We start from the raw sequence: 57,671 nt of genomic DNA on the forward strand, positions 1-57,671 counted from the left end.
CATCCAACTGTTTCTTGACAGCTTATTTGCTATGCTCATTTTCCTTGTTGAGCACCTTGGCTCAGGATTTCAGACTTCTCCTCCTTTGATCCCTCGGCTTGTTATCCAACGTCACGTCTACTATCAGAGCCACTTCCCGCAAGAACGGCATCATCCCGGTCAACGTTACAGATAACAATAAAACGAGGGCGGCATTTCAGAGCTGAGTTAACCAACTTTCACTGGTAACTAACCCCATGAGCCACACCCTCGTTCATTATTAACTATATCACTTTTATTGAGGGTGTGCTACCACTTCCTATGGTAGACCCCGTTCCTGCGTTCCTAATTAGAGCGTTTAGAATTTGGACAAAAAAATTTCCCGCCAAAGCTTGGCGGGAAATTCAAGGAATTTTTTAGAAGAAGAATTCAAGCTGACTTCTGAAATACGTACCGTCGCGGTCAACACCGGTTGCAGTAGCTTCTAAATCAGCATACGATGTGGTCCAAAGAGCATTTTTCATTGGCGCATAAGTAACGCCGATTTCATAACCTTTTGCACCAACACCAGCACCAGCAGCACTTATTACCTGATCATAATCATATGTCGAGGAAAGCATAGTGCTTGCATCTTGATTACGATATGCTGCCCACATACCAAAGCTTCCTTTATTTTTAGCGCTTGCGCCTTTGTAGGAAAGCTTAGCTGCATAGCCTTTATCATCATCATCAGCGTTGCTCTTCAAATATACACCCTGAATATTAAGGGAAGGAGTCAATTGATAGTCCATACCGACTTCGTAAAGCTTAGCATTATCTTCATTAAGAGTTTTATTGTAGTCTACACCAAAATAAGCAGCTTTTGCATTTAATTTCTTGCTGAAAGAATAAGCCAAGCTAGCGATATAGGTATTGTTTCTATCGTTTGCCGCATTAGGAGCTATTTCTGAATAATGATCTTTACCAGCAAACAGGTTGGCTTTGAGTTTATTACCAAAGCCAACATTGATACCGTCAACAGTATCGTCTAATGCAACACCATAAGCAGGTTTTACATCATAACGACCAGCAGTTACATCAAAGACACCGACTTTACCCTGAACAAATGCCCAGTTGAGTGAAGTAGGATCCTCGCCACCTGTAGTCCTCAGATTTTGAACATTTTGTAAACGTCCAGTATATGTCCACTCGTCGTTAATTTTACCTTTAACGATAAGACGAGTCCGAAGGGCTTGCTGCATGTCACCAATCTTTGCAGTTTCGTTGTTATCATATCTGGCACGAATAACACCGGTAATTGTTACATTGTCGATTTTCTTTTCAAGATTATCAACACGAACACCCAGGTTGTTCAGTTCTGCGCCGTATTCAGCAGCAAGAGCATCGATGGTTTTTTGAGTTTCAGCATCGACTTTTTCGCTGTTAGCCATTGCTTTGGCGATGATGGTAGCCATTTCATAACGGGTCATGGTTTTGTCACCTTTGTAGGTGCCATCGCCGTAACCGGATACTACGCCGGATTGGGCAAGCTTGGAAACAGCGTCATAGGACCAGTGTTTCGCAGGAACGTCAACGAACGGGTTAGCAGGTGCTGCCAGCGCAGTGCCGGCAACGCTCATTGCAAATACTGCTGCAAGAGCCATAGCGGTTTGTCTTTTCATTGTGTGTTTGCCTCCTTAGGTTTTGGAAATTTTGTTTTGAGCTTCCTAAGAAGTCCGGATAGAGTGTCCATGTTTCCTCTATTTTTCTTCCTAGTCTGCTTTTACATGTTATTATATTCTACACCAGGAAGCATATTCCTGCTTTATACGCAATTTTTGTAAAAAAAATTTCCCGCCATTGCTGACGGGAAATTTTAAACTCAATGCTAGAAGAAGAATTCCATTTGGGTTCTGAGATACTTACCTTTCATATTAGTGTTATCAGTAGAATCTAAATCAGTATAAGTCGTAGTCCACTTACCATTTTTGAACGGAACATAATCAAAACCGATTTCATACCCCTTACCACCATATGAGTCATCATTCGCGTCTAGTATACTCGCTGTGTCTAGGGTTGAGGAAAGTACAACCTGTTCCAGGTCGCGATAGTTGACCCAAGCACCGAAGCTGCCTTTATGGGCAATATCTGCGCCCTTATAGGAGATTTGAGTGAAGAGTCCTTTATCTTGATCAGTTACATTACTCTTCAAATAGGCACCGCTTACATTGACGGTAGGAGTCAATTGGTAATCCATACCTATTTCAGCGAGTTTAGCATTAGTTTCGCCTGCTGTTTGAGGATCAATATGGAAGTAAGCACCTTTTACATTCCATTTATCGCTTAACGCATAGCTCAAATTAGCAATATAGGTGTTGTCGCCGGTTCCATCCTCAACATAATCTTGTTTGCCAGCGAAAAGGTCTACTTTGAGCTTATTGCCGAAACCAATGTTGATACCGTCAACAGTATCGTCTAAAGCAATACCATAAGCGGGAGTAACATCAAAACGACCAGCTGTAACATCAAAAATACCCATTTTGCCTTGAACATATGCCCAGTTAAGCGAAGTACCATCTTCGCCACCTGTAGTTCTCAAATCTTGTTCATTTTCAAGACGTCCAGTATATGTCCACTCGTCATTAATTTGGCCTTCAATCATAATCCGTGAACGAAGACCCTGTGACATCTTCTTAACATTATCAATTTCGTTATTCTCATATCTGGCACGAATCTCACCTGAAAGCTTGACATTGCCAACTTTCTTTTCGAGGTTGTCAACGCGAACACCCAAGTTGTTCAGTTCTGCGCCGTATTCAGCAGCAAGAGCGTTGATGGTTTTTTGAGTTTCAGCGTCGGCTTTTTCGCTGTTAGCCATAGCTTTAGCGATGATGGTAGCCATTTCATAACGGGTCATGGTTTTGTCACCTTTGTAGGTGCCGTCGCCATAACCGGATACTACGCCGGCTTGGGCAAGCTTGGAAACAGCGTCATAGGACCAGTGTTTTGCGGGAACATCAACGAAGGGGTTAGCAGGTGCTGCCAGCGCGGTGCCAGCAACGCTCATTGCAAATACTGCTGCAAGAGCCATAGCGGTTTGTTTTTTCATCGTGAGTGACCTCCTTAGGTTTTGGAAATTTTGTTTTTGAGCAGTGGCCTAAGAAGCAAATCATTTGAGTGTCCAAGTTTCCTCAAAAGTTTCTTCTTGCGCTTATGCTTCTATCTTAACGTCTGCTTTAATCAGACGCAAAGAACAAGAATTTTTTAACAAAAAGATTTTTTTCTTACGTTTGTGAATTATTCTACATGAAAAACATAATTCCTGCTTATTTGGTATTTTTTTAGTAATTATGGTTGATTGGCAAAATACCGTTCAGCCAGAATCACAGCAGCGTAATCGTCTACCGGGACCGGCGGCACTTGCAGGGTAGTGGGTATGAGGCGTTTCAGGCCCCGGGGCGGATTATCCTGCCAGTAGCGTTTACGGGCCTCATCGGTGGAACGGTATTCATTAACAGGAATCAGAGTTAGCCTTTGGCCGTTCACGCGAATTGCATCAAGTTCTGTCCGGGCGGTAACAGATGTGGTACTGTTGCCAATAATTACGGTAGTAAGCTTATAGCTTGCAGCCAGGTTAGCCGTGGCCGCGGCTAGTCCGGGGGTTGCAATAATGGTTTTGCAAATAATACCCTGTTCTTTATGTACTACAGCCAGACCGCATTTTTCCCGGCCCGGGTCGATGGCTACCACCATATCTTCCGGCACGTTATTGTTCGCTCCTTATTTATATGCGTAAAACCAGTGATGAGCTTCTGGTATTTTTAAAACATCATCTTGTTAAGAATGGTTTTCAATTAGCTAGATACATTATTGCAAACCTATCCTTTTTTGTCAAGTATTTTTTCCTGTCCGGGGCTTTCTATACCTGTAAGCGGTGCGTACTCTGCTTGTACCCTTCCGTAGTAAATAAACTGCGATTGCAACGCAAGTGGGTAACAAGGCACACAAAAAGGACGCCCAAAGGCGTCCTTAATGCTGCGGAATGCATTATTAGAATTTAACGTTGATGGCAGCCTGGGTACGAGCGCCGCCGTCGATTTCAGTACCGTCTTGTTTTTCGAAGTCTTGGTATTTAAGGTTCAAAGTAGTGTTTTTAGCAAGTGCGCGGTCATATCTTACTTCAAGACCTTTGTAACCGTCTTCGTCTTTGAGACTCTGCATATCATTGTTCATACCGGAGTATGCGGAGTTAGCGCCGTCTTCTACGTCACGATACAGGGCAGTCAGGCCAAGCTTGTTGAACTTCAGGCCATAAGCGGCAGCATTGGCGTCAGTGTTGCCTTGGTCAACATTGTAGAATTCGCCGAGGGCAGTTACGCTGTTGGTCAGCTTAATGCCTACGTTAGCGCCATAAACATCTACATCATTGGTTGCTGTGTCATATTTTACATAGTCGGCAGTAATATCAGCTGCGCCCAGTTTCATACCGTATTCAGCACCATATACTTCGTTGCTGTCCTTCAAATGACCGGCAAACAGTTTCAGGTTGCCAATTTCGGAAGTAATACCAGTCATTGCATAGTCATGCAGGAAGCCATTGCCAAGTACCAGATCCTGACGGCCAATGGTGTTGGTCAGGCCAAGAGCGTCGAAGCTTACATTGGCTGTGTCAAGTTTGATACCGGTTTTGGTAGTGAAGTCGTCATTATAGTTCATGTTGTCGCTAGTCAGACGGGCATTGAATTTCAGGTTGTCGTTGATTTTGCCGTCAAAGCTTACACGGGCACGGAAATCAGTGTTGTCGTAGCTGTCGCTGGCGCCATAACGTACACGGGCGTCACCGGAGATTTTAACCATGTTGTCAACTTTTTTGTCAATGGCTTCTACTTTGATGCCCATGCTGTTCAGTTCGGTAGCAAATTCCTTGGACAGTTGATCCACAGTTTCTTTTTGGTCACTGTTGAGGTCTTTTTGCATAGCAGCAGCAACAATGGAAGCCATTTCGTAACGGCTGACTGTTTTGTCGCCTTTGAAGGTGCCATCTTCGTAGCCTGTTACTACACCGGCTTGCGCCAATTTGTTTACAGCATCATAGGACCAGTGTTTTGCAGGAACATCGGAGAAGGGGTTAGCGAAAGCAGGAACAGCGAAGGCTACGGTAAGAGCGCTGGTTACAGCTAGTTTCAGAAGTCTTTTGTTCATTAGAGAATCCCCCTTGAGATATTTTTAATTTCGCGGGTGTCGCCACCGGCATACCGGGAGGTCCACCCGTTCAAGGGGGAGGCTTTTGAATGAGTGTCCACGTTTCCTCAATCTGTCCTTCCTCTCTGCAGGGCTTTTTTCTCGATACGCACCTGCCGCATTCCGCAGGTTTTATATTAACATAATTTCGACACTCTTTCAAGGATTCCTGCTAAAACCGCAGTTGTAAGTTTTGGTAAAATCCTTGTTTTATAAGCATTTATTGGCAATGCCTTCGTGTCTTGACAGTTGTTATGTTGTTTACATAATCAACTTTCATGTTACTATAGATTCGCCTAAAAAAGAAAGAATCCTGCTTGGTAAGCAGGATTCTCAGGTGGTAAGTTATGGAACGCTTTTAATGCCAATTTCGATTCGTATCGGTCCGACGGTGTAGGTATCCTGTTCAGTTACGGCAGAAAGCTCAATCTTGCCGCGGTGGCGCCCGACTTTGTTGATGGTTTCAAACAGTTCGGAGCCGCTCATGCTGCCGACTGTGCCTTGGATGGGGTCAGGCAGGATGCCTTTTTTGACAGCAGCCATATTGACTTGCTGCAGGAAAGCCATGACGGTTTCTTCAGCCTGATGCGGCTCTCCTGACATGGTAACCACTTCACGGTAGACGGTCTCATCTTTGCGGTAAATGAGGTGGTTGGGGAACAGCTCCAGACCGCCGATAACCGGTTCACCGTATACGGTGTTGCCTACTGCCGAGATACGGACAATGACCTCCTGATTGGTTTGGGCAATCAAAGCCGACGCTTGCTCGAAGTCGGAGCGGGCAATCCATAGTATCTCCAGTTTCTTGTCAGCTACATTAAGTTTGTCCAGTAGCATAGCATTGGTTTTGTAGATGGCTTCGCCTAATGCTCCGGCGGTATCCTCCGGCCCCTTGCCGCCCTCCACCACGGTGGTGGACAATACTTCACCGGTACGAAACACTACGGTACCCTCTTTGGCAATCTGGAGGCCTTGTTTGAGGTTTGTCGCCACTTCGTTCAAGTGGTCAAGGTCACTTTGCAGTTCTGTTTTGGCGGTGTTCAGTTCATCTATTTTAGTAGTAAGACCGGCAATACGGTCATCCAATTCTTGTTTGGTGGCCTGCAGACTTTTAATATTCTGCTGGTAGGCAGCTAAATCACGCCGGGCTGCGGCATAGTCTGTCTGTAGCACAGTTAAAGCAGCCGAGGCCTTGTCTCGTTCGCTGGTTACTTCGTTCAACTCAGCCTTGCTGCGGCTTAACTGGTCAATGGTTTCTTTAACCTTGGTGCTGACGGCTGTATATTCAGCCGTTTTGGTTTCAAGCTCGGCACGGCTTAGTTCAAGTTCCTGGGTTTTTGAATCCACTTCGCCATTTAGGAATACCAGTTGGGCTTTAAGCTCTTCCATGCCAAACAGCGCCGTACGGACATCCCAGGATACAGCCGTCATTAAGCCCAGAGTAGCGGCTGAAATCAGGATCCCGGTAACAATGGTAACAATAATTGAGGTGTGCTTGGGCCTGAGACCAAAGATACTGAGTTTTTTCTTTCCTACTTTGGTGCCTAGTTTGTCGCCAATATAGGCAATGGCTCCACCCATCACGGCAATTATAGCAATCAATGCCAAACCATACATGGTATCCCTCCTCTCTATAGAAACCGGCACGTGCGGCCGCTATACAACGCTGCGACGCTGGCGCTTAACCTCCGCTTATGCATAACGGCCGCCCGCGCCTCAGCAATGGTAACGGTTTTTCTTTACTTGGAGGCCTTGTAGATCAAATATATCCCGGCAATGGTACCGGCAATGTTGGGCAGCCAGGCTGCGAGCAGCGGCGGCAGGGCCCCGCCCTGCCCTAAGGCGCCGGAGATGGTCAGTACCGTATAGTACATGAAAATGATGATAATGCTTAACCCAAAACCGATGGAGGAGCTTGAACGGTTAGGCGACAGGCCCAACGGCGTACCGATCAGGGCGAAAACAAAGCTGGCCATGGGGATAGCCACCCGCTGGTAGAGTTCGACTTCATATTTACCAGTGCTGACATATTCTCGTTTCAGGACTGCGATTTGCTCTTTCAGTTCCTGCATGGTCATTTCATCCGGTTTTTTTTGTTCCTGGGAAATGGCTTGCGGATTTTTTTCAATCGGCATTACCTGCTCCTGAAACTTAAGAATCCTGCCGACCTTGCCTTCGTTAGAAAGGTCGGTAATGGTGCCATTATACATAATCCAGCGGTCTTCCGCCCACTTGGCGGCTTCAGCGCTTTGCACCCTGACCAGGCGTCCGTTCTCAAATTCCTGGACAGATACTTTACTCATGGTATTGGTATCTGCCATGAAGTTTTGGGCATAGGTCAAGCGTTCAATGTTGCTGCCTTTGACATCTTTGACAATAATGTGTTCCTGTGATTTGGGCCGGGACTGTTTTTCTATTTCATACCGCACAATATAACTATAACTCGCATTGGCGGCCGGCACAACCTTTTCGTTAAGGGCAATGGCGGCCACACTGACAACCATCGCGGTAATGATAACCGGAATGGTCAGCCGGAAAAAGCTAAGTCCGCCTGAACGCATGGCCGTTATCTCGCTTGAACTGGACAACCGGCTAAAAGACAATAGCGCCGCCAGCAGCATGGACATCGGAAACGTCAGGACGACAATCCCCGGCAAGCTATAGACAAATAGTTTGACGACCGTGGTGATGGGTGCGCCATATTTCGTAACATATTGGGCAATCCTAAACAGCGTGCTGGTACCGATAAAAATGCTGGAAAAGGCGGCGATACCGAAAAAAAACGGGCCAAGCAGCTCTTTGAGGATGTATTTGTCAAGTATACGCATGAATTTCTCCTTACAAGCTGAAGTTGTGGCCAAGATAATATTTTTTCGCGACTTCGCTGTTGGCAATGGTATCGCTGTCGCCGTCGATAAGGATTTGCCCTTCATTGAGGATATACGCTTTATCAACAATGCTCAGGGTTTCCCTGACATTATGGTCGGTAATGAGTACGCCGATGCCGCGTTGTTTGAGATAGCTGATAATCGCCTGGATATCGGCTACCGCAATCGGATCAACACCGGCAAAGGGCTCGTCCAACAAAATAAAACTTGGATCGGTAGCCAGCGCTCTGGCGATTTCCACCCGCCGGCGTTCGCCGCCTGAGAGTTCAGAGCCTTTGCGTTTACGGACATGGTCAACATGGAATTCCTTCAGTAAGCTTTCCATCTTGGCGTTGGCCTCATCAGCAGTTAACCTGGTGGTTTCCAGGATGGCCATAATATTGTCTTCTACCGTAAGTTTGCGAAAAATGGAGGCTTCCTGCGGCAAATAGCCGATGCCATAACGGGAACGCTGATACATTGGCATATGGGTTATTTCTTCATCATTAATAAATATCTGACCACTGCTGGGACGCTCCAGGCCGACAATCATATAGAAGGTGGTGGTCTTCCCTGCACCATTTGCGCCCAGGAGACCGACAATTTGTCCCTGGTCCACACGCAGGCTGACACCGTCGACCACATTACGGGTTTTAAAGGTCTTGATCAAGTCACGGGTTTCGATATACATATCGCCAACATCCTCACTAGCTATCTATTCGGCATTAACAAATATTGCAGGCGCAGTCGTTTTCCCGGTTACTGCGGGGTAATGACAAGCTGGTTGCGGCCGCCGCTGGCGTCCATGGCCTTTTCATCAAGCCGCAGGGTCAGTGTCTCTCCAGCCAGAACATTGCCGTCCTGGACGGCACGGGCATTGCCTGTCAGGATAACCTTGCTCTGTCCCTTGGGTTCCCCGTAGTAGGTCGCCATATTGGCGGTGGCGTCAAGCTTGCGCACCGGGCTGACAATATGAACCGAGCCGGTGCCGGTGGCGCTATTTTCGTTGATAAAAGCTTCAATTTTATCGGCAGTCATGGTGCCGTCAGGCATTTCAATCCTGCCGCTTTCCGGCACCAGAACATATTGCGTGTCAGGGAAATATTCCACCTGCGGACCGGTAAGGCGTTTATCGCCCTTGGTCAGGACGGCATCCCCCCTGGCAATCAGATGGGAGTTATTTTTGTAGGTCTGTACCTGGGCGGCGCTCAGGGTGGCATCCTGGCTCACGGCTTGTACACCACCGGTAAGCTGGCCTTCCTGACTTTTAACATTGTATTTGGCTTCAGCGCCGGTCATTACTGTCTGGCCCTGGGTGATGCGGACCCCACCGGTAGCATGCATGATACCGCTGGGCGCATCGTATTCAATGGCATTGGCCGTAATCTCGACAGGCGTTTTGGCTGCAGGCTGCGGCGCAGCCCCGGCAAGCAAACTGCCGACGCTTAAGGTTATCGCCGTAAATACAGTGAGTAATGTACACTTCCTATTGATTTTCATTCATTCTTCCCTCCTGTAACGACCTTAGCGTTGCCGTAGATTTTAAATTTTTCCATTTTATCATCGGTTTCCAGCTTATCGCCGGTAATGGTGGTATCGCCTCTGGTCAAAGTAACGCCGCCAACACCGGTAAAGTGCTTGGGTTCCCCTGACCACCAGGCCTCAGGTGCGGTAAATACCGCCCCATTGCTGTTTATGGCCCTGATATTCCCTTGCATGGAAATGTCGCGTGTTTTGGTATCAAGTGTCGCCCGGTTGGCGCTGATATCCACTGTACCGTCTTTTTCCCGGTAAAAGGTTCCTTTAAGGTTATTCAGATAGATGGTGTTTCCCGTGGGAGCAGCCTCTATGGTATCGGCATTCAATTCCCACAGTTTTTTACCATCCTCTTCTTCGACAATGGTGCTTCCGGAAAATGTAAGGTTGAGCGGAGCTTGAGACGGGGTTGCCGGGGAATCGGTTGAATCGGCAGCACTCCCCCAGAAGAAGTAGTAGACTCCTCCTGTCAGGATCAGCAGCGCGCAGGCAATCGCCAAATATCGCTTACTCTTCAAGAAGACTTCACCTCAGTATTCCAGCGCTTTTTAAACCATAGCCATTCATCAGGATAGTCTTTGACTGCTGACTCAATGATTCTGGTCATGCGTTCGGTCATAGTATATAAATCGGCCTCCGGATTGCCGGTGTCTTCAAAATAAATGGGCGGCTCCAGCATGATGCGGTGGGTGCCGTCAGGGTTGCGGACAATAAACCCCGGTACCACAGGGGCTTTGAACTTGCGGGCAAAAACGGCCGGCCCCAGCGGGGTTGCCGCAGGTTTTCCTAAAAAATCAACAAATACGCCGTCATGGCCGGCGTCCTGATCGGCAAAAAAAGCCAGCATTTTGCCTTTTTTTAGAGCTCTGGCGGCGCCGATAATTTCACTGGTGCCGCTGGCAAACAGTTCTATGCCAAACAACTCACGGTGTTCGTTCAGTATCCTGGTATGGTGCTCATTAGGCTGAGCCTTTATGATGTCGGCAACAGGAAAGCCTTCCAGCGCCAGGGCTGCGCCAAACCATTCCCAGTTGCCCAGATGGCCTGTCAGAAAAACAACGCCCTTTTTCCCGGCCAGCGCCTCCTCCAGGTAATGACGATTTTCAATGGTGATATAGCGCCTGACCTTTTCCTGGGTCAAAGCCGGCATATGCAGGACTTCAAGGAAGGTCTGACCTAATTTGATAAAAGATTTTTTTATCATGGCTTCGGCCTCAGGCTGCGACAGCCCGAGCCGCTCCTTGCTCTGTTCAATGGCCCGGATACGCTGTTTTTTGGCTAACCGGTAATAGAGCCGGCCAAGGATCCTGCCGGTAGAAAGCAAGACCGGATGTGGCAGCAGGCACACCAAGCGGCTGGCTAGTTTCCATATATGATATTGCCATTCATTTGCCATGTGTCTGCTCCTTTCTCCAAGAGATGCTCTTGGTACTATTTACTACTGTTCCAGGCTGAACCTGTCTTTGTTCAGATATTCGGCAATTATTCCGTCCCATTTTCCCTGCGCCTTAAGAATATGCTCAATAATATCACGGACAGCGCCATCGCCGCCCGCCCGGCCGGAAATGTATCTGGCCACGGCTTTCACTTCGGCCACGGCATTGGCCACCGCGCAGGGAAAGCCAATCTGCACCATGACAGGCAGGTCATTGATGTCGTCGCCCACATAGGCTATCTGTTCCGGGGTCAGGGCATGCTTTTTTATAAGCTCCTGCAAGGCCGTAACTTTATCGGCAGCGCCTTGATGGATGTCGCCGATGTTGAGCTCAGTGCCGCGGCGGCGTACGATTTCACTGTTACGTCCGGTGATGATGGCCGTCTTTAAGCCGGCCTTGTGCGCCAGCGATATTCCCATACCGTCCTGACAGTGGAACGCCTTTAGCGCCTCCCCTTCCTGACCGAAGATAATATGGCCGCCGGTCAGCACTCCATCCACATCAAAAATGATGAACTTAACTCGGGCAGCATAGGGGACACTATTCATTATACCACTCCTTGACGTAATAAGTCAGTAAGGTGAATAATACCAATTGCACGAAATTCACTGTCAACTACTGGCAGCACGGTAATGGGGCGTGGTTTGTTTTTTTCCATAAAATTAAGAGCCTGGGCCGCCAACCTGTCTTTAGTAATGGTGCGGGGCTGTCTGGTCATTAGCCCGGCTACCGGTTTATCCAGGAAATCATGTCCTTTTTCCAGACTGCGGCGAATGTCGCCATCTGTTAACAATCCCACAAGTTTCATGCTCGCCAGTGACTCAACCACTAAAACGGCGCCAAGTCCCTGGGCGGTAATGGAAAATAACGCTTCTTTTACCGTCTTGTCCGGTGTTACTGCCGGCAAATCACTGCCGCCATGCATGACATTTTCTACGGTGAGCAGCAGCTTGCGTCCCAAGGCACCGCCAGGGTGGTAGAGGGCAAAATCCTCCGGGGTGAAGTTGCGGGCCGATAATAACGCAATCGCCAGGGCGTCGCCCATCGCCAGGGTGGCGGTAGTGCTGGCAGTAGGGGCTAAGCCGAGCGGGCAGGCTTCTTTGGCTACCGCCACATCAAGAAAAACATCTGCATTCTGTGCCAGGGTAGATTTAGCGCGGCCTGTCATGGCAATAATCGGTGTACCAATACGTTTAAGGGTCGGCAGCAGGCCAATCACTTCATTGGTCTCACCGCTGTTGGAAATAGCCAGGACAATGTCATGAGAGGTAACCATCCCCAAGTCGCCATGAATGCCTTCGGCCGGATGAAGAAAAAAGGCCGGCGTACCGGTGCTGGCCAGGGTTGCAGCTATCTTTTTGCCAATAATACCGGATTTGCCCATACCGCTGACAACTACCCGGCCGGAGCAATTGATAATCATTCCCATTGCAATGGTAAATTGTTCATTGATCCGGGGAATTAGGGCACGAATAGCTTCCGCCTCCAGCTCCAAACAAGCACGGGCATGTTCAATAGGCATTGTAATTTCCTCCTTAAAACACGGGATTGACACCTGGTGCTGCAGCACTTGGCAATCCCGTGTTCCTTACTTATGTTTTCTTACTGCATTATCGATGGCGATTACATCCTGCAGCAGTGCTTCCAGTTTGTCGACATAGAGCATATTGGCGGCATCTGACTTGCCTTCCGGCGGATTGTCATGAACTTCCATGAACAGCATGTCAACTCCGGCAGCAACTGCCGCTCTGGTCAGATAGGGCACAAATTCGCGTTGTCCGCTGGAACTGGTGCCGGCGCCGCCGGGCAGCTGGACACTGTGGGTGGCATCAAATACCACCGGATAACCAAGGGACCGCATAATCGGCAGGGAACGGAAATCCACTACCAGATTATTATAGCCAAAGGTAGCGCCCCGTTCTGTCAGCAAAATATTACGATTGCCGGCCTCTTCCAGCTTGGCAATGACATTTTTCATATCCAGCGGTGCCAGGAACTGGCCCTTTTTTACATTAACAGCTTTACCGGTGCGGCCCGCCTCATATACCAGGTCGGTCTGACGGCAGAGGAAGGCCGGTATCTGAAGAATATCCAGAACCTCGGCTGCAGCTTCAATCTGGGTGACACAATGAATATCACTGACCACCGGCACTTGCAGCTCTTTTTTAATATGCGCCAGGATGCTCAGGCCTTCTTTCAGGCCGGGACCGCGAAAGGAATTATAGGAAGAACGGTTTGCTTTGTCATAGGACGCTTTAAAAATATAAGGAATCTGCAAGCGGCCGGCAATTTCCTTGATTGACCGGCCGATGGCCAGGGTGCGCTCAGGATCTTCAATAACACAGGGTCCGGCAATCAGCACAATAGGGTTCTGTCCGCCAACTGTGATGTTTTGAATTTGTACGGTATGCATAGTTTCGCCTCCTGAATATATTACTTTTGCAAAGTCTGAAAATAGGTATTCACCTTTTCCAGTTCTTCCGGGGTGTCAACACCGATGGATTTAAAGTCGGTTTTAAGCACTTTAATTTTGTGCCCATGCTCCAGTGCCCGGAGCTGTTCCAGCGACTCGGTCAGTTCCAGCGGTGTCGGCGGCAGTTTCGCGTAGTTGAGGAGAAATTCGCGCCGGTAGGCGTAAATGCCGATATGCTTGTACACCGGCAGCTGACCGTCAGGCAGCTTGGTATTACGGGGATATGGCAGCAGGGAACGCGAAAAATAGAGTGCGTAGCCGTCAATAGCAGTCACTACCTTTACCGCGCTGGGCAGGTTGTATTCACTTTTGTCCATTTCCGTCATAAGGGTTGCCATATTGAGCTCCGGACAATTATCAAAAGCGCCGGCCAAAAGGTCAATGACTTCCGGCGCTATGAGCGGTTCATCGCCCTGGACATTAATAATGATATCGGTCTCAGGATACTCTGCGGCAACTTCCGCCAGGCGGTCAGTGCCTGTCGGATGCTCCGGTGAAGTCATCATTACCTGGCCGCCAAACTCTTTGACCGCCTGATATACCAGTTCATGGTCTGTTGCTACCAGCACCACGTCCGGGCGTTTAGCCTGTTTGGCCCGCTCATACACATGCTGAACCATAGGTTTGCCGGCAATTAATGCCAGCGGCTTACCCGGCAGCCGGGTAGAGAAATACCGTGCCGGAATTACACATAAAACCTTCATTTTACATTACCCCCGCATTCGGAATAGGGTTTTGCCACTTCATTGATCATTGCCATGAGTTTTTCACAGCCGTCATGAAATCTGACTTCAATGGACAAAACATACACAGGCAGCGACCGCTCGGAATGAATAAACTCTGACGGGATTTTAACCGCGTCTTTGTCGGTGGTAATAAGCGCCGCTACTTGATTGTCAATGGCCTTTTGCATAATCCACTGCATTTCCGCCATGGTATAGTCGTGGTGGTCAGGATATCGCACCGCATCAACCACCACTCCGCCTAAATCCGTGATGGTTTTTTCGAAGGAGGACGGATTGCCGATGGCCGAAAATGGCAGGATGGAGCGGTCTTGGATGACAGTTAACGGCACATGTTCAGAAGCGACACCTTTGGACCATTCCGCAATTTCAATGAAACACTGCGGCGTATGCGTACTCTCGACAATCAATGCTTCATTGTTGTATTTTGCCAGGGTTTCCCTGATGGTCTCCTTGGCCTCATCTGTCGCCTGATCCACCTTGGTCAACAGGAAGGCATTGGCCCGGTTTAAATTGGCCAGCGGTTCCCGCAGAGTGCCGCGCGGCAGCAAGCAATTATTGCCGAAAACATTCAGCGCATCAATAAGCAGAATATCAAGATCACGCTGGAGCAGCCAGTGCTGATAGGCATCATCCAGGATGATTATCTCGGCCTGCAGGTTATTTACCGCATATTCACCGGTGATATAACGGTTGCGGCCAATAATTACCGGTACTCCCGGCAGGCTTTTAGCCAGCAGGTAAGCTTCATCGCCGGCCTCACCGGCTGACATATAAATTTTCCGGCCGTCAGATACTACACCGACTTCCCCTTTCCAGCTGGCCCGGTAACCGCGGTTTAAGATTACCACCCGGTGACCCATGTCCCGGATGATGGCGGCCAGCCGCTGGGCGGTAGGCGTTTTGCCGGTTCCGCCCACGGTAATATTGCCCAGGCTGATTACCTTGCAGGGCAGGCGATAGGATTTTAATATCCCAGACCGGTAGAAAGCAAGTTTGATGGAAACACCGAGACCGTACAACACCGACATGGCACGGAGCACAGCCAGCAGCACGGCAGCAAACAGCCCGTGTTTTTCACCATGCACCAGTTTGTACAGATAGATTTGCGGGGCTTCCCGGTGCGGCATCTTATGGTCTGTGCCCTTGCCCCGCCGGTGTGCCGGCGAGGTTGCCAACTCCCCGGAGCTTTCAAGCACTTCTTTTAACAGCAAAGCGCTTTTCCGGGATGCACCCTGGTTTTCGCTGATAATGGCCAGCGCCGCCTGACCCATTTCCTGTATTTTCTCCGGATTGTGCAGCAGGCTGCGGATGGTCGCCGTCAAATCGGCGCTGTCCTTTACGGTCAGGCACGCGCCGCCGTCAGACAGCATAGCATAGCTGGTTTTAAAATTAAACATATGCGGCCCGACAAGAATGGGTTTGCCGTGAGCGGCAGGTTCCAGAATATTATGCCCGCCACGGGGAACCAGGCTGCCGCCGGTATAGACAATATCGGCAACACCGTAAATTTTCCCCAGCTCACCGATGGTATCAATGATAATGATGTTGGGCAGGACGGCAGGCCTGTCCGCCGGCAGCCGGGTGCGTCGGACAGCCTGAAGGTCATAGTCTGCCGCCAGTTCAATGATTTCTTCGGCCCGCATAATATCGCGGGGGGCGACGACCATCTGGCTGTCGGGAAATTCCGCGATAATCTGACTAAAGGCCGTAAACAGTGCTTCTTCTTCACCCTTGTGCGTGCTGCCTGCCACAATAATCGAACCCGATTCCCGCAAATGCAGGGTATGATATAAGGCGGTCTTTTCCTCACCGCTCAGGGTGGTATAGCTTTGATCAAATTTCGTGTTGCCGGTAACCACTACCCGCCGGGGATCGGCGCCAAGCTTCATAATATACTCGGCATCAATGGGGGATTGCATGCAAAACTGCACAATGGTACCCAGCATGTCTTTGAGCACACCCCGGAAATAGGAGTAGCGGTTCAGGCTTTTTTCGCTGATTCTCCCATTGACCATGATGACCGGAATCTTCATGACTTTAGCGGTTTTCAGGAAATTCGGCCATAATTCGGTTTCGACCAGCAGAAAAACCCTGGGGCGGATTTTGGAAATGACCGCACGGCTGAGAAACGGCAGATCAAGGGGAAAATAGATGATGCCGTCAGCCTCGGGAATAATTCGTTTTGCCATATCATAGCCGGAAGCCGTAACCACCGATACCAGTATCGGTCTGCCGGGAAGCTCTTGCTTTATCTCCTTGACTACCGGACTGGTAGCAACAATTTCGCCCACCGAGGCGGCATGCAGCCAAATAGCGTCTTTGCCGGCCACTTTAGCCACCGTTTCCTCAGGCAGTCTGCCCAGGCTCTGCTTCAGACGCTCGGCAAAGCCCTCCTCGCGGATGGTTCTTATGAAAAACACCGGCAGAGCCAGAATAACCAGTAGTACGGCTATAATGTTATAAATAAGATACATATTAATACCTCTTTATTTATTAGCAAACTGCACCTGGTACAGCTTGCTGTACAATCCGCCTGCGGTCAGCAGCTGCTCATGAATGCCGCGCTCGATAATGCGTCCTTTGTCCATTACCAGAATGATATCGGCCCGCTGTACGGTAGACAGGCGATGGGCAATAACAAACGAGGTGCGGTTGACCATGAGCTTGTCCAGTGCGTCTTGTACCAGTTTCTCACTTTCGGTGTCCAGCGCCGAGGTGGCTTCATCCAGAATCAGTACCCGGGGGTCTTTGAGGATAGCTCTGGCAATGGCAATGCGCTGGCGCTGTCCGCCGGAAAGCTTGGAGCCGCGTTCGCCAATCTGCGTGTTATACCCTTCCGGCATACCTATAATAAACTCATGGGCGTTGGCGGCCTTGGCGGCGGCAATAATGGCCTCCTCGCTGGCCTTAAGATCGCCATATAATATATTTTCATATACCGAGCCGTTGAACAGGACAGTTTCCTGGGGCACGATACCAATTTGCTCACGCAGTGATGCCAGGGTTACGGTCTTAATGTCGTAGCCGTCAATGGTTATGCGGCCGCTCATGGGGTCATAGAACCGCGGAATGAGGTTGGCAATGGTAGTTTTGCCGGCACCGCTCGGCCCGACAATAGCAACCATCTGGCCGGGTTCCACGGTTAGCGATACATCGGCCAGTGCCATTTCGCCCGGCTTATAGGAAAAATTCACCTGTTCAAAGGTTAACCGGCCGGTGATGCGCGGCAATTCCTTCGCGCCAGGCATATCTTTAATTTCAGGTTCGGTATCGAGAACGTCAAACACCCGCTGTGCCGCTGCCAGCGCCCGCTGGATATTGGAATACACCCGGCTCAGGCGTTTGATGGGATTGGTAATATTGACGACATAGATTAGAAAGGCAATAAGCGCTCCTGACGACAGGTTGCCGTATATGACCTCACGCCCGCCATACCAAATGATGAGGGTAACACCAATGGCCCCTAAAAACTCAATAATCGGCGTTAAGGTGGCACTAAGCTGCGCTGTTTTCATTTGCGCCCGGAAATTCGAATAGTTTTCCCGGTTAAAACGTCCGATTTCATATTCTTCGCGGACAAAGGATTTGATGACTCTTACCGCTGAAATGGTTTCCTGGAGAACAGAGGTAATATCAGCCGCCCGCTCCTGCGTTATCCGGCTGGCGGTTCGCAGGCGTTTGCCGAAAATATTGATGGCCTGCGCCACCAGCGGCATGGTAATCAAAGTCAGCAAGGCCAGTTTCCAGTGGATATAGAACATGGCCGCCATTGAACCAATTAATATCGCCGACTCGGTCACCAGCTCAATGACACTTTCAACAAGCGCGTTTTGCAGGGCAGCCACGTCATTGGTGACATAGCTCATAATACTGCCTGTCTGCCGCTTTTCAAAATACGACAGTGACAGGCGCTGAAAATGGCGGTATAACCCCTCCCGGATATCAATAACTACCCTCTGACCAATATAGGACATCAGGTAGTTTTGGCCAAAAAAGAAAAAACCGCGCAGTAAGTAAACTGCCACAATACCCCCGGCAATGATGTTCAGCTTATACATGTCCTTGGCGGTCAGTACATCATCAATCACATTTTGAATAATCCAGGGCAGCACCAGATTGGTGCCTGACGCTACCAGAATACAGACAATGGCCATGATAAAGCGCGGCAGGTATGGTCTGATATATTGTAACAATCGCAGATAAAGATTCATCTAGTTTTAACCTCATAACTTGAAATATCAGCGAAGCTGTCTTGCCTGCGCCACTTCCAGGATAACTTCGGCTACTCTGTGCACAGCACCGGTTTGCCCGAGTTTCTCCTTTACTTCCGCTAAGTCTGCCATTACTTTTTCCCGCACAGTCTGATCGGTCAGCAAGACAAGAGTCTCAGCGGCAATCGTGCCAGGGTTGGCCTCGCCTTGCAGCAGTTCCGGCACAATCCTCCGCCCGGCCACAATGTTCGGCAAGCCGATATTCGGTATTTTTACCAGGAGTTTCCCCAGCAGATAGGTAAGTGCCGCCATTTTATAAATAATGACAGTAGGCACTCCCATTAGCGAAGTCTCCAGGGTGGCTGTGCCTGAGGATGCGATAGCAACATCGGCTATCCCCATTAAATCATAGGTGTGCTCAGTTGTCAGGGTAACATCCATAGTATAACCGTCAATCATATTTTGCAGCATTTCCCGGGAAATTGTCGAGGCAACCGGCAAAAAAATCCGGCAGTCAGGCACTTGCCCGGCAACCTGCCGGCAAGCCTCCAGCATAACGGGCAGCAGGCTGCTGACTTCCTGCTCACGGCTGCCTGGCATCAGCAACACTACCGGCTGACCTGGACGTACATTAAAAAACCGGTAAGCTTCTTCTTTAGCCAATGACGGTTTGACAATATCTACCAGCGGATGCCCGACGAAGGTTACATTGGCTCCGGCCTCACGGTACACTTCGGCTTCAAACGGAAAAATGGCTGCCAGCTTATCGACCAGCCCGGCCACGTCCTTCGCCCGGCCGCGCCGCCACGCCCAGGCGGAAGGGCTGATATACGAGACAACCGGAATGCCTTTTGCCTTAGCGATTTTTGCCAGTCTCAGATTAAAATCCGGATAGTCGATAATTACCAGAACATCCGGACGTTCCTGATCCATAAGTGCCGCAAGATTATCACGCAACGCAAATAATTTTCCCAGGTTTTTGACGACTTCCACAAAACCAATAACCCCCAGGCCGGCGATGTCATAGTTCACAGTAACACCGGCATCCCGCATCGCCTTGCCGCCCATCCCGAAAAGTTCAATATTGGGTTCAAGCAGTTTCAAAGCGGCGGCGACGCTGGCGCCATGCAGATCGCCGGAGGCTTCGCCGACTGAGATCATTATTTTCATAGTATCCTCCAGGTTTCTCTTACATTACCACAATACATATTCCGTGCTTGTCAGCCTGTTCAATCACTGTTTGCCTGTCCACCAGCAGGGTTTTGCCTGCCTCCATCACCAAAGCGGCTGCACCGCTTTCAAGCATGGCTGCCAGCGTATCAGGCCCCACACAGGGTACATCAAAGCGTGAATCCTGTTTGGGTTTAGCGGCCTTAGCGACAATAGCGGCGCCCCGCCCCAGCTGGCCGCCGCGCCGGATGCAGGCATCGGTTCCCTCAATGGCTTCCACCGCCAGTACGGCTTTATTTTTAACAATTACAGTTTGCCCAATATCCAGGCCCCCTATTTTGCGGGCCAAACCTAAGCCAAACTCCATATCTGCCAGTTGCTCCGGGGTGGGCTCTAGCCGGGTAAGTACACCTGCCGGCGGCATCAGCTGCCTGATAAATTCTGTTTGGTCAAGCACCCCGATACCTTCACCTGCCAACTCCCGTACCAAAGCCAGCATAACCGTATCGTCATTCAAGTCTTTGAGTCCGGCGAGCAGCTGCTGCATGCGGGCATCAGGCCGGGCCGAACCACTGAATAAATGCTCTTTGGTAACCTTGCCCAGCATGGTAACTTGCTGTACGGCTTCTTGTTTTAGCAGGGCCAGCAGCTTGTCCAGCTGGCCTAAACCGACAGTATGGAATTTGTCGGCGGCTTTGCTTAGCTCCTCATCCACCCCTGGCGCAACACCTATGGCAATCACGGCAAAGCCCATGCCGCGAGCGGCACGGGCAAATTCAACCGGCAACCGGCCAATACCGGCAATAAGTCCTATTGTCTTCATACTGGTCCCCACCTTATGTAGCTTGATGCAGCCTGCAAGCCGCATCAAGCGCTGTATTGTTTCAAGTTAGTAATATAGGTTTTGCCAAGCAAGGCTTAGCTATGCGTTAATTGTCCGCATCCTTGCGTCCGCGGCAAATACCGCGTTCGGCATTGCGGAGAAAACGCATCATATGCTCAATTTCTTCACAGGAATCAAGTTCCTGCTCCATTACGGCAATGGCCTGGGTCAACGTCAGGCCTGAACGGTAAAGAATCCGGTAGGCCTTCTTGAGGTTACGGCGGGTAGTCTCATTCATGCCGGCACGTGACAGGCCGACATTATTGAGGCCGCAGACTTTGGCCGGATGCCCGTCAACAATAACAAACGGCGGTACATCCTGAACCACTTTCGAAGCCCCGCCAACCATGGCATTGCGGCCGATTTTTACAAATTGGTGCACACCGGTCAAGCCGCCGATAACCACCCGGTCCTCTACCACCACATGGCCGGCCAAGGTTGCCGCATTGGACATAATAACATGATTGCCGACAATGCAGTTATGAGCCACATGGGTATATGCCTGGAGCAGGCAGTTGCTGCCCACCCGCGTTTCTTCACCTTCGCCGGTAGCCCGGTTAATTGTCACAAATTCGCGGATTTTGGTGTTATCGCCAATAAATACATAGCTTTTTTCTCCACGGAATTTCAAATCCTGCGGTTCGGTACCAATAGAGGCACTGGGAAAAATAACACAATTTTTGCCGATACTGGTCCAGCCGTCAATTACGACATGGGCGCCAATTTGCGTCCCGTCGCCGATGAGCACATTTTCGCCAATAACGGCATAGGCTCCTATTTCAACATCTTTGCCGATACGGGCATTGGGATGAACAACTGCAGTTTCGTGTATCTTACGTAATGGTATTACAACCGCTTCCGGTTTCATACGATAATCAACTCCCCACTAAATTAGAACTTGTAAGCAGGTCTCATAGTTCGTTTCTTTCTATTTATATATATTCCGACTGATCAGTCGAAAAACGGCATGCTAAAATTAGGCAAAATAACCTTAATCAAAGCGCTAAGCTGCATTTTTGCCGATTAGCACGCAGATTTCAGTGGATATATCGGTTTTTCAGCTATTATCGTGTGTCGTTCTGAAGTTAAGCCCCCGGCTAAGAGCCACTAACCGTTAGTTGGGCTTAACACCCCGGTTAAAACGGCTTTAGCGTGAATTGAGGGCAAACAGAAATTCGGCTTCGGCTACAACCTGTCCGTCGACAAAGGCTTCAGCCCACACTTTACCGACACTGCCACGGACTTTTATGATCTCAGCTACCATGCGAAGCTGGTCGCCGGGAGTTACAGGCTTTCTGAATTTAATCTTTTCCATGCCTGCGAAGTAGGCTATCTTTCCCCGATTTTCTTCCGGATATAACAAGGCTACCCCTCCAACCTGGGCCATAGCCTCAAGAATAATCACTCCCGGCATAATAGGCTTTTCCGGAAAATGCCCCATAAAAAAGTGTTCATTAATTGATACATTTTTTATGCCTACTGCCCGTTTCATCGGTTCCAGCTCAATAATACGATCAACAAGCAGCATGGGGTAACGGTGCGGAATAATCGCCTGAATTTCGGTTGCTGATAAAATCACGGAAAAACGCCTCCTCAAAATCAATCACATACTTGCATATTTGCTTTTATTATCTCTTTCGCCAGTGCGGTATTGAGCGCATGGCTTGACTTTACGGCAATAACATGGCCGGCTATCCGGCCTGCCAGTGCCAAATCACCGATTACATCTAAAATTTTATGCCGGACCAGTTCATCAGGGAACCTGAGCGGCGTTAAGCATTTCTCATCATCATATACTACTGCGTTGTCTAAACTCCCGCCCAAAGCCAGACCTTGCGCCTTGAGGGCTTCCACCTCGTGCATAAAGCCGATGGTACGGGCAGGTGCCAGTTCCCGGGCAAACACTTCAGGAGTTATCTCATAGTCACCAAACTGAACGCCCAGCAGCGGGTGCGGGTTAATGGAAGTAAAGGTAATGCGAAATCCGTCATAAGGCAAAATAGCAATAAATTTGTCCGGATAACGCACGGCAATGGTTTCTTTTACAACAATCGGCGGCCGGCGAAGTTCATCCTGCCGGACGATGCCTGCCGACTCAATCAGCCGGAGAAAGGGCAGCGAACTGCCGTCGGCAACCGGCGGTTCCACCGAGGATATTTCCACAAAACAATTATCAATATCCATCGCATAGAAAGCGGCTAACAGATGTTCCACGGTAAAAACCTTGGCGTCACCGCTCTCTAAGGTAGTGGCCCGCATAGCATTGGTTACATTGGCTGCCCGCGCAGCTACACGCGGCAGCCCGGCAAGATCGGTGCGGACAAATACAATGCCGCTGTCAGCCGGAGCCGGCTTGAGTGCAATGGTTACATCCCGCCCGGAGTGCAGACCAATACCGGTATACATTACGCGAGACGCTACTGTGGTTTGGCGTTCCATTAGGTTCCTCCTGAATTGTCTAATACCAATTTATTCTACAGGAATTTGAGAAATTACGCAAGCATGGATTGTAGAGGAAAGGCATTGTCAGGCGCTGCGCTTGCCGGAGAGCGTACGGGCGCTGGTATTGAGCTGGTATTCAATCAGTTCTTTATACTGGCAGCCGACGTGGGAAACAGGGTTAACAAATACCTGGCTGGGTACCCCGGCTTCGACAATCGTGCCCTTTTCCATAAGCACAATGCGGTCGGCCACATGCAGGGCAAAGGCTATTTCGTGAGTAACCACCAGCATGGTGGCTGCACGGTATTTGGCCAGTTCCTCCATGACTACCAGCACTTCCCGCACCAGCATCGGATCAAGCGAAGCCGTCGGCTCATCCCATAGCATCAGCTCAGGTTCGAAGGCCAGTGCCCGGGCGATACCCACCCGCTGCTGCTGACCGCCGGACAACTGTCCGGGCTTGTGTTCTCTGAACTGCTCCATCCCTACTTTGGTCAGTGCGGCGACAGCCTTGTCATAGGCCGCCTCTTTGGGCTGCCCTCCCATAACCAGGCCCAGCATGACATTCTGGGCAGCACTAAGCCGGTTAATGAGATTAAATTGTTGAAATACATAGCCAATGCGTTTACGCATATGGCGTAAGCCGGCATCATCTAATTGGGTCATTTCCACGCCGTCAACCAGGATTGAGCCGGTATCCGGCTCAATCAATCGGTTAATGGTGCGAATGGTGGTTGACTTGCCGCAGCCTGACGGCCCCATGATAACAACGGTTTCCCCTTTTGCTACCGCCAGATTCAGGTTGTCAACGGCGACAAGGCTGCCGAATTTCTTGGTTAGGTGCCGGATATTGAGCACACGGCTCACCCCCTTAGATAACATGTTGAATATATTACTTGAATTTCACTTTGCGCTGATTGAGTTTTTGCATCAGTCCCGGGCGACCGCCCGGAATAACAATCTCGCGCATAATTTCATCTGCCGACAAGCCCAGAGCTTCACCGGCCATGACTTCTTCATCGGCAATCGGACTGATTTTTTCAGTATAACAGGCCACTAAAAAGCCAAGTACGGCTCCCACTAGCGGCACACCCACCCAGGGCAGATAGGGAATGCCGCCGCCTGCCAGCAGGAAGATGGCTGTCAGCAGCAAAGCGCCTACACCCATTCCATAACAGCGTTCCGGGACGGTAAAGATACCTGTCAGTCGTGCCACTGTCCGGCGCCAGCCGGTAGCAGGAACTTGTTGATTGAGCCGTTTGCGGCGGATAACGGTCATAATGCCGGTATGGTCAAGTCCCAGGAACAGGATGGTGGCAATAATGGCCGTCATCCCGGCCAGAATGCTTTTTACTTCGGTAAGCACCTGGTACAACTCGCCGCGCGGGTCGGGCTCGATGATTCCTAATGCCGTCGAATACAGGGAGGCATTGTTGTGGCCTGCCTGCTTGTGCACAACCGGTGCCACGGCATTAATGTCAATATGGCCGGTAGTTAGAATCTGAATACGGGCACCGGGAATTACCTGTCCGGCAATAAATTTATCCAGGAGATTAATGGAATGGCTGATTTCTTCGTCTTTAAGGTCAGGAACGGCACTTGCCAAATAAGCAATTTGGGCGGCAATCACCGGCACATCAATTTGCTGCAATTGTCCCAGATGGCTATTGGCGCTGGCAAGGCTGGTTCTGGCCCCGTTAACGTCAAAGGCTTTCAGCGTATTGAGGCTGGTTTGACCATTAACAGCAATATTGTCAAGAACAGACTTGGCGCGGCGGGCATTGTCCGCCACACTGTCAAGCTGAGCCAGGTTTGTGCTCAGCGTAATGAGATTTTGCTGCGCACCGCTGACGTTGTTAACCGTTTTGTCCACATCGCCATTGACCAACCGGACTACCTGCAGCGTATTGACCAAACTGCCTAATGTGTTGGACGAATTGTCAAGCTGGCTGCGAATACTGCTGGTATCAATACCGGCAAGCGCGCTCGTGGCCGTCTGAATCGTGCCGCCGGCTGCCTGCAGGCCGGATAAGGTTTGCTCTAAAGCGTTAACCCCGCTGTCATAATGTTCCAGAGTACCCAGGGCAACAGAACTCATACTTTTGGCATCTTGTGCAAAGCCGGGAATTTGTCCGACCAGTTTGCCTGTTTCACCAAGCGCCTGGCCCAGTTCCTGGCGCGGGTTCTTGTAAACGGCAGTCGCCGTTTGTCCGCTTACCGTATTGTTCTCCAGCTTGTAACCCTGGATGCTGCCTGACGGATGATCCAGCCAGGAAGCGTCCCCCTCGGTTATCCGACCTTCCAGTTTGCCACCGGTGCCTGCTGCCGTAATCTCTGCCACAACATTTCCTTTGGCAATCATGCCACCGGCCTGTGGCGGCTCGGCTGCAGTCCCCTGAAAGACAACAATATCCCCTTTGCCCAGTTCGGTACCGGCAGCCGGGGTAATGGTAATTTGCGACCCATAGGCCTGCAGGAAGCGTTTAAGCTCCAGCATTGTGCTTACCATATAAGTCATATCACTATTTTCGCCGTCAACAGATACGTTCTGCGCATACTCTAACTGCAATTCCTGTTGGATAGCCCCGGCAATGCTTTCTCCCAGACGCAGCGGGTTGGCAGGTTCACTGCCTACCGGGAAACTAATTTCAATTACCTGATAATCTGACAGCAGCGACTTAATAGCTGTATTGACAGCCGCCGATTTATCAAGCGAGTTTAAGATAACCCCGACAGAAGAGCCGTCGCGAAAGGTGAAGCGAACGCCGTCCATCTGTGAGATTTTATCTAAAAGCATATTTCTCGCTCCCTCCGGCACACCACGCACAGTCAGTCGCGGGTCAGTCATTACCCCGACACTTGCGCCGCCGGGAATGCCGCCAAAGGTTTTCGACAGTTCTTCGTATACGGTTTTGGTTTTAAAGGACTCAGGCAAAGCGATAAAGAAAGGGGTCTTACCGGTAATTGTCGGTCCTTCTTTAATTTTGCCGCCTGGGAATACTTCATTGACAATCTTGGCAATATGAACAGCCGCATCCTCGCGGTTTTCTTCTCTGATCTGAAGTAATATGTCATATTCCCCATAGTCACCCACAAGGCTGGCCAGGGTTTTCGAAAAGTACGTGTTGGCAGCCATGGAGACCGAACTGGCTAACAGGGCGCCGATGAGTACACTGACAACAAGCAGTGTCAGAATATCGCGCTCAATAGAATCCTTGAAGATACTTTTAAGAAATTTAAGGTTTTTTATACCTAGTGTCAGCATCCCTTCAGTCACCTCACTCCCGGAGTCCATTATAGCACGTATATCATTTTATTGTCCATAAGTATATCAAAAAATCAATTTTTGTATATATTGTAAAAGTACAAAAAAATAAGAGGGGATTACCCTCCTATAGTTTTCCCGGCAGGCGGCGGCGTTTTCCAGCGGTTGTGCAGCCAAAACCATTCCTGCGGGTATTGTCTGATATGATTTTCAATAATTTGGGTCAATTTCTGGGTTGTCACCAGAATATCGTGGTCACGGTCGGCGGTTTTTTCCACCATCACCGGCGGGTGAATGATAGCCGTATGGGTGCCGTCCGGATTGGTGGCAATAAAAGCCGGCACAATCGGCGCATGATTCAGGCGTCCCAAAGCGGCAGCTCCCTGCGGCGTAGAAGCCGGCCGGGAAAAAAATTCAACAAATACGCCATCGGTGTGATTATCCTGATCCATCAGAAGGCCGATAATTTTGCCGCCGCAAAGCAGCTTAACCATTTCCCTGACCCCGGTTTTATAGGTAACATGCATGCCGGCCTTTGTCCGGTATTCATTAATAAATCTGTCCATGGCATGATTTGTCTGCCGCTGTACAACAGCCACCAGGGGAAAGCCATGCATGGCAAGAGCGGCTCCTAAGAGTTCCCAGTTACCGGCATGGGCGGTGGCCAGTACCGCGCCGCGTCCTAGCTTCAGGGCGTCTTCAAGATGCTCCTGGCCTGTCAGCTTAACATAATTTCCAATATTCTCAGGGGTAAGCCGGGGCATGTGGAGCACTTCCATGAACATGGGGCCAAAGCGTACAGCACTGGCCTTGGCCAGCGAGCAAGCCCGGTCTTCATCAACCCCCAGGCTGCGCTTAATATTGGTCGCCGCCATCCGCTTTCTTTTGGCCGGAACCAGCGGCCAGCACAGCCGCCCGATCAGCGTTCCCAGGCCGCGCCTGATGCCGGCCGGCAAACAGCATACGATGCGGCTTATGCATTTTACTAAATAATATTGCATCGGCGCTGCTCCTAATAGGTGTAGCTTAGGCCAATGTAGGTTTCGCTGTGACGCCAGCCGGCATCGATTTTGAGACCGGGAACAATGGACATCCGTGCGCCATAGTTCATGCGGTCACCATCCCACTCGGCAATAAGAGTCGTGGCCGGAAAAATGTTGTTGCCTGTAACCGCACCGATCGGGCTGATGGTTTTTTCAATGGCGGCAAATACACCGTCATAGCGTCCGTCGCCAACACCTGCATGAAGCCGGAAGCCAAAAGGCAGGGCTTTGCTGGCCGCAGCATAGTGCGTGCGTTTAGCATCATTGCCGATATCTTCCACACCGACAGCCAGGCCGGGAGTCAGTACCGTCTCAGATAACAGACTGTACTTGAAATTAACCAGCGTCTCATTATCTTTGCTCACATCACTGTCATAACGGAAGCCGGCCACACCCAGCTCCAGATTTTTTGCCAGATTGAGGTTAAGGGCACCAACGCCGCCTTCTTTTAAATGATAATAGCCAAGAGAAAACTGTCCCTCTTGCAGAACATCGGCAGTCGGGGTGTTGATCAGGCCTGTCGAACCGTTAATGGATGGTGCGGCATATGCAGGAGCTGCGGCCAATAGTACAACAGCCGCTGCGAGAATGGTTCTTTTCATGATTCTTCTCCTTACTTTTCCTTGATAATGGATAATGGGCTATAAATATATAATAATTCCCCACCCGGCGCAAAAATCCTGCTAAAGCCCTTGCGCCAATTTGTGGGCAGGCCATAAGATAACGAGGTATCGCAGGATACCTCGTTATCTTATTTCTTTTCTATATCAGCCAGCCGCTGCTCAAGCTCACGGATTTTTTTGATGAGGTCAGGCAGCCTGCCGATAGCGGCTTCGGAACGCAGCCATTCTTTATGAGGACGGGCAGGAAAACCGGCATAAAAGGAATTCGCCGGGATGTCGTTAATGGGCGCCGACCTGGCGGCAAACACACAATTGTCGCCGATAGTCAAATGCCCGGCACTGCCTGCCTGGCCGGCAAAGGTTACATTATTGCCGATTTTGGCACTGCCGGCAATACCGGTCTGCGCTACAAAGAAGCAATTTTCGCCAACAACCACATTGTGTGCCAGGTGCACCAGGTTGTCAATTTTGGTGCCTTGCTTGACAATCGTACTGCCGGTAGTGGCCCGGTCCAGACAGGTATTGGCACCGATTTCGACGTCATTCTCAATAATGACATTACCCACCTGCGGCACTTTTTGGTGTCTGCCGTCAATGGTGACAAAACCAAAACCGTCACTGCCGATTACCGCACCGCTCTGAATAATCACCCGGTCACCGATATGACAGTTTTCTCTGACAGTAACATTGGGATAGATGAGTGAATGACTGCCGATAGTAGCCTCACGCCCAATATAGGTGTGCGGATAAATGATAGTATTATCACCGATTTCGGCATATTCATCAATGACAGCATAGGCCATAATGCTCACATTGGCACCCAGCTTGGCGGTAGCGCTTACCACTGCTGCCGGATGAATGCCCGGCGGCACGTCAGGCTTAGGGGTAAACAGGCTCAGCAGCGTGGTAAAGGCCATCCGGGGGTTAGCCACCCGGATGGCCGGTTTGGGAAAGGTTTCAATGGTATCAGGAATGATTACGGCAGCCGCCGCACTTTTTCCTGCTTTGTCAAGGTGCGGCGGCACTGCAAAAGTAATATCACCCGGACCGGCGTCATCAATATTGGTGACGCCGGTAATTTCTATGCCGGCAGTATGGGTAGCCGTACCATGAATCAGGGCGGCAATCTCAACTAACGTCTTTTTCACACAAGCTGCCTCCCGCTTATTGCATTTTGCCGATTACAGCATCAGTGATATCGGTGCCGCCTTGCGCTACACTGTTTTTGTAGAGTACAACACTGAGCTTTTTCTCGGTGCTTACTTGCTCAACTGCCTGTTTGATGCTGGCGTCAATTTGGTTTTCCAGGTCTTGCTTTACCTTCAGAAAATCGCCATAAGCTGCTTCCTGACGTTTTTGGAATTCCTCGGCACTAAGGCTTGCTTTATCTTTTTCCAGTTGATCGCTCAATTCTTTGCCTTTGGTATTCAGCTGTTCTTGAAATTGTTTAATTTTCGGGCTGTCGGACATAACCTTGTTGACATCAAGAACGCCAATATTTCCCTGGCTGCTGCTGCAGCCGGCCAGTGCCAGAGCACCAACAAAGATGAGTACCAGTACTAATGCCATTTTAATCTGTTTGTTCATCAGACAATCCTCCTTAGGAAGCTCTATGAGCACAAGCTCTCCCTGTGCTCATAGGCATCTCATATTGCTCATAGTATATGCAGGCAAATTATTTCTTAATCGCGTCAATCACGGCATCTGTCAGGTCTACCGCCCGAACATTGACCTGCTGTCCTGTCAGAACAGCCTCCAGGCCGCGTTCAACAGCTATTTTTGCCGTTTTATCCCGGATATCGTTCAGGATAAATTCTTCCAGAACCTTAATTTCCTGCTGTTTCATGCCAAGCTGCTGTTGTAAGCTGCTGTCCGCGGCAGATGGCGCGGCTGCCGGCTGGGTCAGTTTTGCCGACAATTCAGCCGTCTGAGCCGACAGTTTATTGTCAAGCTCACGGTTAAGCTGGGCGGCATAGGCAGCCAGTTCCTGTTCCATAGCCGCTTTTTCCGGAGCCAGCGCCGCCTCCAGCTGCTGAGCCATCTCCTGTTCTTTTGCCGACAGTTTAGCAGCCTGCTCCGCTTTTACGGCATTTATTTCCTGTTTAAGCGCAGTTGCCTGCTGTTCGTCCATACGCACAGTCTGCAGCTTGAGCTGCAGGTTAAAAAGCTGTGGCTGATATTGCTGGTTCAGTTCGCCGGCGTAAGCCTCAAGCTGTGCGGAAAGCTCCTGGCGCTTTTTCCCGGCCTGCTCCAGCAGCCGCGCCTGCAGTTCTTGCTGTTTTGCGGCAATTTTCACCTTGAATTCCTGTTCGACAGCTGATTGTATGCTGGCTGCCATATTGCCGGGTAAATTTATGGCCGCTTCTGACTGAGCAATACCTTTACCTGCCGTAGCAGCCAGCTGCTCTTTTATGGTGGCCGCCTGCTGTTTATTATTTTGCCATTCCTGGTATTTGGGATGAGACTGAACGGCTTTATCCACGCTGATAATACCCAGCTGCGGCGCTTCGGGCGGTTTGGTTTCAGGTGTTGAACGGGAGCAGCCTGCCAGCAGGACAGTGCTAAGCAGCAGGACTGCAAGAAACCTTACTGGTGTCAATTGAGAAGTAAACACCAAATCACCCTCTCTAGTTAAGGTTTGAGCCGAGCGCAAGCTCGGCTCAATGATTGCAATTATTTTCCGGTAAGTTTTTTCACAACATCGGCAGTCAGATCCTGACCACCATAAACTACATTATTAACATCAAAGACCACGGCAACACCCTTCGCATCGGCAACCGATTTAATGGCGGCATCTATTTTGTCATGAATTGGCGCCAACAACTCTTGTTCCTTCAATTGAAGGCGTTGCATGGTTTGATTATAGTAATCTTGTTTTTCTTTAGCCGACATATTGGCTGTCTTGGCATCAAAGTCTTTTTGTGCCTGTGCTAGTTCAGCATCCAGGGTTTCTCTGGCTTGGGTCAGGTCAGGCAGCTGTTGCAGCACCAGCGCCCGGTTTACCTTGCCAATATTGGATGAGGTACCGGCCGAAGCAGCATAACCTGTAGCGCTTTGCGATATCGCCAGTCCGAATATTCCCAGCAGAAATACCGCCACTACAGCAACGGCAACCATTTTTGCAACCTTCTTATCTTTAAACATTCTTTACCCTTCTTTCCTGCCCTCTGGCAATAAAATTTCTCCTCTACCCTCCAATTATATCAGGAAGCACCTTATTCAGCAAGTCTTACAAATTGGCGGTCAGTCTCAGCCAATTCTCTTTTTCGGTGAAAACATACTCGGCACTGAGGAATTCATGCAGCTTATATCTGACCCCAACTTCATAGTAATCCAGCTTCGGCGTGTCCTCAAGCCGGAGCATCCAGTCGCTGCCGATGTAGTGGTTAAGCCATAAGGTGCTATGGTGGTCTGAGACATTATATTTTAAACCGGCAAAAGTAGTTTCGGTAAATTTATGACCCCAGCCTGGCTCAAAGTCCCATTCCAGATTATCGGCAATAACTTTGATCTCCAAAAAGACTTCATCCCGGCTGCCTGTATATTTACCAAAATGTAATTTCGCGGAAGTAGTGTCGTCCTCGCGTCCCACATCCAGATTGCCTTCCAGCGTCAACCGGTATTTGTCAGTCTCGGCATTGAGAGTTACTTCGGTGACGACACCGGGCTCAACGACCGGCGTCAGAGTTATTCCATACCTGCTGACCAGCGATTGCTTGGCTGCCGCACTTTGCACCACTCCGGCAAAATATTTTTGATGCCGTTCCACAAAGGCTACCGGTAAACCGCGCATTATACCTGCCGCTTCGCGGATAGCCGTACCGGCCTCTGCCAGCAGCAGGTTGGGGATGGTACGGGAGCGTAAGGAAAGCTGAACCGTATCAACAACCGGACCGCTGGGAATCAGTGATAGTTTGATGTGGGTCTCCTGCCCGGCAGTAATCTCCAGATTGCTGCGAAATTCCGGCAGCTGGTTTGCTAATAAATCGCGGATAACGACCTTGGATACTCCGCCTGCCCAGGCTACCGAGTCAACCGGCAAACCAATTAAGACATCGCCTACCTGCTCTTCCAGCTGCTCAATATCCCGGTTAATCAAATTCATTACTTCCGGCGGCAAACTGCCACTGTCAAGCTCAAGGGAAACGCTGCGCACCACCTCGCCCCAGGGTTCCAGCACCACTGCAATCCGGGTGGTAGTTCCCGGTGTAATGACCGCCTGATCGACGCTGTAGCCGACAAGTACCCTGTTGAAAATCTCCCGGACAAGTTTTTCATAATTGGCCTGGTTTGCTCTTACATCGGCAACCGTTCGTCCGGCAAGCATTTCTTCCCCGACAGCCGTGATACTTGCCGTCATCCGTTTGGCAACCTTGTCCGGCGGCGGCTCAGCAGCCGTAATAGTCACCGCAATGGTATCCACCGTTGGGCCGGCGGCACTGCCGGTGCCGGGCCACAAGGCCAGCAGCAGGCCAAACAGGCTGAGAACTATCATCCGGCGTGGATGCATGATGCTAATGATGCACACCTCCCTGTACTAAATGAGTCAGGCCTGCGGCCTGACTCATTAGTTACTGCTGTTTAGAACTGGCCGCCGAAACTGAAGTGGGCACGACCGCCCTGTTCGCCTTTCGCATAGTCAATGCGGACAGGACCAATCGGAGTAGTCAAACGAAGACCTACACCAACACTGTAGTTAAGGTCGTCCAGTTTGTAACTGCCGCCTTCCCAGGCGTTAGCGATATCGGTGAAAACAACGCCTTGCACTTTGCTAACAACCGGGAACCGGTATTCCGCCGTAGCGGCCAGCATTTTATCGCCTTCAAACTGGTCGTCCTTGTAACCGCGCAGCGTATCGGAACCACCGACAGAAAACTTGCCATTTTCCGGCATGCTGCCATCGGCATAACCGGCAGTAAGCCGGGTGGCAATTACATGATCGCGGCCAACCTTGTGGTATTGGCGGCCTTCAGCGGTATATTTGTTAAAGTCAAAGTCACCGCCAAGCGAACCGCCGGCAAATTCGGCTGACAGAGAATAACGGGCTCCTTCGGTAGGATTAAACACATTATCCCGGGAATCAAACACGCGCATCAGCGTAATGCTGCGGGTCAAGCCAAAGTTATCTTCCAGATAGCCTTCATATGGCTGGCCTTTGGAGTAATCATAAGGCCCTTCAACATATTCAACATGCGTGTCTCTGCGGTTTTTGAAGGTAAGATAGTTGTGAATATATTCGCCATGCGGACGGCCAAGCGTAATATCAAAGCCTTTCCGTTTTTTATCATAGCTTGATTCCAAATTACCATCGGTATCATAGTCATCATATTCATTGGTCATATCATAGAAGCTGAAGCTCAGCGAGGTTTGCTTGCTGTCCAGCCAGGGACGGGTATAGCTTATCTCATAGTTGGTGTCGTCGGCACCGCCAAATTCCCAGTGCAATTTGACTCTGTCACCGGTGCCTCTAAAGTTGTTGTCACCCAGTTCGATAATACCAATCAGGCCGTCGGCTTTGCTGTAACCGCCGCCAATAGAGAAGGTGCCTGTCTTTTGTTCAACAACACTGGCCTCAAGCACAACCGCATTCGGCTCTTTGCCGGGATTGAGCTTCATATTGACATCTTCAAAATGACCCAGGTTGTACACTTTTTGCATACTGCGACGGGCGTCCTTTACGTTGAAAGGCTCACCCGGCTTAAGTTTCATCTCACGGGTAATAACTTGTTCCTTGGTCTTTTCGTTGCCTTTGACCACAATGCCTTCCAGTACGCCTTCACTGATTGTCAGCGTCAGTTCCCCGCCCGGCGACATAGCCACATCACTTACTTTGGCTAAAATATAGCCTTGGTCGTGATAGTACGACTCTATCGAGCGGACATTGGCGTTAAGAGTTCTGGTATTGAGGACGCCGTCTTTGCCTGTTGTCACCATTTCTTTAATTTTATCGGTAGATACCTTGTTATTGCCTTTAACGACAATGTCGGTTAATTTCGGGTTTTCCATAACGGTGTAAATAACTTTGACGCCTTCAGGCACTTCGCTGAAATTGGCAACAACATCAAAAAAGTAACCTAAATCATAGATTGCCTGCATGTCCTGTTTTACTTTCTCAGCCGTCAAAGCATCGCCTGGCCGGATTGTCACTACACCCAGAATCGTGCTTTCGGCAACCTGATGATTGCCTGTCACTGTTACCGCTGTAGCCGTCTTGCCTTCAATGTCTGCTGCATTAACAGGTAAGACTAAACTAACAGCCATGGTTAGCACAATCGCTGCAGCAATAAATATTTTAGACTTGTTAAGAATCTTCATGCATTACCTCCTCTGTAATTTCATTGTCCACGCAAAGATTTCCCGGCTAAACGAATAAGGTTGTCAACCTCATCAGGCGTCAAAGGCAATGCTTGCTCCTGCTGAGGTTTAGTCGATGGGTGAGATTGTTTATCCGCTGCCGGCGGCGCAGACAACTGCGGTGAGGCAGTTGTTCGGTCTTTTTCGGCTACAGCCTTATAGGCATTGGATTCAGGTACGACTGTCAGTGGTGATGATGTTGTTGTCATTACCCCGGAAAATTCATCGACTTGACTGGCTCTGGTCTGGTATACCGGGGCCGGCGCGCTAGTGGGCAGCGGCTGCTTGGCTCCCTGAGGGCCTGTTGCCCACAAATAGCTGGCAGTCATCCCGCCGGCAGCAATAACAAAGGCAATGCCAATAGCTATGCTATGCCGGAAAACAGAATAACGATGCCGCCAATGCTGCGAACGGTTTGTCTCTTTCGCCCGGGTAAGTTCAGCCTGAGCTAAAAACAAGTTGAGCTCACCACGAATATCGCTGTCTTTCTCAAAGGCCTCTTCGGCCTCTGAAAGCCACTGCTGCGCTGAGGTTAAATGTTTATTGATATTTTGTTTACAATCCGTCACATCCACCATCCCCTATTATAAACACTAATTATACTCCTGGGAAGAGGCCAGATTCTGGTTAGTGACAAATACTTAAAAACGGGCAAATTTTGCGTTTAGCCCGCTGAGTGTAACTATTTCAAGGTGTTTTGACTAGTTTTCTCTATTTTTCATTGTTACGGCGTGTTTGCTAAACACGCTACCTTAATCTTTGGAAACGGGCGAGAAATGTCCAGATGCTAGGCGCGACGAGGATTGCGCCGCGCCGCGTACGGGGTTTGTACGCAAGCAAGCAACCGCAGGAGCAACAACGCAGATGGGCGTTTATCGCCCGTTTCCTACCAGTTGCCCATGAGTTTGGATAACATCCCCCTAAGCCGGCGAATTCCCTGCTTCTGCAGGCGATAAATATGGGACACGCTTAATTCCATGCTGGCGGCTAAATCTTTCGGTTCACAATTGTCAAGATAAACACCGCTTAACACCTGCTGTTCCTTGGCAGGCAGGCGTCCCATGGCCAGCCGCAATTCTTCCACCAGGTAGTTTTGCTCAGCTTGCGCCGCCACTTCCGCCTGGGCATCAACCAGCGAGTCGGCAATTGATACCTGTCTGCCCTCAGTTGCCATCACACCGTCAATATGCAGCAGGCTGTCGTCTTCGCGGCTTAGATGATTAAGCATCCGCCCCCTGATACGGTGTACGGCAAATAAGCTGAAGGCAATGCCCCGGGTATGGTCATAATTTTCCACAGCTTCGATAAGTCCGACCGTTCCTTCCTGAATCAGGTCCAGGATAACGGCCTCAGGCAGGCGCCAGCGCATGGCGGTTTTGAAAACCAATGGCTGGTAACTTTCTATCAGGCGGCGACGGCAAGCCAAATCGCCGCCTGCTTTGTACCCCTGCCATAACACCAGTTCTTCGTCCGGCGTCAGTGTGCGGACTTTTTTCAGTTCAGTCAAGTATTCGCTGAGTAACATGTTATCAATCCTTTATGTCATCAGAAAGTAAACCTGGTCTCAACAGTAAGCAGATTGTTCTTCGAATCGCTGCCAAAGCTGCCGCCGATGCCAATATTTCTGGTCAAATCATAACGGAAACCGAAGCTGTTGTTATTATCCTGATCAAGACCCATACTATAACTGATTAAAAATTTATCGGTAAGATATTTACCTACTTCAAGATTATAGCCCTCTAACTGGCTGTCAGAGTCATTCCGGCGCGAGCGTCTGCCGCCATAGTCAAACAGCGACGACCGTACCAGCCGCAATTCGTCAACCCCCAGCGTTTCCTGCAGGACGCTTTCCACCTCGGCAATAAACCGCAGCTGCAGGCCTGCATCCAGCAGGCTGACAAGCTCGTCGCGTCCCAAAGTGCTGTCAGAGGCTCCCGAATCGGTCTTGGAAAAATAGCTGCCGCGCAAAGTTAAGAGTGACAGGATTTCCTCCTGGCTCATAGCCGGTTCCGAGGTCAGTTTAAGATCCATGGCGGAAACCGGGCCGTTAATTCCCAGGTTAATGGTTGTGCGCGAAAGCCTGGTTTGGGCTTGCAGCCTGATTACCGGCTCAATGGAGCGGAACTGGATGAAGTCGGCACTGCCGCTGATAATGGTAAAGCGGTTTGTTAAATATCTGACCGTACCCCGTCTTGCTTCAATCCGCCCTGAAGCTGAAGGCCGCTGCAGGGTTCCGGCAAATTTAACCTTCCCTTCGGCCATGAAATCATACAGGTAGGGATTATACATCCGGACCTTATTGCCGACAGTAACTTCGACATCCAGGCCGGCGTTAAAGGCAATCGCCTCACCGTCAGGCACTGCCGGAATATTGACAGTGGCATTGTCAACTGTCAGCCGTCCATAAATATGAGGTCTGTTATTCTGGCTGGTTAATGTAAAAACGCCGTCAATAGGACCGGAAAAATAGTTGTGTTTTACACCCAGCCGGTCCAGGGTAAGCATGATATCATACTGGTCCAATCCCAGGCCGTTCAGTCTGGCCGACCCATTCATGGAGTAAGAACCGCCCCCCATGTTCCCGTCAAAGGCATTTATATTTATTGTATCACCTTTAAACTGAATATCAACCCCCACATTTTCTATCGGGTCGGAAAGTGACTTAAGTTTTATTTTGCCATTGGTCACCGTCACCTTGCCGTCAAGCGTAGGCTGGGCCAGTGTGCCGCCGACAGCCAGCTCGCCTGTTGTCGGTCCGGCTGCCCAGGCCACTTCCTTGGTCAGCAGCGGCAATATGCTCAAATCGGCATTGTCCAGGCGCAGGGTAAGGTCCATGGTGTCGGTAATATCGGCCTGACTGCGGCCCTGACTGTTCAGCGCCCGCAGCGGCACAATGCCATAAGCACTTGCTTTGTACGGTCCACGGGCCACATACAACTGGTTAACATGAATGCTGCCTTTGTCGAAAACCAACAACCCGTACAGATTGTCAAATTCCGTGTGGGCCACACTGCCGTTTTGCACTTCCAGCGATACCGCAACATTCGGGTTCTGGGTCCGGCCGGTGGCTTGCGCATTAAAACTAAACTTCCCTTTGGTTTCAACTGTGGTATCAAAGAGCGCTGTCAAAATGCCGATATCAATGGAGCGTCCGCCTGCTTCCACTTCAATCTCGCCGTTTAAATCCGCCTTGCCTTTAACAACCAGCAAGCCGTCGGCTCCTTGTTTGGCCGTGAAGGTATTGACTGTAATAATTTTATTTTCCATTTCGACGTCAATGTCAATGGTATCAAGCGGGTAATTTTTTATTTTGCCGTCATAGATGGCGCCGCGCAGCAGGATGTTGGGATTATGCATACTGCCGTTTACGGCAATCTCACCGCTCAGCCTGCCGCGAATACCACGGTCCGGCATGTTGGCAATGGTCATAATACTGGTGAGTTCACCGCCTTCAGCGCGGAGCAGGCCATCAATTTCTGCAGTTTTAAAGTTAACCCCGCCGCCGAAAACATAGTGACCCTGGCCTTGGGAAAATCGCAATTCCTGGATATCGGCCTGACCGTCAACATAACCAAAACTGGCATACATATCGCTGACTGCCTGACCATTAAGCAAGACACCGCTTGCTCTTAATTGACCGGTAACCTCCGGGCTTGTTACCTTGCCTGTCACCTTACCGTTCAGACTGGCTATACCTGATACCGGATAAGGATATTCTGCTTTTAGCCTGGTAATATCGATATTCTCGGCCGCTACGGCAAAGTCCAGGCTTTCATCGGCGGTTACCGTTCCTGATAGCTTGATTTTGGCAGTAATCGAATCTATATCCAGCTGGTTCACGGTTATCAGACCGTTCTGCCATTGGTAGGTGCCTTCAGCCTTACCAATAAGATACCCTGCCAGACTGCCTTCCGATAATTTCACCCTGCCGCTCACGGCCGGATTAACCAAGGGACCGCGTATTATCAGTTCATGCTCAATATTACCTGTTAACGCGAGCTTGGGAATTATCGGGCGGACAAAGGTTTCCGCCCTGGCAGCATGGGTTGTGAGGGTAAGGTTACATTCCGGCTGAATTCCGGCAAAAGTTATTGTCCCGGAAAAATCATGCAGGGCAGCACCATTGGTAAGAATAACTTTTTCAAAGGCCACCCTGTCCGGCGAAGCCGTAATGAACCCACGGGCCTGGCCCCAGGGTTCCTGATTCAGGCTGAGACCGTCGGCGTCAAACTTTAGCGCAAGCTGCGGCTGGGTTAGCGTGCCTGTCAGCTGGCCCTGGAAGCCGGCTGTTCCGGCAAAGTGAATATCTTTTATGGCAAAGGGTAATTGTGCCAGCTCTATGCCTTGCCCCTCAATCGCCAGCTTGAGCTGTTCATCTTCCATAACGCCAGCTGCCGTTATCAGACCTGAGGGCAGGATAAGATCATAGTGTTTAATCTCGGTAAGGCTGCCGGTCCGCTCAACAAGTGCCGTCATTTTGGTGTAAGGCACACCGGCCAGTTGGCCGTCAGCCAGAGTTACCGCCACTAAGCCATTGATGGTTTGCCAGTCGGTTCCCTGACCGGTGACCGACAGGCTGATATCCCCTCTGCCGCTAAGGGCAACAGGGAGGTCTTGGGCCGCGGCAGCATCCAGATTGCTGGCAGCCAGCTGTACCTGATACTGCCGGCTTGTCAGGTCCAGAGTTCCCTGGCCCTGCACCTGACCGCCAAGCATTTGTGCGGCAAACTGCTCTAACTGCAGTTGATTATCCGCAAAATTCACTTTGGCGCTGGCAGCCTGCAGCTGATAATCGGCAATAACAGCCTCTTTTGCCGAAAGCTCGGCTGTTGCCACCGGCATGGCCAGCGTCCCGGTGAGTTTGGCGGAAAATGCAATGATGCCGGCAACAGGCAGGTTATAGCTAATTGTCGCCACATCAAAATTAGCTGATTCCACACTGAGGTCAAAAACCGGCTGGTCACCGGCTATGGCAATTTTGCCGCGGGCAGCTACCGGCTGATTGTTAATAAGCGCACTGGTACCAAGCAGGTACACCGCGTTATTAGTAAAGCTCACACGACCGCGCGTTTCGGCAACAGGCACCCCCTGTACCTGTACCGATAAATCCTCTAATAAAAATTCTCCCGCATAGCTTAATCCGGCAGAATTGCTGACAACCGTTACTTCCAGCTCCGCCAGCGCACCATCGGTAAAAACCAGGCCGGCTTTAGCAGGTACCAGCGGTTGGTAAGCAGCCGGGTGAAGCTTATCAGCCGCCACAGTGACTGACAGGCTTTTCCGGGCAGTGTTAACAAACCCCCGGGCAGTCACCGGCGAGCCGCCCAGGCTGGCACTTAGTTTGATATCGATAGACTGGCCGTTTTTAATGATAAGCTGTCCGTCGGCACCGGTTAAGTCCCAGGTTCCCTGCAAGGCTTGAATCCGGACAGCGGCCTCTTTAACCACAATTTTACCGTTAAAAGCCGAATCATCCGGCTTGCTCTCCTGGGCCAGGCAGGCAATATTCCAGACACTGTCCGGTTCTTCCACCAACAGCACTTCCGGCCGGGTAAGGGTAATTTGCCTGATGGCGTCTATTGCAGTTTGACCGCGCGCCAAACGGAGTATATTATAGTCTACCGTAACTTGCTCGATAACAGCCAGTTTCCGGCCTTGTTTATCAAATACGGTAACACCGTCGACAGCCGCTGAGGAAAGTCCGGCTATGTGCAGCTGGCCAACCTCCACCTGGGTCCCCAGTGCCGCTGTCAGTTCGGTGGCAAGTGTTGTTTCAATCCGGGAAAACACTGCGGGGCTGTGGGCCGACCACCAGGCAAAAGCAGCCATGACCAGCACAAACAATATAAGGATTACAGCAATGGCTTTGGTTCGCATGGCACGCCTCCTTGGCCTTGGATATTCCGCACTAAAGAGCAGGCACAGGCGGGTAGTGCTTGACGCCTGCACAAACAGCTAGCACGCTATATATGGCTATCCGGTAAAATTCGACGTCATGAGGTTGTCTTCCTCTATGATATTCCTGGGAATTTGACTCAGAACCGAAGAAGAGGATTACTTTTCCTATTAACGGAAGAGCAATCCTCTTGCTTGAGAAAACCCGCTATTCTACTGCTATTCCCATAGCTTTGTCAAGTTTTGCCCGGCTGGTGTTATAGTCATACAGTGCCTGCACATAATCAGTCTTGGCTGAAGTCAAAGCAACCTGTGAGTCAATGACGTCAAGGTTGGTACCCACGCCGGCGCTGTAACGCACCTGGGCAATTTTAAAATCTTCTTCGGCTTTTGTTACAGCCACCTTACTGGTATCAATGCGTTTTTCGGCCTCTTTCATATTAAGATAGGCCTGACGCACTTCCAGCTGGGCGGCATCCTGTGCCTGGCGCAGCTGCTCGGTGGCTTTATCCAGACCGGCTTCGGCGCCTTTGACCTGCGATCTGGTTAAGCCTGAATCAAACAGGTTGTAGCTGGCACTAATACCGACAGTCCAATTATTGTTATCGGTGCCGGGAAAATCATTGTCACTCCATTGTTCGGAAGCAGAAGCCGCTATTACCGGCTTATTGCCGCTTTTCGCCACCTTAATATCGGCTTTGGCACTGGCGACGCTTGCCCTGACCTGCGCTAAATCCGGACGGTTGACAAGGGCGACTTCAATGCATTCTGCCAAAGTCTTATCATATTGTTCATATGGCAAATCCTCTTGAACCGCGATCTCAGTCTCAAGCGGCAGGCCAATAATATTATTAAGGCCGGATACCGCAAGCTCGTAGGAGTTTTTAGCTCTAATCAGGCTTTGTTCCGCACTGGCTTTTTCCACTTCTGAGCGCAATACGTCAGTTTTGGCTACCGTTCCGGCAGCATACTGGGCTTCAACATTTTTCAAGTGACTATTGAGCTGGTCTAACGATTCTTCACTCAGTTTCACCAGGTTGCGGGTTTGCAGGATAGCATAATATCCGGTAGTGGCATCCAGTTTAATTTGCTGACGGGTCTTTTCCAGGCCAAAGGCAGCCGATTTATTCCCCAACTGGGCTTTTTCGATGGTGCCTTCCAGCTTGCCGCCAGTGTATAAAGGCAGGGTCAGATCAACACTGTTGGTGTATCTGTTGCCAATACTTGACGGAATTACCAGTTTTTGCGGTGTGTCAGTAATCGAGTTGTAATTATAAACATAATTAGCTGATTCGGGACTCTTGGACCGGATAGAGTTATGGGAAAGATTCACCGACGGTGATTTAGCTGCTTTTGCACCCTTTACATCCCATTCGGATTTTTTCAGATCAGATTCAGACATTTTAATTGAAGGGTTGGTTTTGAGGGCCATGTCGATGGCTTCATCAAGCGTAAGCTCTACCGGCGCGGCAAAGCCCGGAAGTGCAGCTGTCGCCAGCATGCCGCCGACAAATAGTGCCGTGGCACGCTTAGCCAGGTTGCCGGATAAATTGAATGTTGTCATGGAATTACATGACCTCCTTGACTATATATCTTTTGTCAAAGCATTGACTACTCAGTCAGACACATATAATTATAGGTCCAAGTTTTGAAAGTGTCAATATTTTTCCGCTGCCGGAATGGCCTGAAGAATACGCCTGTTAAAAGGCTCGCCGCACGCCGTAGTATGACGTTTTTTCATCGCTTTTGTTGATATTGCTGGTCTGGCCTACAAGAAAAGTATCTGGCGCCACCTCATACTGGGTACGCAGCTTGACCCGCACATCATTCGGATCATATACATCCAGCGACATGCGCAGCTGGCTGCCGAGTTTGGCATCCATGCCCACTCCGGCTTTGCTTTCAATAAGGCCTATCCGCTGGTCGAAGCCTGAGCCGCTCTTGCCTACCTGCAAATTTACTTTATTGGCTTCGCCAATATCCGTGACACCGATGACGGCAAAATCACGGGGCGAAGTATTGATAGTAAAATTGGCATTGCTTTGGTACTCATGCTTGTCCGGGTTGTATATGGCTTCAACACTGGCTTCGGTTTTAATCTCTGCCACCTTTGTCAGCATTTGATTGGCCTTGGAGGTGGCATCTCTGGCATTCTTGAGAGTGTCCTTAAGATTGTTGGCAGTGTCCGGGTCTGTTACAACCCCTTCCAACGCGGCAGCCATTCTTTCCACCCGGCTGCTGGTCTGCCGGAAAGCGGCAATGGTTTCCCGCAAATCGGCGGCAGTCTGCCCGTTGTTATCGACATCGGCAAGCATTTTATCTACCCGGGCTGCGGTAGAATTAAGGCTGACTGACATATCTTTGAGATTACTGACCATGGCCGCGACTTCACCCTGGTTAGTCTCCGCCATGCCGGCCAGCGTGGCCGTCAGCCTTTCCAGGTTGGCGGTAACATCCCTGGTGTTTAACGCTGTTTCCTTGAGCGCCGCCCGGATTTTTTCATCGCCAACCACATCATTAAGGGCTGCCACCAGGATTTTAACTTCAGCCAGCACCTCATTGGCCGACACCATCAACTCATCCAGCCCCTGAGGATTCTCACCCAATACCTGCGCATTAGGGGCCAGAAAGCCGTTTACTTCCCGGGGCGGTACAATATTGATGAACTTTTCCCCCAATAGCCCGTCAGAACCGATGGTAATTTTTGAGCCAACCGGAATTTTCACGCCAGGGTTAAGCATAATATGGGCTGACACACCCTCAGGCAACACCCGGACATCGGCAACCGTGCCAATTTCCACCCCGGCATAACGCACCAGATTGCCTGGCTTCAAACCATTTACCTGATTAAATACAGCCTGGACCGGATATCCCTTTTCGCCAAAACTTATGCCGGTTAAATATACAATCATCCCGGCCAGCAGCATTAGGCCGGCCAGGGTTATCGCTCCCACTTTGGCTTCGGTATTCACGCTCTGGACCTCCCTTTATTTTCCGCTATCCCTGTGGCTCCCCGGATAAACTTCGCCACGATGGGATTTTCCGATTGTTTTATCATGGCCGGTGTGCCAATTTCCACAATGCCGCCGCCATAAATCATGGCAATCCGGTCGGCAATGCTAAAAGCGCTCGCCATATCATGGGTAACAACAACCGAAGTAGCGTCAATCATCCGTCTGGTACTGACAATTAACCGGTCAATCGTGTTGGACATGATGGGGTCAAGCCCGGCGGTAGGTTCATCATACAGCACAATATGCGGATTAATGGCAATAGCCCGGGCTAAGCTGACCCGTTTTTTCATACCGCCTGACAGTTCATTCGGCATGGCATTTTCCTGGCCCCTGAGGCCCACCATGCGCAGCTTGCGCCGCACCGTCCGGGCAATTTCCTCCTCCGGCATGGCGGTATGCTGCCTGAGGCCGAAGGCCACATTTTCCCCCACCGACATGGAGTCAAACAGGGCTGAGTATTGGAATACCATCCCCATCTCCAGCCTGATTTTATTAAGCTCATCCTCATTCATATGGGAAATCTCCCGGCCATTAACCCAAACTTCACCGGCAGTGGGCTGCAAGAGGCCGATGATAAGTCTTAGCAGCGTACTTTTGCCCGAACCGCTGGGACCGATAATAACCATGATTTCCCCTTGTTCAATTGTCAGGCTAATGTCTTTCAGTATTTCTTTGCCGCGAAAATTCATATTGACATTAATAAGTTTAATCACGGCGGCACCTCATTTCTACAATGTTACTAGCGATAAAGTATGACTGATAAAAAATAATTGCTGATAAAAATCAAGATAATGGACAGCACCACCGAGCCTGTTGTTGCCCGGCCTACCCCTTCCGCGCCCTGGGCGGTGGTCAGGCCTTTGTGGCAGCCGATAATGGCAATAATGGCGCCAAAGAACATGGCTTTGATCAGACCGCCGGTAATGTCATGCGGCACGGCAAAAACCTTAATGGAATTAAAAAAGGTAAAAGAGGTAATGCCGGTATAGGTTGTGGCAATTATATAACTGCCAATGATACCAATACCATTGGCAAAGATAACCAGTACAGGCAGCATAAGCATACAGGCAAGCATCCTGGGCACGACCAGGTACGCTATCGGATTTACTGCCATAACCCGCAGGGCATCAATTTGCTCTGTTACCTTCATAGAGCCAATTTCAGCCGTGATGGCAGCGCCTACCCGCCCGGCAAATACTACGCCGGTCAGAACCGGCGACAATTCACGGCCCATCGCCACCGCCACCAGCCCGCCGACCGACGACTGCGCCCCGTATTTGACAAATTCATGACCTGTCTGGACAGTCATAACCATACCGGTAAACAGCATGGTTAATAACACGATAGGCAGCGAATCCGCCCCCAGATGAGCCATCTGCCGCACAAGCAGCGTGGTGCTCAACCCGCGCAAATGGTAAATACTCTGACCTAACAGAATCAGGACCTGTCCTGCATTTTCCAGAATGCCAATAACCATTCTCCCTGTACGGGCGAAAAACTCAATAAGCATACATATGCTCCTTAAATCGGTTAAATGTTAGATAATCTTTAATACTATTCCATATTAATTTCTAATTCCCTGCCGTCACCCCCTATTTTAAATTCTGGGAAACAGCCGATATAGCAAAAGCTACTGAGGCGAGGGCGGCCGTTGTGCAAAAGCGGAGGTTAAGCGCCAGCGGCGCAGCGTTGCACGACGGCCGCCCTCGCCGGGCCTTGTGCCGACACGCAAAACTAAAAGTAACTGCAGTCTTTCGCCTGCAGTTACTTTTGCGGTTACGTAATTATCCTTTCAGCACAGGTACGGTGTTGGCTGCGTGGGGCATTACGGTAATTGTGTAATCTTTGCCGCCCAGCTTCTGTTCGGCAATAGCCATGGCTTCGTCCAGGGAGGTGGCAGGGATTATCCCGGCCTTGGCAATGAAATCCTTGTTTTGGGGCAGGGTAACCAGGATAAGAGATACCTGTTTTGCAATCAAGCCGCACTTTAGTGCGATAAAACCGGGAACGGTAAAGCCTTTGCGCAGTTGCAGCTCCCGGTCCTGCAGGGACACAAAATCAAACCAGCCGCTAAAATCAGGCGGCTCTTTGATGTCGCGGCATTCCAGCAGCAGGATGATAACGCCGCCTTCCTTTACGGCCATATAGGCATTATCTATGGTTTTCGAGCCCTGGTACAGGTTAATGTCTTTGGGAAAACCACCGGCCGAGCCAATGACGAGATCAGCCTTGGCAGTGATGGGTACCCCGAAGATATCTTCCACCGTACGGCAGCCTTCCAGCCAGGCATCATGCCAGTGTCCGGCAACAAATCCGGCAAATTTCCCTGCCGGTGTTAACACGGCGTTAAGCAGGAAGGCGGGCCCAACCATCGCCGCCATTTCCGTCATGTCCTCGTGCATATTGTTGCCGCTGAGTTTGCCGGAAATGCAGTGGGGACTGATGCCTTGACCCACTGTGTCATGCAGGCAGAAGCTGTGATTGCCCTGAATGCTGCTATAGCCTGAGATGCCGGGCATAATCGATTTGCGGCCTCCCCCGAAGCCGGCCATCAGGTGATAAGCAATACCGCCGGTCAGAATGACTTTATCAGCCTGGGCCACCGTCTTATAAATGTAGCTATCCACGCCGCGGCTGGTGGTGCCAATTTTTACGAAATCCTCGGCAACAGGAGCATGACTTTGCTCAATCGTAATTCGCTCAACCACTTCCCGACCATAGGTGGTGATGTTTTCCTCTGCAGTATGATAACGATGGGCGCCGAGGGCCACGACCAGGGTAATATCGCTATCCGGTACACCGGCTGCATTGAGTTCGTCCAGCAGCGGCGGCAGGAACAGGTCGTGCCGGACCCAGGCACGGGTGATGTCGCTGGCGATGAGACATACTTTATCACCGGTTTTAACAATTTGGTTAAGCGGCGGAGTACCGATGGGGTTGGCAAGGGCTGCTTTGACGGCGGCGGGAATATCGGCTACCGCCTCGACATGTTTGCCTTCAATGACATGCAAAATTTGCTGTTGGGGAAGGCTGAGCTTAATTTCTTCGCTCCCATACCCCAGATGAAATTCAGTGAACATAGCTAATTCCTCCTTCGTAAAGAAAGCGTACAGTTGACCTCTGAAAGTATCAGTCAGGTATTTGCGGGCTTGCTGGCTGCCTGATATTACATGTGACAGCAGTAATGTAAATACATTCAGTATTGATTATAGAATAAACCAAGAAAGAAAATATAACAAGTACTTCCAATACGGAGTATTTTTTCCACAAATGCAATTTAACTTTATATTTAGTGTATTTTTAATAAAAATACAAATAAATCCTGACAAAATTATATAAATTTAGCAGGATTTTGTATTTATATAAGAAATAATATAACAAGGTATCCTGCAAAAACACATTGTTGTTCCGGTTGTTGTTTACTTGTATAGCACAATTAGCAGCAACCGGCAATTCCCGGGAGGTGATATCAACTTTCGGATTACTAGCTAAGGGCAATTTAAAAAGAGGTGAATCATTTGAAGAGAACAAATTTTCGTTGGTTTATGGCTGTACTCATTTTTTCAATTACTTTTATGTCATACATGGACAGGGTTAATCTATCGGTGGCCACTCCCACAATAATGCAGGAATTTGGGTTTACTAAAGTCGATATAGGTTTTTTGCAGACTGCATTTTTTTTGGGCTATGCATTAATGCAAATTCCGGGTGGGATGATGGCGGAGTATTTTGGACAACGAATAGCCTCAACCGTGGCGGTCAGCTGGTGGTCGCTCTTTACTGCTCTTACCGCCTTGGGATCAAGCTTTACATCCTTTGTTGTTATTCGTGGTTTGTTTGGACTCGGGGAAGGGCCCATCTTCCCAGCTATGAATAATTTTATCTACCGTTGGTTTAATCGGGCCGAGAAGGCCACTGCATCGTCGTTTATGCTGGGCGGTGCTTTTGTCGGCCCGGTGTTTGGCCCGGCAATAACAGTTGGCTTGATGCTGGCTTTTGGCTGGCGGTCAGTATTTATCATTTTCGGGGCGGTGGGCTTTGTTCTGGCATTGGCTTGGTGGTGCCTGGCCAAAAATGATCCGCGCCAAAGTCCGTTTGTCGACAAGGCTGAGGCCGATCATATTGAGAGCGGAATGGTCCTTAGCGATCCGAAAGCAGCTAAAGAGATTGCTCCCTGGAAAAGTTTCATCACTTCCATCCAGTTTTGGGCTATCGGGTTGCAGTATTTTATCACCGATTACATTATGTATGTTTTTCTTGCCTGGCTCCCTCTTTATCTGATGGAGGCCCAAGGATTCTCGCTGGCCAAAATGGGGATTGCCGCCTCATTCCCCTGGGCGGCTTTGTGCTTGATCACCTTTTTTACAGGCTTTGTCAGTGATAAGCTTATTGCTGCCGGAGTATCGAAGCACCGGGCACGCACATTTTTCGGGTCAGCCGGACTGCTGTTATCCGGAGCAGCCCTGTATATGGCTGCAGTCGCGACTACTCCTGGTGCAAATGTGCTGTGGCTTACCATATCGTTGGGATCCCTGGGATTTACCTTTAATGCGTCATGGGCGGCTTCTATGGATATTGGCGGCAAGTTCTGCGGTACCGTTTCCGGCTGGATGAACTTCTGGGGTAATATCGGCGGGGTCGTCGCTCCGGTTGCAACCGCCTGGATAGCTACGTATTACGGCTGGCAGGCGGCTATTTTGGTAACTGCGTTTTCTTCCATTATTGGTGTGGTGTGCTGGATTGCCGTCAAACCGGACCAGGAGATTCAACGAAAGGATATACCGGCCGGTAAGATTTCGGCCTAACTTAGGAACTCTGGTGTAATACTGTTTAAGGGTCTGACTCAATTTGTTCATTGAGTCAGACCCTTATTTTTATAACTTGCAAAATGCTTTGCTTATCCTAAGCTATTTAGTTATGTTTAACACGACTTGAGCATCACCGTCAATGATGTAGTCTGTTGTTAGATGAACTTTGCGTTTATCGGTATCGTCCTTGGCATTTTTTGCTTTTTGGGCAAACGAATTGCCAAGTTTTGCTGTTAATTTGTCCGGCTGAACCGGTGTGGGTGCGGGTTCAAACTTTTTCTCAGCTGCCGGCTTGGCATTCTTGCCTGTGCCGCCGCCAGGGCTGTTAGGCATGCCCATTTCAATAGCTTCCACCACGATATCGTTGTTGCGGTCACGATTGACCAGTTCTTTAACTGCTTCCTCCAGGGACTTGGCTTTCGGTTTGGCCAAAAACAGTTTCGTGATATCTTCTTCAGTAACCTGATTTTTACCCAGGAGTTGTGCCAGCGAAATCATACCGCCGCCGCGTACTGCCAGCATAAGTGTTCCTGGCTGCTGGTCCTGGGGTACTGTATAGGTAACTTGTCTGGTGATGGGTTCACTGCGAAAGGGCTTGAGCTTAACCTCAATATTCACTTTGTCTCCCGGTTTTGCTTCAGCGGTATTGGCTTTGGCTTCGACAATAGTGGCTGTCCGGCGCTCGTTATCAATTGTAACATCTACTTTTACATCCATTACCGTTACCGGTGAAAACTGGTTGCCGGCTAAGAGCGCCAGCGCTTCATGCACCTCGGCTATCGCCAGTTCCCCGATATTGCCCTGTGTGTAAAACATATTCTCACGTTTCAGCACGCCGCCGGGAATACCGGCAGCACTAATTTCAAAACCGACCCGGGCAGAGCCGGAACCTATACGGTCGGTTGTCTTTTCAATAGCATTAAAGACACTGACTGCCGCAAGCGTAGGCGCCAGTTCCTCATCTTGTACCACTTGTGCCCACAGGTCATTGGTGCGGCTGAGAGTGTTGTCGGTAACACTGATTCTTAAGGGAACAACGCTGGGGAAATGTCCCAGCTTACCGGCAATACCGGCTCCCCGGTCCTGGGTAACCATGCCGATGGCTTCGGTTGAGTTCCCCACTTTAAAAGAGTTCTCCAAACCATTCACGGTAGTATATACTTTGGCATCTGTAAGAAAATAGTTGGCTTGGCCCCGCTTAAGGAAAGGATGGCCAAAAGCCAGAATTTTATCGCCTTCCACATAGGTTACTGTCCCTAAAGCCCCGACGCTGACATCACCGCGAACCAACTGCACACCAATGGTACTGCCAGGTTCCACGGTTCTGTAAGCAATGCCGTTGTTAGTGTCAGCCATGCTGCTGTTGACAGCATAAGGGGTAAGATTGTATGGTTTCAGCTTGTCTGCCAGCATTTTGAGGGACTGTTCCCCAAAGCCTGATACCATTAACGGTGTAGCGGCCTGATTGGCAGACATGTCCGGTTGCTCGGCAGGCGTTTCCGGTTCTTCCGGTATTGCAGGCTGCTCGGCAGGCACTTCCGGTTCTTCCGGTATTGCAGGTTGTTCTGCAGATACTTCCGGTTCTTCCGGCATTGCCGGTTGTTCTGCAGGCATTTGCAGTTCTGCAGGTACTTTCAGCTCTGCCGGCAGCTTGGGCTCAGCCTGCCCCCCCTTATTGATATCCCAGAGTGCCAGCATATCGGCAATCGGGGTTACCATGCCAATTTTGTGGTCGGTTAATGCCCAGCCGTAGGCGATAGCTCCTACCAGCTTGCCGTCAATGTACACCGGGCTGCCGCTCATTCCCTGGGCAATACCACCGGTACGGTCAATAACGTCACCATAAGTACGCACCAGCAGCAAATCGCCGGACGGGCCTTTTTGCTCCATAACACCTAACACTTCTACGCCAAATTCCTCGATCTTGTTGCCGGAAACAACTGTTTTAGCAATCCCATGCATGCCTTTGGTTACCTGATCAACAGGCATAAACTCAGGCGCTGCCTGGACTTTGACAAATGGCAGCAGCAAAAATACCGCTACCAGCGCTGTCAGGCAGCGCCTTATAATTATAGACAATATCTTCATCCTTCCCAAAACTATCTTTTAGATGGTTCAATTCTTACTAAAATATCGCCTGTTTTAACCTTGTCGCCAGGTTTAACCAATACTTCCTTGACTGTACCGTCAACGGTGGCGCGAACTGCGGCAGCCGGACCGGTAATTGTTTGAACATATACCAGAATATCGCCTTCACGGGCCGTAGCGCCAGGAGTGGTTAGACCATTGGCCATAACACTGCCTGCTAATACGCCGCGCTGGTCTACCGTCTGTCCGGCAGCCAAAGCCCAGGCTACAGCGCCAATAACCAGCAGCACCGTAATAATGATGATACTTCTTTTGTGAGCCATCATGTGCAACACCTGCCTCTTTATTTTATGGTAAAGGCTCTGCCTATATATTTTTATTATATCGCATTTTCTCTAATTAGCAACACGGGATGGAATAATTACCAGCGCATTCCCCACCCGGCGTTCCCGTTTATCCGAAGGTTTATTGACGATTTTGCCTTGGATTACCATCTCACTGGAGCCGCCGCCATCTAAGTTCATGGCATCGCGAGCCCCCAGTTCCTGCATAAAGAGAGCCAGTTCCAGCAGGGACATGCCAATGCTGCTGTCCTGCCGTCCGTCCACGACAACTGCCAGAATATGTCCGTCATCCTTAAGTCCGATGGCTGTCCGCGGGGCCCGGCCACCGGCTACATCCGGACCGAACTCTTCCATCTTGGTGGTCAAAAAGACACTATTGTTCTTAATCAGCATCGGACCTGCCCCTAAGGCATGCTGCGTCTTATCCCATTCGGAGCCAAGGGTTTGCCGCACAGTAACGGTATCGCCCACCTTCAGGCCGGCAAGCGGCCGGGCTGCCGTACCGTGCGCCGACAGCACCACCCCGTCCGGCGGTATGGGGGAATTGCCGGTATTAATGGCGGTGACCTTGTCGTTTACTATAATATACTCCATACCATGCTGGTTGCAGCCAGTCGCAGGAGCATATAAGCCGTTGTACAATACAAGCTCGTTCTCACCGCGTTCGCGGTTTACGGCCTGAATGGCTGCGGTTTTGCCGCCAGGCAGCTCAATTTTCCCCTCATAGCTTACTTGGTCGATAAACAAGTCGCCGTTTGGCAGAATACCAAGCGCTGTACGCGGCAGTTCCGGCGTACTGGCAATTTCACCATCGATTTTTAACAGGCCGATAATAGAACCGTCAAGACCGAAGTAAGAGCCGTTAACCGCCGCTATGGCACGACTGCGTTCAGCCATCGGCAGAAGCGGTTCAAGACCTTGTATCATTCCATTAGACAGTACCGGCTTTACGGCAAAGCCTGTCTTAGGATCAATATCAAGAATATGGGCCCATACCGGCCCGTTGGCGGCATGCCGCAGCCAGGAGGTGTAGGTAATGCCGGGAACCACTTCATCAACCAGCTTGTGCTCATAATCTTTTATAATATCAACAACCAGACGGTTGGGGTTAGGCAAAGTAAAAATCTTGTACATATAGACTGTTTTAAGATCAACAACAGCCCGCAATTTTCCGGGCTCGAATTGCGCCAGCCGCAGCCCCTTCACTGTAGGGTCATTCAAATTATATTGAGCAGCCGCCTTATTGACAGTTCCCGGCATATCGATGACCAGTCTGAGCGGATTTTCCAGCGTCATCACTTTATACTGGGGAAGGTCTGTCACATCAAAGACAAAACGTACGGCTTCCGCTGTCTGGCTTACCCTGATGTTGTTCACAACTATGTTGGGTGCCGCCTGTACCATGCTTTGGATAGAAAAGACCAGCACAGCTGTAATTACTAAAAATAAGGGTAACCGTTGCTTCCATTGTTTCAACATAATACAATAACTCCTTTATATATTCCGGTTAAAGCATTTGACCGCACAGGCGGGTGGTGTGTTGGCAAAAGCGGAAGTCAAACGCCAGTGGTGGAGCGTTGTCAATGCACCACCCGTCTGTGTCGGTGCCTGGGCAAAAGCATCAGCAAATAGCCGGCGCTGCTGCCAGGATGGGGAAAGCCAGGCTAACGGAGAGCCTGGCCTTTTACATCATTTTTCTTTAACTGACGGTATAACATATCGGCCAGCCCCATACCACCGGCTTGTGCCATATTTTTTGTTAACTCGGTATCCAATAAGGATGTTAACATTTGCTCTTCCGAGCTGTTGCCCAGCAGATTTCCCTTAGGCACTGTGGCCCGCATTCTTGTTAACATCATGTTGAGAAAAACAGCTTCCATTTCTTTGCAGGTTGCTTTAAGCTTGGCATCCTCAGCCGCTTGGGCTGCCGCGTCGGCTGCTCCCGGAGCTGTCCGTCCGGCCGCTTTAGCGGCCTTTTCCAGCTGCTCGGCAAAGGACGCTCCCTGGTCAACCACCGGGGTGCCGCCTGTTCGGGAAACAGGACTGGGCTGTATAAAATTGTTAGAATCGATACGCACTACACTCACCTGCCCGCCTACATGATTTGGAGCTCGGCATGCAAGGCTCCTGCCGCCTTGATAGCCTGCAGAATGGAAATGATATCACGCGGGGTTGCGCCCACTGCATTAAGAGCAGCCACCACATCTCCCACATTGGCGGAAGCAGGCAGGACAATCAGTCCGGCCGGTTCTTCCTTCGCTTCTACCGTAGTCTCGGTTGTCACCACCGTGCGGCCGTCGGAGAAGGACGGAGGCTGGGAGACATCGGTGGTTCGACCAATTTTTATCGTAAGACCGCCTTGGGCAACGGCTACCTCGTCAATGGCAACATTGCTGCCGATAACAACCGTACCGGTGCGTTCGTTTATGACCACTCTAGCCACACTATCGGGAGTGATGGCGAGTTCTTCCATCGAAGCAACAAAGCCGACAATATTATCACTGTAATAATAAGGGATATTGACAAGCACCGTACCCGGGTCTTTGGCCGTGGTTATTTGGCCAAAGCGCTGGTCAATGGCTTCACTAATCCTGCTGGCCGTAGTAAAGTCAGGCCGGTTAAGCGTCAAGGTAAGCTTCTCATTATTTTTGTCGGTGAACGGCATGGGTACTTCCCGTTCGACCATAGCCCCACTGGGAATATTGCCTACTGTAGGAAAATTTTTCTGCTGGCTGGCACCACCGGCACCGACAGCAAAGCCACCGGTTGATAACGGTCCCTGGCCAACGGCATAAACCTGGCCGTTAGCTGCCCGAAGCGGGGTTTGCAGCAGGGTTCCCCCCTGCAAACTCTTAGCGTCGCCCATTGATGAAACGGTAATATCAACGGCATCGCCAGATTTGGCAAAAGGCGGCAATGTGGCGGTGACCATCACGGCAGCTATATTTTTAGGCTTGAGCTGCGAAGTGTTAATCATAACACCAAAGGTTTTGAGCATGTTAACAATCGATTGGACGGTAAAGGTGCTTTTATCTGAGTCACCGGTGCCTGCCAGTCCAACTACCAGACCATAGCCTACCAATTGGTTGCTGCGTACGCCCTGCACCTTGGCCACATCCTTAATCCGGGTGCTGACCTGCGTCGGTGCGGCTATCGCAGGAATTGCCATACCAACAGCCAGCATGGCGACCAGAAACATTGCTATTAATTTTCGCATATGTCCTCCGCTAGTCTTTATTCAGGCAATACCCGGGCATTAAAATAAGAAGTCAAATACCTGAGTCAGTATTCCCTGACGTTGTTTTCTGGTTAACGGGCCTTTGCCCTCGATTTTGAGTTGAGCATCAGCTATTTTGTTTGACAATATGGTATTGTCGGCAGCTACGTCTTCCGGACGAATCATACCGGTAATGGTAATTTTCTGTTCATCCGAGTTTTGTTTAATTGTCTGGGTGCCGGAAACAACCATTTGTCCGTTTGGTTTAATCTCGGTTACCGTGACGGTAAGCCGTCCTGTTACTTTGTTGGTATTGGATATGGAGCCCTGCGCTTTAAAGCTGTCCGAGCTGCTGCCGCTCACCGGCTCAATAAAGGTAAACAAACCGACACCGGCATCCAGACTGGTGCTGGCCGATTTGGAGTTGGCTGCATTGCCTGAACGGCTGGCACTGGAAGTTTCACTGATAATGATGGTAAGGATATCGCCAACCTCATGGGCCCGGCGATCATAAAACATGGTGGCGGCCGGTGAGTTGTCCACCCAGAGCGACTGAGCCTGCACACCGGGAACAGAAGCTATCGCAAAGGTAAGCACCAGTAGAAGAACTATAGATTTGCGGATCATGTTTTCCCCTGCCTTTCCGCTATAAAGTAGACTTAGCTTCAGGGGATTTAATCCCATCTGAAGGTTAGTCGCCCTTACCCTAAGACTTAGCCGGTCTTAACTCCCCCTTGTAAAGCTGGGAGTCTTAGAGCAGTTAGTCTCAGGGCAAATGAACCTGGACTGTCGTTTCATCAACAACCTGGCCGATAATTATTTTATTAGAACTGGTATTTTTCACCCGGATAAACTGGCTTTCACTGCCGCTTTGCAAGGCGGTGCCCGGAACACTTACTTCAATACCGCCAATTTTGGCAACAATAGTAACGGTTTTGCCCCGTGTAATAAGTACCGGCTTGGCGACCATGCTGTCAGTTATGGCTGTTCCGGGGGCCAATTGACGTTTGACCGCCAAACCCAATAATTTGTCAGGATTGGTAAAATAACCTGGCGGCAGCCGCCCGATATCCCGCCGTTCAAAGCTTATACTGTCGGCAGTTATCAGTTCTCCGCCAGCTAATACCCGGGTGGCAACAGCCACCTGCTCATATCTATTGATGTTAAACCGCAGCTGGGCAACCGTAAAAGGCTGGCCTGCCACCTGTATCCCGATACTCATGGTAGTGGGAGAATTATATTTTACCCCATAGGGCAGTTCCATATTATAGGTTATATCACCAGGGGGCAGTAAAACTTCCCCCTGCTGACTTATTGGCGTAATAACCACATCAGCGCCAGCAAGCTGCTTTTGCAGAAATTGCTCAGCTTCAGCAATCAGCAGCTGCCCGTTAAGCACCTGCGAGGCAGCCGTTATTCTAAACTGTGGTGGAATTTTCCAGGCAGTACCGGTTAAATCAGCCCGGGCGGCCTGTAGCCTTATCCCTAATAATTCCTGGGAAAAGACAAAGCTCCGGCCAGGCGAAGGCGTGTTTCCCAGCCTGATTTGACGCAATCGGGTTATCCGGTCAGTATCATTGCCGCTGATGTCAGCGATATCGCCAAGCGTAAAATGCTGGCCGCTGACTATGGATTCCGGGGCAACTACAATTGTCAGCCCCTGGGCCTGTACTCTGTTGCCGGTAAATAAGATACCGGCAACACACAGAATTACCATGGTAAGCCGGTAAAATTTATGTCTCATGAGTTATTTCCTAACGTTTTAAGTTAGCGGCTCTTTCCAACATGTCATCAGCCGTTTGGATAGCTTTGGAATTGACTTCATAGGCCCGCTGGGCAACAATCATATTGACCATTTCTTCCACGACTTGTACATTGGACATTTCGACATATTGCTGAGCCAGAGTGCCGGCGCCGTCTTCCCCCGGATTGCCGATAACCGGCGCGCCGGAGGCGGTTGTTTCCTCCAGCAGGTTACGGCCTATGCTTGACAGACCGGCGGGATTGACAAACCGGGCAATGGTGATTTGACCAAGATCTTCGTCACCGCCCGGTGTCGAAGCGGTAACGCGGCCATCGGCAGACACAGTAATACCGGTGGCATTATCCGGCACTGTTATCGCCGGCTCCAGCAGATAACCGTCCGAGGTCGTCAGCCGTCCCTGGCCATCTTTTTTGAAGGCGCCGTCACGCGTATAGGCGATGTCGCCGTCAGGCATAGTGATTTGGAAGAAGCCATCCCCTTCGATGGCCAAATCAAAATCATTGCCTGTATTTTGGAAATTGCCTTGTCCATGCAGCTTCTGGGTAGCTACCAGGCGTACGCCATGACCCATTTGAATACCGCTTGGCACTTCGGTGTCAGGACCACTGGCAGCGCCTGCCTGACGCAGGGTCTGGTACATAAGATCCTGAAAATCGGCACGGCTTTTTTTGAAGCCGGTAGTATTTACGTTAGCCAGGTTGTTGGATATAACATCAAGGTTGGCTTGCTGGGCTTTCATGCCTGTGCTGGCAGTCCATAAAGCTCTAATCATTGTTTCTACCCCCGAATTTTTTTTAGCACATCGCTTCTGTCATTCAGCAATGCTCGTGCCATGCCGGCCATGGTAAGGCAGTCACAGCCCCAGGGCTTCCCTCAGGTCCAGCCCTCTATAGTATGTATCGAATATTTTTACCAAAAGTTAAGCATCAATTGCGCCGGCGATTAGACTTTTCCCACTTCATTTACGGCTTTGTCCAGCAGCTGGTCATGGGCCTGCACGGTTTTGGCATTGACCTCATATGCCCGGTAGCCGCTGATCATGTTGACCATTTCCGCAACAATATTAACATTGGAGCGTTCTAAAAAGCCCTGTACCACTTTGCCGGTTGCCTGCTGTCCATTGTCCGGGGCCCGGAATAAGCTGTTGCCTTCTTTCAGCAATTCGCGTTCGTTGGCAAATTCCACCACACGCATTTGCCCGACTTCAACACCATCAACGGTTATTCTGCCGGATTCCTCTACTGTCAGCGTGCCGTCAGGAATGGTAATGGCTCCGTTTTGCCCCATCACCCGCTGGCCTTCCCCGGTCACCAGCTGGCCCTGGCCATTACGGCTAAAGGCCCCGTTTCTGGTAAAGCGTTCTCCTGCCGGGGTCTCGACGACAAAATAGCCTTTGCCTTCAATGGCAAAATCCAGTGAGTTGCCGCTGGGATTCATCGCACCGCCGGTATGAATGGTAGCTATTTCATCAATCATGGTACCTATGCCCAGTGTACCGATAGCCGGCGCCTCCTTGCCGTCATTAATGCGGCGAATTAACAAACTGGCAAAATCCTTGGATATGGCAATATCTTTCTTATAACCGGTAGTATTACCGTTTGCCAGGTTATTGGCAACAGTATCGGCTCTGGTGGTTTCTGCCAGCATACCGGAACCTGCCGTATAAATACCTCGAATCAACGGAATCACCTCAGTAAATTTTTATCCACTAGTACCCTGCACTCCGGCAAGCGGGAGTGCAGGACCATATCTCTTACTCACGTTTTAGCCGGCCAGGGTGCCTTTTTTCAGGGTTGTCAGCGTATCCTGCAGACTCTCCAGTGAATCCAGGGCCTTGCCTGTTCCCAGGGCAACACAGGATAAAGGATCTTCTGCCAGGTAGGTGGGAATGCCTGTCTCCTGATTAATCAGCTTGTCCAGCCCATGAATCAACGCTCCCCCGCCTGTCATTACAATGCCGCGGTCAACAATATCGGCTGCCAGTTCGGGCGGCGTCTTCTCCAGTACCGACTTGACGCATTCGACGATCAGCGATACCGGTTCAATGAGCGCTTCCCGGGTTTCAGCCGAATTCACCCGCAGGGTTTTAGGTAAGCCTGATACCAAATCCCGGCCGCGGATTTCCAGGGTTTCGTTGCGGCCATTGGGATAGGCGGTAGCGATAGCAACTTTAATTTCTTCGGCGGTACGTTCGCCAATTAATATATTATACTCCTTTTTGACATGGCGGATAAGCGCTTCATCAAACTTATCGCCGCCAATCCGGAGCGATTCACTGACAACAATCCCGCC

50 protein-coding genes (1 of these 50 running past the window's edge) are annotated in these 57,671 nt (G+C 50.2%); 1 reads left to right on the forward strand and 49 read right to left on the reverse strand.

Annotation, left to right across the window (positions count from 1 at the left end; genetic code table 11):
• Positions 1 to 395 precede the first annotated feature (395 nt).
• From GT1_RS14390 to larA, 39 genes are all read right to left on the reverse strand, one after another.
• Complete coding sequence (locus GT1_RS14390) at positions 396 to 1,640, reverse strand: S-layer homology domain-containing protein (protein WP_188399329.1); 1,245 nt, start codon at positions 1,638 to 1,640, stop codon at positions 396 to 398.
• 206 nt (positions 1,641 to 1,846) lie between these two features.
• On the reverse strand, positions 1,847 to 3,067 hold the full coding sequence (locus GT1_RS14395; protein WP_188399330.1) for an S-layer homology domain-containing protein: 1,221 nt from the start codon (positions 3,065 to 3,067) through the stop codon (positions 1,847 to 1,849).
• Between the two features lie 239 nt (positions 3,068 to 3,306).
• A complete protein-coding gene (locus GT1_RS14400) occupies positions 3,307 to 3,723 on the reverse strand; it encodes a pre-16S rRNA-processing nuclease YqgF (RefSeq protein ID WP_223226272.1) in 417 nt (138 codons plus the stop codon).
• Positions 3,724 to 4,008: 285 nt separating this feature from the next.
• On the reverse strand, positions 4,009 to 5,160 hold the full coding sequence (locus GT1_RS14405) for an S-layer homology domain-containing protein (RefSeq protein WP_188399331.1): 1,152 nt from the start codon (positions 5,158 to 5,160) through the stop codon (positions 4,009 to 4,011).
• A gap of 384 nt (positions 5,161 to 5,544) precedes the next feature.
• Entirely contained in the window at positions 5,545 to 6,816 is a 1,272-nt protein-coding gene (locus tag GT1_RS14410) for a DUF3084 domain-containing protein (RefSeq protein ID WP_188399332.1), read from the reverse strand.
• A gap of 122 nt (positions 6,817 to 6,938) precedes the next feature.
• Positions 6,939 to 8,027, reverse strand: a complete 1,089-nt coding sequence (locus GT1_RS14415) for an LptF/LptG family permease (protein WP_188399333.1) — start codon at positions 8,025 to 8,027, stop codon at positions 6,939 to 6,941.
• 10 nt (positions 8,028 to 8,037) lie between these two features.
• Positions 8,038 to 8,757: an LPS export ABC transporter ATP-binding protein gene (lptB, locus tag GT1_RS14420; protein ID WP_188399334.1), complete on the reverse strand. Its 720-nt coding sequence runs from the start codon at positions 8,755 to 8,757 to the stop codon at positions 8,038 to 8,040.
• 68 nt (positions 8,758 to 8,825) lie between these two features.
• Positions 8,826 to 9,566, reverse strand: a complete 741-nt coding sequence (locus tag GT1_RS14425; protein WP_188399335.1) for an LptA/OstA family protein — start codon at positions 9,564 to 9,566, stop codon at positions 8,826 to 8,828.
• The gene (lptC, locus tag GT1_RS14430; protein WP_188399336.1) at positions 9,563 to 10,120 is read right to left on the reverse strand and encodes an LPS export ABC transporter periplasmic protein LptC; all 558 of its coding nucleotides are present in this window, start codon (positions 10,118 to 10,120) and stop codon (positions 9,563 to 9,565) included. Before lptC ends, GT1_RS14425 begins: the two co-directional genes overlap by 4 nt.
• The gene (locus GT1_RS14435) at positions 10,117 to 10,998 is read right to left on the reverse strand and encodes a lysophospholipid acyltransferase family protein (protein ID WP_188399337.1); all 882 of its coding nucleotides are present in this window, start codon (positions 10,996 to 10,998) and stop codon (positions 10,117 to 10,119) included. Before GT1_RS14435 ends, lptC begins: the two co-directional genes overlap by 4 nt.
• A gap of 42 nt (positions 10,999 to 11,040) precedes the next feature.
• On the reverse strand, positions 11,041 to 11,586 hold the full coding sequence (locus GT1_RS14440; protein WP_188399338.1) for an HAD family hydrolase: 546 nt from the start codon (positions 11,584 to 11,586) through the stop codon (positions 11,041 to 11,043).
• On the reverse strand, positions 11,586 to 12,560 hold the full coding sequence (locus tag GT1_RS14445; protein ID WP_188399339.1) for an SIS domain-containing protein: 975 nt from the start codon (positions 12,558 to 12,560) through the stop codon (positions 11,586 to 11,588). Before GT1_RS14445 ends, GT1_RS14440 begins: the two co-directional genes overlap by 1 nt.
• Before the next feature lie 66 nt (positions 12,561 to 12,626).
• The gene (gene kdsA / locus GT1_RS14450) at positions 12,627 to 13,451 is read right to left on the reverse strand and encodes a 3-deoxy-8-phosphooctulonate synthase (protein ID WP_188399340.1); all 825 of its coding nucleotides are present in this window, start codon (positions 13,449 to 13,451) and stop codon (positions 12,627 to 12,629) included.
• Positions 13,452 to 13,471: 20 nt separating this feature from the next.
• On the reverse strand, positions 13,472 to 14,215 hold the full coding sequence (kdsB, locus tag GT1_RS14455; RefSeq protein WP_188399341.1) for a 3-deoxy-manno-octulosonate cytidylyltransferase: 744 nt from the start codon (positions 14,213 to 14,215) through the stop codon (positions 13,472 to 13,474).
• Positions 14,212 to 16,731: a tetraacyldisaccharide 4'-kinase gene (lpxK, locus tag GT1_RS14460; RefSeq protein ID WP_188399342.1), complete on the reverse strand. Its 2,520-nt coding sequence runs from the start codon at positions 16,729 to 16,731 to the stop codon at positions 14,212 to 14,214. Before lpxK ends, kdsB begins: the two co-directional genes overlap by 4 nt.
• A gap of 12 nt (positions 16,732 to 16,743) precedes the next feature.
• Entirely contained in the window at positions 16,744 to 18,468 is a 1,725-nt protein-coding gene (locus tag GT1_RS14465) for an ABC transporter ATP-binding protein (protein WP_188399343.1), read from the reverse strand.
• A 27-nt stretch (positions 18,469 to 18,495) separates the two neighbouring features.
• The gene (gene lpxB, locus GT1_RS14470) at positions 18,496 to 19,638 is read right to left on the reverse strand and encodes a lipid-A-disaccharide synthase (protein WP_188399344.1); all 1,143 of its coding nucleotides are present in this window, start codon (positions 19,636 to 19,638) and stop codon (positions 18,496 to 18,498) included.
• A 19-nt stretch (positions 19,639 to 19,657) separates the two neighbouring features.
• Positions 19,658 to 20,461: an LpxI family protein gene (locus GT1_RS14475; RefSeq protein WP_188399345.1), complete on the reverse strand. Its 804-nt coding sequence runs from the start codon at positions 20,459 to 20,461 to the stop codon at positions 19,658 to 19,660.
• A gap of 106 nt (positions 20,462 to 20,567) precedes the next feature.
• Positions 20,568 to 21,389: an acyl-ACP--UDP-N-acetylglucosamine O-acyltransferase gene (lpxA, locus tag GT1_RS14480; RefSeq protein WP_188399346.1), complete on the reverse strand. Its 822-nt coding sequence runs from the start codon at positions 21,387 to 21,389 to the stop codon at positions 20,568 to 20,570.
• Between the two features lie 279 nt (positions 21,390 to 21,668).
• Positions 21,669 to 22,097 carry a 3-hydroxyacyl-ACP dehydratase FabZ gene (gene fabZ / locus GT1_RS14485; protein WP_075757254.1) on the reverse strand — a complete coding sequence of 143 codons (429 nt, stop codon included), beginning with the start codon at positions 22,095 to 22,097 and terminating at the stop codon, positions 21,669 to 21,671.
• A 23-nt stretch (positions 22,098 to 22,120) separates the two neighbouring features.
• Positions 22,121 to 22,960: a UDP-3-O-acyl-N-acetylglucosamine deacetylase gene (gene lpxC, locus GT1_RS14490; RefSeq protein WP_188399347.1), complete on the reverse strand. Its 840-nt coding sequence runs from the start codon at positions 22,958 to 22,960 to the stop codon at positions 22,121 to 22,123.
• 87 nt (positions 22,961 to 23,047) lie between these two features.
• On the reverse strand, positions 23,048 to 23,821 hold the full coding sequence (locus GT1_RS14495; RefSeq protein WP_188399348.1) for an amino acid ABC transporter ATP-binding protein: 774 nt from the start codon (positions 23,819 to 23,821) through the stop codon (positions 23,048 to 23,050).
• A gap of 34 nt (positions 23,822 to 23,855) precedes the next feature.
• The gene (locus GT1_RS14500; RefSeq protein WP_223226273.1) at positions 23,856 to 26,228 is read right to left on the reverse strand and encodes a hypothetical protein; all 2,373 of its coding nucleotides are present in this window, start codon (positions 26,226 to 26,228) and stop codon (positions 23,856 to 23,858) included.
• A gap of 119 nt (positions 26,229 to 26,347) precedes the next feature.
• Entirely contained in the window at positions 26,348 to 27,229 is an 882-nt protein-coding gene (locus GT1_RS14505; protein WP_188399349.1) for a lysophospholipid acyltransferase family protein, read from the reverse strand.
• Positions 27,230 to 27,240: 11 nt separating this feature from the next.
• Positions 27,241 to 27,873, reverse strand: a complete 633-nt coding sequence (locus tag GT1_RS14510; RefSeq protein ID WP_188399350.1) for a YjbH domain-containing protein — start codon at positions 27,871 to 27,873, stop codon at positions 27,241 to 27,243.
• Between the two features lie 149 nt (positions 27,874 to 28,022).
• Positions 28,023 to 29,042 (reverse strand): UDP-3-O-(3-hydroxymyristoyl)glucosamine N-acyltransferase, encoded by a 1,020-nt coding sequence (gene lpxD, locus GT1_RS14515; RefSeq protein ID WP_188399351.1) that lies wholly within the window; start codon positions 29,040 to 29,042, stop codon positions 28,023 to 28,025.
• A 16-nt stretch (positions 29,043 to 29,058) separates the two neighbouring features.
• Positions 29,059 to 29,481, reverse strand: coding sequence for an OmpH family outer membrane protein (locus GT1_RS14520; RefSeq protein WP_188399352.1), 423 nt, complete (start codon positions 29,479 to 29,481; stop codon positions 29,059 to 29,061).
• An 88-nt stretch (positions 29,482 to 29,569) separates the two neighbouring features.
• Entirely contained in the window at positions 29,570 to 30,508 is a 939-nt protein-coding gene (locus GT1_RS14525) for a hypothetical protein (protein WP_223226274.1), read from the reverse strand.
• Between the two features lie 59 nt (positions 30,509 to 30,567).
• On the reverse strand, positions 30,568 to 31,038 hold the full coding sequence (locus GT1_RS14530) for an OmpH family outer membrane protein (protein WP_075757132.1): 471 nt from the start codon (positions 31,036 to 31,038) through the stop codon (positions 30,568 to 30,570).
• 85 nt (positions 31,039 to 31,123) lie between these two features.
• A complete protein-coding gene (locus GT1_RS14535) occupies positions 31,124 to 32,389 on the reverse strand; it encodes a hypothetical protein (RefSeq protein WP_223226275.1) in 1,266 nt (421 codons plus the stop codon).
• A gap of 86 nt (positions 32,390 to 32,475) precedes the next feature.
• A complete protein-coding gene (locus GT1_RS14540; RefSeq protein ID WP_188399354.1) occupies positions 32,476 to 34,209 on the reverse strand; it encodes an outer membrane protein assembly factor in 1,734 nt (577 codons plus the stop codon).
• 20 nt (positions 34,210 to 34,229) lie between these two features.
• Complete coding sequence (locus GT1_RS14545; protein WP_188399355.1) at positions 34,230 to 34,817, reverse strand: hypothetical protein; 588 nt, start codon at positions 34,815 to 34,817, stop codon at positions 34,230 to 34,232.
• 317 nt (positions 34,818 to 35,134) lie between these two features.
• A complete protein-coding gene (locus tag GT1_RS14550) occupies positions 35,135 to 35,773 on the reverse strand; it encodes a sigma-70 family RNA polymerase sigma factor (RefSeq protein WP_188399356.1) in 639 nt (212 codons plus the stop codon).
• Positions 35,774 to 35,793: 20 nt separating this feature from the next.
• Positions 35,794 to 40,125, reverse strand: coding sequence for a translocation/assembly module TamB domain-containing protein (locus GT1_RS14555; RefSeq protein WP_188399357.1), 4,332 nt, complete (start codon positions 40,123 to 40,125; stop codon positions 35,794 to 35,796).
• A 226-nt stretch (positions 40,126 to 40,351) separates the two neighbouring features.
• Positions 40,352 to 41,707 (reverse strand): TolC family protein, encoded by a 1,356-nt coding sequence (locus tag GT1_RS14560; RefSeq protein ID WP_188399358.1) that lies wholly within the window; start codon positions 41,705 to 41,707, stop codon positions 40,352 to 40,354.
• Positions 41,708 to 41,843: 136 nt separating this feature from the next.
• Positions 41,844 to 43,115: an MlaD family protein gene (locus GT1_RS14565; RefSeq protein ID WP_223226276.1), complete on the reverse strand. Its 1,272-nt coding sequence runs from the start codon at positions 43,113 to 43,115 to the stop codon at positions 41,844 to 41,846.
• Complete coding sequence (locus tag GT1_RS14570; protein WP_188399359.1) at positions 43,112 to 43,870, reverse strand: ABC transporter ATP-binding protein; 759 nt, start codon at positions 43,868 to 43,870, stop codon at positions 43,112 to 43,114. Before GT1_RS14570 ends, GT1_RS14565 begins: the two co-directional genes overlap by 4 nt.
• Positions 43,871 to 43,896: 26 nt before the next feature.
• Positions 43,897 to 44,667, reverse strand: a complete 771-nt coding sequence (locus GT1_RS14575; RefSeq protein WP_075757125.1) for an ABC transporter permease — start codon at positions 44,665 to 44,667, stop codon at positions 43,897 to 43,899.
• Between the two features lie 274 nt (positions 44,668 to 44,941).
• Positions 44,942 to 46,237 (reverse strand): nickel-dependent lactate racemase, encoded by a 1,296-nt coding sequence (gene larA / locus GT1_RS14580; RefSeq protein ID WP_188399360.1) that lies wholly within the window; start codon positions 46,235 to 46,237, stop codon positions 44,942 to 44,944.
• A 438-nt stretch (positions 46,238 to 46,675) separates the two neighbouring features.
• On the opposite strand from larA, the gene GT1_RS14585 reads away from it, so the two are divergent.
• Complete coding sequence (locus GT1_RS14585) at positions 46,676 to 47,962, forward strand: MFS transporter (protein ID WP_223226277.1); 1,287 nt, start codon at positions 46,676 to 46,678, stop codon at positions 47,960 to 47,962.
• A 102-nt stretch (positions 47,963 to 48,064) separates the two neighbouring features.
• On the opposite strand, the gene GT1_RS22295 is transcribed toward GT1_RS14585, so the two are convergent.
• The 10 genes from GT1_RS22295 to GT1_RS14635 all read right to left on the reverse strand — a co-directional run.
• Positions 48,065 to 50,053, reverse strand: coding sequence for a SpoIVB peptidase S55 domain-containing protein (locus GT1_RS22295; protein ID WP_376742008.1), 1,989 nt, complete (start codon positions 50,051 to 50,053; stop codon positions 48,065 to 48,067).
• 11 nt (positions 50,054 to 50,064) lie between these two features.
• Positions 50,065 to 50,379: a biotin/lipoyl-binding protein gene (locus tag GT1_RS14595; RefSeq protein ID WP_083945659.1), complete on the reverse strand. Its 315-nt coding sequence runs from the start codon at positions 50,377 to 50,379 to the stop codon at positions 50,065 to 50,067.
• Between the two features lie 69 nt (positions 50,380 to 50,448).
• On the reverse strand, positions 50,449 to 51,876 hold the full coding sequence (locus GT1_RS14600) for a phosphodiester glycosidase family protein (RefSeq protein WP_188399361.1): 1,428 nt from the start codon (positions 51,874 to 51,876) through the stop codon (positions 50,449 to 50,451).
• 185 nt (positions 51,877 to 52,061) lie between these two features.
• Complete coding sequence (locus tag GT1_RS22300; protein WP_223226279.1) at positions 52,062 to 52,484, reverse strand: rod-binding protein; 423 nt, start codon at positions 52,482 to 52,484, stop codon at positions 52,062 to 52,064.
• 8 nt (positions 52,485 to 52,492) lie between these two features.
• Positions 52,493 to 53,614, reverse strand: a complete 1,122-nt coding sequence (locus GT1_RS14610) for a flagellar basal body P-ring protein FlgI (protein ID WP_188399362.1) — start codon at positions 53,612 to 53,614, stop codon at positions 52,493 to 52,495.
• Positions 53,615 to 53,653: 39 nt separating this feature from the next.
• Positions 53,654 to 54,241: a flagellar basal body L-ring protein FlgH gene (locus tag GT1_RS14615; protein ID WP_188399363.1), complete on the reverse strand. Its 588-nt coding sequence runs from the start codon at positions 54,239 to 54,241 to the stop codon at positions 53,654 to 53,656.
• Between the two features lie 139 nt (positions 54,242 to 54,380).
• Positions 54,381 to 55,358 carry a flagellar basal body P-ring formation chaperone FlgA gene (flgA, locus tag GT1_RS14620; RefSeq protein WP_188399364.1) on the reverse strand — a complete coding sequence of 326 codons (978 nt, stop codon included), beginning with the start codon at positions 55,356 to 55,358 and terminating at the stop codon, positions 54,381 to 54,383.
• Positions 55,359 to 55,368: 10 nt separating this feature from the next.
• Positions 55,369 to 56,151 carry a flagellar basal-body rod protein FlgG gene (gene flgG / locus GT1_RS14625; RefSeq protein ID WP_075757116.1) on the reverse strand — a complete coding sequence of 261 codons (783 nt, stop codon included), beginning with the start codon at positions 56,149 to 56,151 and terminating at the stop codon, positions 55,369 to 55,371.
• Positions 56,152 to 56,321: 170 nt separating this feature from the next.
• Positions 56,322 to 57,059, reverse strand: coding sequence for a flagellar basal-body rod protein FlgF (flgF, locus tag GT1_RS14630; RefSeq protein ID WP_075757115.1), 738 nt, complete (start codon positions 57,057 to 57,059; stop codon positions 56,322 to 56,324).
• 84 nt (positions 57,060 to 57,143) lie between these two features.
• A protein-coding gene (locus GT1_RS14635) for a rod shape-determining protein (protein ID WP_075757114.1) crosses the window boundary here: on the reverse strand, positions 57,144 to 57,671 show its 3' portion. The gene runs 501 nt beyond the window's last position; only the last 528 of its 1,029 coding nucleotides appear in the window; its start codon lies beyond the right edge, outside the window — the gene reads right to left on this strand; the stop codon is at positions 57,144 to 57,146.

The sequence above is a fragment of the Sporomusa sp. GT1 genome (genome assembly GCF_014634905.1).
GTDB lineage: Bacteria > Bacillota > Negativicutes > Sporomusales > Sporomusaceae > Sporomusa > Sporomusa sphaeroides.

What these genes read in the sequence shown, in the direction of transcription:
- flgA (WP_188399364.1), bottom strand. Translation starts at nt 55,358, where the DNA reads ATGAGACATAAATTTTACCGGCTTACCATGGTAATTCTGTGTGTTGCC.
- GT1_RS14425 (WP_188399335.1), bottom strand. Translation starts at nt 9,566, where the DNA reads ATGAAAATCAATAGGAAGTGTACATTACTCACTGTATTTACGGCGATA.
- GT1_RS14595 (WP_083945659.1), bottom strand. Translation starts at nt 50,379, where the DNA reads ATGATGGCTCACAAAAGAAGTATCATCATTATTACGGTGCTGCTGGTT.
- GT1_RS14505 (WP_188399349.1), bottom strand. Translation starts at nt 27,229, where the DNA reads ATGCAATATTATTTAGTAAAATGCATAAGCCGCATCGTATGCTGTTTG.
- lpxA (WP_188399346.1), bottom strand. Translation starts at nt 21,389, where the DNA reads ATGAAACCGGAAGCGGTTGTAATACCATTACGTAAGATACACGAAACT.
- lptB (WP_188399334.1), bottom strand. Translation starts at nt 8,757, where the DNA reads ATGTATATCGAAACCCGTGACTTGATCAAGACCTTTAAAACCCGTAAT.
- GT1_RS14500 (WP_223226273.1), bottom strand. Translation starts at nt 26,228, where the DNA reads ATGCTGACACTAGGTATAAAAAACCTTAAATTTCTTAAAAGTATCTTC.
- GT1_RS14405 (WP_188399331.1), bottom strand. Translation starts at nt 5,160, where the DNA reads ATGAACAAAAGACTTCTGAAACTAGCTGTAACCAGCGCTCTTACCGTA.
- GT1_RS14445 (WP_188399339.1), bottom strand. Translation starts at nt 12,560, where the DNA reads ATGCCTATTGAACATGCCCGTGCTTGTTTGGAGCTGGAGGCGGAAGCT.
- GT1_RS14550 (WP_188399356.1), bottom strand. Translation starts at nt 35,773, where the DNA reads ATGTTACTCAGCGAATACTTGACTGAACTGAAAAAAGTCCGCACACTG.
- GT1_RS14535 (WP_223226275.1), bottom strand. Translation starts at nt 32,389, where the DNA reads ATGATAGTTCTCAGCCTGTTTGGCCTGCTGCTGGCCTTGTGGCCCGGC.
- GT1_RS14600 (WP_188399361.1), bottom strand. Translation starts at nt 51,876, where the DNA reads ATGTTGAAACAATGGAAGCAACGGTTACCCTTATTTTTAGTAATTACA.
- GT1_RS14530 (WP_075757132.1), bottom strand. Translation starts at nt 31,038, where the DNA reads ATGTTTAAAGATAAGAAGGTTGCAAAAATGGTTGCCGTTGCTGTAGTG.
- GT1_RS14510 (WP_188399350.1), bottom strand. Translation starts at nt 27,873, where the DNA reads ATGAAAAGAACCATTCTCGCAGCGGCTGTTGTACTATTGGCCGCAGCT.
- GT1_RS14615 (WP_188399363.1), bottom strand. Translation starts at nt 54,241, where the DNA reads ATGATCCGCAAATCTATAGTTCTTCTACTGGTGCTTACCTTTGCGATA.
- GT1_RS14390 (WP_188399329.1), bottom strand. Translation starts at nt 1,640, where the DNA reads ATGAAAAGACAAACCGCTATGGCTCTTGCAGCAGTATTTGCAATGAGC.
- GT1_RS14610 (WP_188399362.1), bottom strand. Translation starts at nt 53,614, where the DNA reads ATGCGAAAATTAATAGCAATGTTTCTGGTCGCCATGCTGGCTGTTGGT.
- flgG (WP_075757116.1), bottom strand. Translation starts at nt 56,151, where the DNA reads ATGATTAGAGCTTTATGGACTGCCAGCACAGGCATGAAAGCCCAGCAA.
- GT1_RS14555 (WP_188399357.1), bottom strand. Translation starts at nt 40,125, where the DNA reads ATGCGAACCAAAGCCATTGCTGTAATCCTTATATTGTTTGTGCTGGTC.
- GT1_RS22295 (WP_376742008.1), bottom strand. Translation starts at nt 50,053, where the DNA reads ATGAAGATATTGTCTATAATTATAAGGCGCTGCCTGACAGCGCTGGTA.
- GT1_RS14395 (WP_188399330.1), bottom strand. Translation starts at nt 3,067, where the DNA reads ATGAAAAAACAAACCGCTATGGCTCTTGCAGCAGTATTTGCAATGAGC.
- lpxB (WP_188399344.1), bottom strand. Translation starts at nt 19,638, where the DNA reads ATGAAAATAATGATCTCAGTCGGCGAAGCCTCCGGCGATCTGCATGGC.
- kdsA (WP_188399340.1), bottom strand. Translation starts at nt 13,451, where the DNA reads ATGCATACCGTACAAATTCAAAACATCACAGTTGGCGGACAGAACCCT.
- lpxC (WP_188399347.1), bottom strand. Translation starts at nt 22,960, where the DNA reads ATGGAACGCCAAACCACAGTAGCGTCTCGCGTAATGTATACCGGTATT.
- GT1_RS14575 (WP_075757125.1), bottom strand. Translation starts at nt 44,667, where the DNA reads ATGCTTATTGAGTTTTTCGCCCGTACAGGGAGAATGGTTATTGGCATT.
- GT1_RS14520 (WP_188399352.1), bottom strand. Translation starts at nt 29,481, where the DNA reads ATGAACAAACAGATTAAAATGGCATTAGTACTGGTACTCATCTTTGTT.
- GT1_RS14415 (WP_188399333.1), bottom strand. Translation starts at nt 8,027, where the DNA reads ATGCGTATACTTGACAAATACATCCTCAAAGAGCTGCTTGGCCCGTTT.
- GT1_RS14410 (WP_188399332.1), bottom strand. Translation starts at nt 6,816, where the DNA reads ATGTATGGTTTGGCATTGATTGCTATAATTGCCGTGATGGGTGGAGCC.
- larA (WP_188399360.1), bottom strand. Translation starts at nt 46,237, where the DNA reads ATGTTCACTGAATTTCATCTGGGGTATGGGAGCGAAGAAATTAAGCTC.
- lpxK (WP_188399342.1), bottom strand. Translation starts at nt 16,731, where the DNA reads ATGTATCTTATTTATAACATTATAGCCGTACTACTGGTTATTCTGGCT.
- GT1_RS14540 (WP_188399354.1), bottom strand. Translation starts at nt 34,209, where the DNA reads ATGAAGATTCTTAACAAGTCTAAAATATTTATTGCTGCAGCGATTGTG.
- GT1_RS14560 (WP_188399358.1), bottom strand. Translation starts at nt 41,707, where the DNA reads ATGACAACATTCAATTTATCCGGCAACCTGGCTAAGCGTGCCACGGCA.
- GT1_RS14465 (WP_188399343.1), bottom strand. Translation starts at nt 18,468, where the DNA reads ATGAATCTTTATCTGCGATTGTTACAATATATCAGACCATACCTGCCG.
- kdsB (WP_188399341.1), bottom strand. Translation starts at nt 14,215, where the DNA reads ATGAAGGTTTTATGTGTAATTCCGGCACGGTATTTCTCTACCCGGCTG.
- GT1_RS14475 (WP_188399345.1), bottom strand. Translation starts at nt 20,461, where the DNA reads ATGAAGACAATAGGACTTATTGCCGGTATTGGCCGGTTGCCGGTTGAA.
- GT1_RS14435 (WP_188399337.1), bottom strand. Translation starts at nt 10,998, where the DNA reads ATGGCAAATGAATGGCAATATCATATATGGAAACTAGCCAGCCGCTTG.
- GT1_RS14440 (WP_188399338.1), bottom strand. Translation starts at nt 11,586, where the DNA reads ATGAATAGTGTCCCCTATGCTGCCCGAGTTAAGTTCATCATTTTTGAT.